This is a genomic window from Sphingobacterium sp. UBA6317, from assembly GCF_002440385.1.
GTDB classification, from domain to species: Bacteria; Bacteroidota; Bacteroidia; order Sphingobacteriales; family Sphingobacteriaceae; genus Sphingobacterium; species Sphingobacterium multivorum.
The window spans coordinates 25,441-69,746 of sequence record NZ_DJTD01000032.1; the positions used below are offsets into that span (position 1 = coordinate 25,441).

At 42.3% G+C, this 44,306-nt stretch carries 48 protein-coding genes and 1 tRNA gene; 27 read left to right on the forward strand and 22 right to left on the reverse strand.

The window, feature by feature from the left end:
* Positions 1-256: 256 nt before the first annotated feature.
* The 6 genes from B3E92_RS09800 to B3E92_RS09825 form a co-directional block, all read right to left on the reverse strand.
* A complete protein-coding gene (locus B3E92_RS09800) occupies positions 257-1,423 on the reverse strand; it encodes an alpha-hydroxy acid oxidase (protein WP_286896461.1) in 1,167 nt (388 codons plus the stop codon).
* A gap of 99 nt (positions 1,424-1,522) precedes the next feature.
* On the reverse strand, positions 1,523-2,293 hold the full coding sequence (locus B3E92_RS09805; RefSeq protein WP_286896464.1) for an SDR family NAD(P)-dependent oxidoreductase: 771 nt from the start codon (positions 2,291-2,293) through the stop codon (positions 1,523-1,525).
* A gap of 57 nt (positions 2,294-2,350) precedes the next feature.
* Positions 2,351-3,994: a sodium:solute symporter gene (locus tag B3E92_RS09810; RefSeq protein ID WP_286896466.1), complete on the reverse strand. Its 1,644-nt coding sequence runs from the start codon at positions 3,992-3,994 to the stop codon at positions 2,351-2,353.
* Positions 3,995-4,003: 9 nt separating this feature from the next.
* The gene (locus B3E92_RS09815) at positions 4,004-5,224 is read right to left on the reverse strand and encodes an enolase C-terminal domain-like protein (RefSeq protein WP_286896469.1); all 1,221 of its coding nucleotides are present in this window, start codon (positions 5,222-5,224) and stop codon (positions 4,004-4,006) included.
* Positions 5,225-5,272: 48 nt separating this feature from the next.
* Positions 5,273-6,319, reverse strand: coding sequence for an alpha-L-fucosidase (locus B3E92_RS09820; RefSeq protein ID WP_286896470.1), 1,047 nt, complete (start codon positions 6,317-6,319; stop codon positions 5,273-5,275).
* A gap of 45 nt (positions 6,320-6,364) precedes the next feature.
* Positions 6,365-6,793 carry an L-rhamnose mutarotase gene (locus B3E92_RS09825; protein WP_286896473.1) on the reverse strand — a complete coding sequence of 143 codons (429 nt, stop codon included), beginning with the start codon at positions 6,791-6,793 and terminating at the stop codon, positions 6,365-6,367.
* 186 nt (positions 6,794-6,979) lie between these two features.
* Between B3E92_RS09825 and B3E92_RS09830 the strand changes: the two genes are divergently transcribed.
* Entirely contained in the window at positions 6,980-7,858 is an 879-nt protein-coding gene (locus B3E92_RS09830) for an AraC family transcriptional regulator (protein WP_286751832.1), read from the forward strand.
* Between the two features lie 23 nt (positions 7,859-7,881).
* Here the strand turns inward: B3E92_RS09830 and B3E92_RS09835 are convergent, their stop codons facing one another.
* A complete protein-coding gene (locus B3E92_RS09835) occupies positions 7,882-9,396 on the reverse strand; it encodes an FAD-dependent oxidoreductase (protein ID WP_286896474.1) in 1,515 nt (504 codons plus the stop codon).
* Between the two features lie 218 nt (positions 9,397-9,614).
* Between B3E92_RS09835 and B3E92_RS09840 the strand changes: the two genes are divergently transcribed.
* Entirely contained in the window at positions 9,615-10,388 is a 774-nt protein-coding gene (locus B3E92_RS09840) for an SDR family oxidoreductase (protein WP_286896475.1), read from the forward strand.
* A 68-nt stretch (positions 10,389-10,456) separates the two neighbouring features.
* Positions 10,457-10,948, forward strand: coding sequence for a low affinity iron permease family protein (locus tag B3E92_RS09845; RefSeq protein WP_286896477.1), 492 nt, complete (start codon positions 10,457-10,459; stop codon positions 10,946-10,948).
* 71 nt (positions 10,949-11,019) lie between these two features.
* Here B3E92_RS09845 and B3E92_RS09850 read toward each other — a convergent pair whose 3' ends face one another.
* The 3 genes from B3E92_RS09850 to B3E92_RS09860 all read right to left on the reverse strand — a co-directional run bounded on the left by B3E92_RS09850 (position 11,020) and on the right by B3E92_RS09860 (position 12,975).
* A complete protein-coding gene (locus B3E92_RS09850; protein WP_115048624.1) occupies positions 11,020-12,012 on the reverse strand; it encodes an SDR family oxidoreductase in 993 nt (330 codons plus the stop codon).
* Between the two features lie 84 nt (positions 12,013-12,096).
* Positions 12,097-12,327 (reverse strand): hypothetical protein, encoded by a 231-nt coding sequence (locus B3E92_RS09855; protein WP_046676326.1) that lies wholly within the window; start codon positions 12,325-12,327, stop codon positions 12,097-12,099.
* A 51-nt stretch (positions 12,328-12,378) separates the two neighbouring features.
* Entirely contained in the window at positions 12,379-12,975 is a 597-nt protein-coding gene (locus tag B3E92_RS09860) for a ferritin-like domain-containing protein (protein WP_070564375.1), read from the reverse strand.
* A 262-nt stretch (positions 12,976-13,237) separates the two neighbouring features.
* Between B3E92_RS09860 and B3E92_RS09865 the strand changes: the two genes are divergently transcribed.
* The gene (locus B3E92_RS09865) at positions 13,238-13,627 is read left to right on the forward strand and encodes a hypothetical protein (protein WP_286896479.1); all 390 of its coding nucleotides are present in this window, start codon (positions 13,238-13,240) and stop codon (positions 13,625-13,627) included.
* Between the two features lie 63 nt (positions 13,628-13,690).
* Here B3E92_RS09865 and B3E92_RS09870 read toward each other — a convergent pair whose 3' ends face one another.
* Positions 13,691-14,344 carry a response regulator transcription factor gene (locus B3E92_RS09870; protein ID WP_286896480.1) on the reverse strand — a complete coding sequence of 218 codons (654 nt, stop codon included), beginning with the start codon at positions 14,342-14,344 and terminating at the stop codon, positions 13,691-13,693.
* A 465-nt stretch (positions 14,345-14,809) separates the two neighbouring features.
* On the opposite strand from B3E92_RS09870, the gene B3E92_RS09875 reads away from it, so the two are divergent.
* Both B3E92_RS09875 and B3E92_RS09880 read left to right on the forward strand, forming a co-directional pair.
* On the forward strand, positions 14,810-15,418 hold the full coding sequence (locus B3E92_RS09875) for a DUF4142 domain-containing protein (RefSeq protein WP_286896482.1): 609 nt from the start codon (positions 14,810-14,812) through the stop codon (positions 15,416-15,418).
* A 76-nt stretch (positions 15,419-15,494) separates the two neighbouring features.
* Positions 15,495-15,995 carry a hypothetical protein gene (locus B3E92_RS09880; RefSeq protein ID WP_286896485.1) on the forward strand — a complete coding sequence of 167 codons (501 nt, stop codon included), beginning with the start codon at positions 15,495-15,497 and terminating at the stop codon, positions 15,993-15,995.
* Between the two features lie 6 nt (positions 15,996-16,001).
* Here the strand turns inward: B3E92_RS09880 and B3E92_RS09885 are convergent, their stop codons facing one another.
* The 5 genes from B3E92_RS09885 to B3E92_RS09905 form a co-directional block, all read right to left on the reverse strand.
* Positions 16,002-18,143 carry a mechanosensitive ion channel family protein gene (locus B3E92_RS09885; protein WP_286896487.1) on the reverse strand — a complete coding sequence of 714 codons (2,142 nt, stop codon included), beginning with the start codon at positions 18,141-18,143 and terminating at the stop codon, positions 16,002-16,004.
* Between the two features lie 31 nt (positions 18,144-18,174).
* Positions 18,175-18,381: a hypothetical protein gene (locus B3E92_RS09890; RefSeq protein ID WP_046676320.1), complete on the reverse strand. Its 207-nt coding sequence runs from the start codon at positions 18,379-18,381 to the stop codon at positions 18,175-18,177.
* 162 nt (positions 18,382-18,543) lie between these two features.
* Positions 18,544-18,780 (reverse strand): hypothetical protein, encoded by a 237-nt coding sequence (locus tag B3E92_RS09895; protein ID WP_286751822.1) that lies wholly within the window; start codon positions 18,778-18,780, stop codon positions 18,544-18,546.
* A gap of 25 nt (positions 18,781-18,805) precedes the next feature.
* The gene (locus B3E92_RS09900) at positions 18,806-19,477 is read right to left on the reverse strand and encodes a DUF6766 family protein (RefSeq protein WP_286896489.1); all 672 of its coding nucleotides are present in this window, start codon (positions 19,475-19,477) and stop codon (positions 18,806-18,808) included.
* Positions 19,478-19,538: 61 nt separating this feature from the next.
* The gene (locus tag B3E92_RS09905; protein ID WP_112374749.1) at positions 19,539-20,024 is read right to left on the reverse strand and encodes a DUF421 domain-containing protein; all 486 of its coding nucleotides are present in this window, start codon (positions 20,022-20,024) and stop codon (positions 19,539-19,541) included.
* Between the two features lie 232 nt (positions 20,025-20,256).
* Here B3E92_RS09905 and B3E92_RS09910 point away from each other — a divergent pair, with 232 nt between their 5' ends.
* Both B3E92_RS09910 and B3E92_RS09915 read left to right on the forward strand, forming a co-directional pair.
* The gene (locus B3E92_RS09910; RefSeq protein ID WP_070564399.1) at positions 20,257-21,000 is read left to right on the forward strand and encodes a nucleotidyltransferase domain-containing protein; all 744 of its coding nucleotides are present in this window, start codon (positions 20,257-20,259) and stop codon (positions 20,998-21,000) included.
* Position 21,001: 1 nt separating this feature from the next.
* On the forward strand, positions 21,002-21,736 hold the full coding sequence (locus B3E92_RS09915) for a metallophosphoesterase family protein (protein WP_070564402.1): 735 nt from the start codon (positions 21,002-21,004) through the stop codon (positions 21,734-21,736).
* 9 nt (positions 21,737-21,745) lie between these two features.
* On the opposite strand, the gene B3E92_RS09920 is transcribed toward B3E92_RS09915, so the two are convergent.
* Positions 21,746-23,233, reverse strand: coding sequence for an MFS transporter (locus B3E92_RS09920; protein WP_286896490.1), 1,488 nt, complete (start codon positions 23,231-23,233; stop codon positions 21,746-21,748).
* Between the two features lie 226 nt (positions 23,234-23,459).
* Here B3E92_RS09920 and B3E92_RS09925 point away from each other — a divergent pair, with 226 nt between their 5' ends.
* Genes B3E92_RS09925 through B3E92_RS09945 form a run of 5 tightly spaced genes read left to right on the forward strand, consistent with a single transcriptional unit; the run spans position 23,460 to position 29,417 of the window.
* Positions 23,460-24,416, forward strand: a complete 957-nt coding sequence (locus B3E92_RS09925; protein ID WP_286896493.1) for a glycosyltransferase — start codon at positions 23,460-23,462, stop codon at positions 24,414-24,416.
* Positions 24,413-26,272, forward strand: a complete 1,860-nt coding sequence (locus tag B3E92_RS09930) for a glycosyltransferase (protein WP_286896496.1) — start codon at positions 24,413-24,415, stop codon at positions 26,270-26,272. Before B3E92_RS09925 ends, B3E92_RS09930 begins: the two co-directional genes overlap by 4 nt.
* Entirely contained in the window at positions 26,269-26,853 is a 585-nt protein-coding gene (locus B3E92_RS09935; RefSeq protein WP_286896499.1) for a D-glycero-alpha-D-manno-heptose-1,7-bisphosphate 7-phosphatase, read from the forward strand. The genes B3E92_RS09930 and B3E92_RS09935 overlap by 4 nt, the downstream gene beginning before the upstream one ends.
* Entirely contained in the window at positions 26,831-28,324 is a 1,494-nt protein-coding gene (locus tag B3E92_RS09940) for a PfkB family carbohydrate kinase (protein WP_286896501.1), read from the forward strand. The genes B3E92_RS09935 and B3E92_RS09940 overlap by 23 nt, the downstream gene beginning before the upstream one ends.
* A 1-nt stretch (position 28,325) precedes the next feature.
* Positions 28,326-29,417, forward strand: a complete 1,092-nt coding sequence (locus B3E92_RS09945) for a glycosyltransferase family 9 protein (protein ID WP_286896503.1) — start codon at positions 28,326-28,328, stop codon at positions 29,415-29,417.
* Here B3E92_RS09945 and B3E92_RS09950 read toward each other — a convergent pair.
* Positions 29,371-30,348 (reverse strand): glycosyltransferase family 9 protein, encoded by a 978-nt coding sequence (locus B3E92_RS09950; RefSeq protein ID WP_286896504.1) that lies wholly within the window; start codon positions 30,346-30,348, stop codon positions 29,371-29,373. The two genes, B3E92_RS09945 and B3E92_RS09950, sit on opposite strands and share 47 nt — an antisense overlap.
* Positions 30,349-30,512: 164 nt before the next feature.
* Between B3E92_RS09950 and B3E92_RS09955 the strand changes: the two genes are divergently transcribed.
* Positions 30,513-31,067 carry a type 1 glutamine amidotransferase domain-containing protein gene (locus tag B3E92_RS09955; protein ID WP_286896506.1) on the forward strand — a complete coding sequence of 185 codons (555 nt, stop codon included), beginning with the start codon at positions 30,513-30,515 and terminating at the stop codon, positions 31,065-31,067.
* A gap of 88 nt (positions 31,068-31,155) precedes the next feature.
* Positions 31,156-31,407, forward strand: coding sequence for a Rho termination factor N-terminal domain-containing protein (locus B3E92_RS09960; RefSeq protein WP_070564428.1), 252 nt, complete (start codon positions 31,156-31,158; stop codon positions 31,405-31,407).
* Positions 31,408-31,514: 107 nt separating this feature from the next.
* Here B3E92_RS09960 and B3E92_RS09965 read toward each other — a convergent pair whose 3' ends face one another.
* Together B3E92_RS09965 and B3E92_RS09970 are read right to left on the reverse strand one after the other, a co-directional pair.
* Positions 31,515-31,718 carry a hypothetical protein gene (locus B3E92_RS09965; protein WP_070564431.1) on the reverse strand — a complete coding sequence of 68 codons (204 nt, stop codon included), beginning with the start codon at positions 31,716-31,718 and terminating at the stop codon, positions 31,515-31,517.
* 30 nt (positions 31,719-31,748) lie between these two features.
* Entirely contained in the window at positions 31,749-32,405 is a 657-nt protein-coding gene (locus B3E92_RS09970) for a response regulator (protein ID WP_286896508.1), read from the reverse strand.
* A gap of 214 nt (positions 32,406-32,619) precedes the next feature.
* On the opposite strand from B3E92_RS09970, the gene B3E92_RS09975 reads away from it, so the two are divergent.
* Positions 32,620-32,835 carry a hypothetical protein gene (locus tag B3E92_RS09975; protein ID WP_046676306.1) on the forward strand — a complete coding sequence of 72 codons (216 nt, stop codon included), beginning with the start codon at positions 32,620-32,622 and terminating at the stop codon, positions 32,833-32,835.
* A gap of 138 nt (positions 32,836-32,973) precedes the next feature.
* On the opposite strand, the gene B3E92_RS09980 is transcribed toward B3E92_RS09975, so the two are convergent.
* Positions 32,974-33,534, reverse strand: coding sequence for a DUF4230 domain-containing protein (locus B3E92_RS09980; RefSeq protein ID WP_046676305.1), 561 nt, complete (start codon positions 33,532-33,534; stop codon positions 32,974-32,976).
* A 202-nt stretch (positions 33,535-33,736) separates the two neighbouring features.
* Here B3E92_RS09980 and B3E92_RS09985 point away from each other — a divergent pair.
* Positions 33,737-33,810, forward strand: a tRNA-His gene (locus B3E92_RS09985).
* A gap of 62 nt (positions 33,811-33,872) precedes the next feature.
* Here B3E92_RS09985 and B3E92_RS09990 read toward each other — a convergent pair.
* Positions 33,873-34,652: a class I SAM-dependent methyltransferase gene (locus B3E92_RS09990; RefSeq protein ID WP_286896510.1), complete on the reverse strand. Its 780-nt coding sequence runs from the start codon at positions 34,650-34,652 to the stop codon at positions 33,873-33,875.
* A 172-nt stretch (positions 34,653-34,824) separates the two neighbouring features.
* Here B3E92_RS09990 and B3E92_RS09995 point away from each other — a divergent pair, with 172 nt between their 5' ends.
* From B3E92_RS09995 to B3E92_RS10040, 10 genes are all read left to right on the forward strand, one after another.
* Positions 34,825-35,781 (forward strand): bifunctional helix-turn-helix transcriptional regulator/GNAT family N-acetyltransferase, encoded by a 957-nt coding sequence (locus tag B3E92_RS09995; protein WP_070564440.1) that lies wholly within the window; start codon positions 34,825-34,827, stop codon positions 35,779-35,781.
* A 131-nt stretch (positions 35,782-35,912) separates the two neighbouring features.
* Entirely contained in the window at positions 35,913-36,467 is a 555-nt protein-coding gene (locus B3E92_RS10000; protein ID WP_286896512.1) for an RNA polymerase sigma factor, read from the forward strand.
* A complete protein-coding gene (locus B3E92_RS10005) occupies positions 36,448-36,720 on the forward strand; it encodes a hypothetical protein (protein WP_139144943.1) in 273 nt (90 codons plus the stop codon). Before B3E92_RS10000 ends, B3E92_RS10005 begins: the two co-directional genes overlap by 20 nt.
* Positions 36,721-36,732: 12 nt before the next feature.
* Positions 36,733-37,416, forward strand: a complete 684-nt coding sequence (locus B3E92_RS10010; protein WP_286896514.1) for an ATP-dependent Clp protease proteolytic subunit — start codon at positions 36,733-36,735, stop codon at positions 37,414-37,416.
* A 96-nt stretch (positions 37,417-37,512) separates the two neighbouring features.
* Positions 37,513-37,923: a VOC family protein gene (locus B3E92_RS10015; RefSeq protein ID WP_286896516.1), complete on the forward strand. Its 411-nt coding sequence runs from the start codon at positions 37,513-37,515 to the stop codon at positions 37,921-37,923.
* A gap of 78 nt (positions 37,924-38,001) precedes the next feature.
* Positions 38,002-39,102, forward strand: a complete 1,101-nt coding sequence (locus B3E92_RS10020; protein ID WP_204991154.1) for a DNA alkylation repair protein — start codon at positions 38,002-38,004, stop codon at positions 39,100-39,102.
* Positions 39,103-39,220: 118 nt separating this feature from the next.
* Positions 39,221-40,762, forward strand: a complete 1,542-nt coding sequence (locus B3E92_RS10025) for a M20/M25/M40 family metallo-hydrolase (RefSeq protein WP_286896518.1) — start codon at positions 39,221-39,223, stop codon at positions 40,760-40,762.
* Positions 40,763-40,828: 66 nt separating this feature from the next.
* A complete protein-coding gene (locus B3E92_RS10030) occupies positions 40,829-41,245 on the forward strand; it encodes a nuclear transport factor 2 family protein (RefSeq protein WP_286896521.1) in 417 nt (138 codons plus the stop codon).
* Positions 41,246-41,482: 237 nt separating this feature from the next.
* Positions 41,483-42,835, forward strand: a complete 1,353-nt coding sequence (locus B3E92_RS10035) for a DUF3472 domain-containing protein (RefSeq protein ID WP_286896524.1) — start codon at positions 41,483-41,485, stop codon at positions 42,833-42,835.
* A 235-nt stretch (positions 42,836-43,070) separates the two neighbouring features.
* Positions 43,071-44,258 carry a serine hydrolase domain-containing protein gene (locus B3E92_RS10040; RefSeq protein ID WP_286896526.1) on the forward strand — a complete coding sequence of 396 codons (1,188 nt, stop codon included), beginning with the start codon at positions 43,071-43,073 and terminating at the stop codon, positions 44,256-44,258.
* The last annotated feature ends 48 nt before the right edge of the window (positions 44,259-44,306 follow it).

The following is a 44,306-nucleotide window of genomic DNA, read 5'->3' on the forward strand; positions in this document are numbered from 1 at the left end:
AAGCACTGAACAAGCACTGAACGAGCACTGAACAAGCACTGTTAAAATCGCGAATTTGGCCACCGATTGATCTCCGTTTGCTATATCGAAAACTTAATCATATTACATCAAAGCCAACTAGCTTTTATGTCAAACTATAAAACAAAAAATGTCTCCTACATTTGCTTCATACAAACATAAGAGACATTCTCTTCTTTCTATGGTAGGCCTGATTCCCACCTCAACGCTGGATCGAAAACTCGACCTGCTACAACGGTTACAGGACAGCCTGTAGACGTTGCGGCAAATCTTCAATCTTTGAAAGACTCAATTGCTTCATAACCTGATACAAATGTGTCTTGAACATATTGATTGTATGTTCCCCTCCTTCATTGCCCAATGCGCCAACGCCATACATAAATGGTCTTCCCATAAAATTGAAATCTGATCCAACGGCATGTGCCCGAGCTAGGTCAACTCCCGATCGAATACCACCATCTAACATGATTTTTATTTTCTTTTTGTATTCTGGGTTGCCCGCCAAATGGATCAATGAATTGATCGAAGATTCACTTGCGTCGAGCTGTCGTCCACCGTGATTGGATACGATAACTCCATCCACGCCTAACGCGATAGAAGCCTGCATATCTTCATCGGTGGCAATCCCTTTAAGTACTAAAGGCCCTTTCCAAAGATCGCGAATAGCTTTAATTTTCTCAACATCTACCTTACCGGTAAATGTTCTATTCATAAACTGTCCCAGCTGCGCTAAATCAAGACCTTTTTCCATATAAGGCTTCAATGTTGCAAAAGAAGGAATTCCATGTCTTAATGTTTCTATCCCCCAAGTCGGACAGGCAAAGGTTTGCAAGATATTGGCGATACTCATTTTAGGCGGCATAGACAATCCGCTTTTTATTTCACGATAACGAAGTCCAAAAGCAGGCACATCCACCAAAACTACCAATACAGGGCATTCAACAGCCTCCAGACGTTTAATAATATCATCCCGCAACCTGTTTTCCGTAGGATGATAGAGCTGAAACCAGGCTTTCCCATCAGACACCTCGGCAATACGTTCAATGCTACTTGTTGATACTGTACTCAAAATATAGGGAATATCATTTTTTGCTGCCGCTTTCGCAAGAATTTCCGGCGCATTCGGCCACATCAATCCCTGAAGTCCAATAGGCGAAACACCAAAAGGTGCACTGTAACGACGACCGAATAATTCAACAGATAAGTCTATTTCTTCACTCGCAAGCAGATATTGCGGCTTCAACAGAATATTATCAAAATCATTCTCATTTCTGGCAAGGTTCAATTCTTCATTTGCACCTCCGGTCAGATAATCAAATGCAAATCGGGGAATCCTTTTCTTCGCTTTAATCTTTAGATCTTCAACAGAAGGATAACGTGTATTATATATAAATTTCTGGCTCATGATTGATGTATTATTTATAAACAGTCTATGACTGCGCGCCAAACTTAGAAAAATTGCATTTCAAATGCAAGCTAATTGTAGCTAATATAAAAAAATCTGTCATACATTTCTGCGATACCCCAATTCAGCACCACCACTTACAGGTAGATTTACCCCTGTGATAAAGCGTGCTTGGTTTGACAGTAGGAACACACAGGCATCGGCAATGACATCGCCCTCAGGACAGTATCCCAGCAAATGAATATCCTTCAAAAAGTCAAAAACCTGTGTCGGATGCGCTTGCTCCAGTGTCCATTTGTTGAGCATGGGGGTCATAACAGCTGCAGGCATAACCGAATTGACACGTATGCCGACAGACGCATAGTCTATGGCCATCGATTTTGTCAACGCATTGATAGCCCCTTTTGTGGCAGCATATGCCGCATGGTTCTCCTGGCCTATTTCCCCTACTAAGCTACTCGTATTTAGAATACAACCGGCAGATTCCTTTAAATGGGGGTAGCCATACCGTGTAGTCAAAAGAACACTTTTCATGTTGGTATCCAGTAACCTTATCCATTCATCGTCCGTCGTTTCATGCAAAGGTTTTGATGGACTTGCCAAGCCAGCATTGTTATGGATTGCATCAAGCCGCCCAAAAACAGCAACGGTCTTTTGGATAGCTGATTCAACTTCCCTGGCCTGCGTGACATCCGCACAGATGCCCATATGTGGTGCCCCGATCAGTTCAGCTGTTTCATCCACAGATGCTTGATCGAGACCAACAAAGGCAACCTTTGCCCCCGCTTTGACATAGGCTTTTACACATTCCAAACCGATACCAGCACTTCCTCCGGTAACCAATATGATTTTATCTTCTAAGATTTTCACGTTCTATTATTCTTGTATTTAGCATCAAGTTCCAAAGCATTGGAACAAATTAAAAAATCAGTTGAAAATTACATATAAAATCACGACAATAGCGAGTAGCAATGTCGACAAAATGCGGTAACTCCCGATACCCGACCAGGCTTTACCCCGAAGTGGGTCCATGGGATTCTTCCAATACAAATCCCGACTTTGTGCAGTGTGCTGCACGGGATACTTATACGATAATAATACCTGAAGTACCATACAGATCAAAAACAGATAAAAAGCCATCATCATAAATGGAGTCTGACCTATCCACGAGTCAGGCAGCAGCTTGTTCAGTAAAAATACGGCAACCCCCAAAACAGAACCTATCCACAAGGTAAGTTTTGCAGCTATTGCCGATGCCCCTTTCCAAAACACACCTAAAAGAAATACGCAGGTTATTGGTGGCGCAATGTGTGCTATCACATCATTTATGCCGTAGAAAATACTCTCATAGCGATCCAGTAGTGGTAAAAGAGCCAAGGAAAATCCCATGGCAATAACTGCAGCAATTTTCCCGATACGAATCAACTGACCATCGGAAGCGGCAGGTTTCCGCTGTCTAAAGATATCGTAACTCACCATGGTCGATATCGAATTTAGCGCACCCGATATCTGGCTCATTAAACCCGACAGGAGCGCTGCGACCAAAACACCGATCAATCCGGAAGGCAAAAGTTGTGTAATCATAAGTGTATAGATACCTTTTGAATTGACCTGCCCTTGATGGTCCACGCCGAGACTGCTTAAATCCAATTGACCTGTTCTAAACAAAGTATACGCAAATAGGCCTGGAAGCACAAAAATAAAAACAGGCAAGATTTTTAGAAAACCACAGAAAAGAGCACCCACACGTCCATGGTTTTCATCTTTCGCCCCTAAAACACGCTGAACAATGGTCTGATCGGCACACCAGTACCAAATACCCAAAATCGGATAGCCAAACAAAACGGCATACCAAGGCATTCCACTTCCATCGTTACTCCCACGAAGCATGGAAAGACGATCAAGGGCATTGTCCTGTTCCAGTACAGCTTTCATTGGCGTCCAACCGCCCATCTTGTCAAAAGCCGCAAAACTGATAATGAAAGCCCCCGCAAGCAACACAATTGTCTGGATAGATTCCGTCACCACAACAGCACGCAATCCGCCCAAAATCGTATATATTCCAGTTATCACACAGATTACTGTAATACTTAAATACATATTAAATCCAAAAAGTGTGCGCAGCACAATCCCTCCGGCCAACATCGAAAAAGCGATATGAATAACAATTGCCGATAGTATAGAGATAAACGTAAGCCAATCTCTGCTGGCACGATCATAGCGCCGTTCCAGAAAGTCGGGCAAGGTGGCAACACCCGACTTGAGGTAAAATGGCACAAAAAAAAGCGCCAGTAAGATTAAAGTAAAGGCCGCCATCCATTCAAAGTTACCATTAAGCAAACCGGTATCGAATCCGCTCTGTGCCAAACTGACCAGATGGACTGTTGAAATATTGGTTGCAAAAAGCGCTAGTCCAATGGCTGGCCAACGAAGTGTCTTTCCAGCCAAAAAATACCCCTCTGCACTTGTTTCCTTGACTTTCTTAAATCGCACCGATCCTGCCAATACGCCGACAACTAAAATCAACAGTATATAAAAGATGGCGATACCTAAATCTAAATTTCCTAACATAATGTCAACTTATAACAAATCACAACTGCTTCCCACATCCATTGGGGTACGATAAACGCCGCTCTCTATCGCCACTGGGTGTACAAAATGAGACTTTAGATGCGGAATATGCTCCAAAAACAAAGCCTCATGTCCCAAGCTTATGTGGTTAAATAAAACCAGGTGCTGATGGAGCTGCCCCATGTCCCCAACATGTGGTACAACAGGGATATTATATTTTCGACAAAGTAGACTCACGGATATAAACTCGCTTACGCCACCAACGCGAACAGCATCGACCTGTACAAATCCCGTCGCACCCATTTGAAGATAATTTTTAAACAAAATGCGGTTCGGCACATGCTCACCCATGGCAACTTTTATCGGCGCAATATGTTCGGCCAAGCGTTTATGACCAACAATGTCGTCCGGGTGTGTCGGCTCCTCTACCCAAAACGGGTTCATCTCTTTAAGCTCTTGACAGATGGATAGCGCCTGCGGCAGCGTCCATTGCTGATTCGCATCGAGCATTACTTTAGCTTCATCACCAGCAACCTCACGCACGATATGCGCACGACGAATATCCCGCAAGGGATCTTCACTGCCCACTTTGAGCTTCATTGCGGAGAAGCCGTTTTCTAAAGCACGCTTACAATTCTCCCGTACCTTTTCATCAGAATAGTTAAACCAGCCTACTGACGTATCATAGCCCACATAGCCCTTTTCAATAATCCCCATTCTTTTATGACCTGTAGCCATATTTGACTCCAGTAAGCTGATGGCCTCCGCCTTTGTCAACTCATCTTCCAAATAGGAAAGATCCAGCGTATTGACAATCTCTTCGGCGCTGAGCTCGGTTAACAATTTCCAAAGTGGAACTCCTCTCGTTTTAGCCCAAAGATCAAAACAGGCATTTGTTACCGAAGCTAAGGCCAAATGAACAACCCCTTTATGTGGACCCAACCAACGATACTGCTGTTCATTGCTCAACCTATTAAACAATTGACCAAAATCTGCCATAAGATCCTCAATTGGAATCCCTTTCAGTCGTTCGGCATAAAAAGCTGCGGCACGACAGACCAGCTCGTTCCCTGCACCCAGTGTAAAAGCCAGACCTGTCCCAACGCGCCCCTTATCATCGGCCAATCGGGTCACTGCATAAGAATAGATCGGATCTTTGTGTATCGCATCACTGCCTGCACCTGTAGCCAAAGGAAATCTTCGATCCTGAATATCAAACGTCTTTATCATAAAATCTTAACGTGCTTATTTTTAGTATTTAGGTTAATCTATTTTGAATTATAACTTTAATTTCTCTTTTAATTTGCGTAAAATGTCAACATCCGAATCCTTTATGCGTCCCATTCGATTGGGACCAACGTTTAAGATCAGGATATTGTCTTGCGCAGTTGCGGTCTGATAAATCCCCGCAAGTTCTTCCAAAGACTTATACTTCTTGTCTGTCGTGTTATAGAACCAGCGTTCTCCAAGTACCACTGTTGTCTCAAAAGGCATATAGTAAGTGTTCCCCTGTGCCATAAAAAGCTTAGGGTCAGGATCGACCGGAAGATAAGGGTCGCCTAGCCTAAAGTCACTTGGAAAATAACGTATTGGGTAATAATTCTGCTGGTCTTTCGGCAAAACAATGTGTTTGTCCGTATTCTCAGGCGATCCGATGCTCCAGTTTATACCAATTTGACATCCAGGAACCTTTTTCTTGATTAAATTATAGATCTCCTGCGTGGGCCATCGATAATTCTCTTTTTCCCAGCCTCCATCCAGCCAAAGCTCAACGATATCCGTATACTTTTTGGTCACATCCACCAGCTCATTGAGCTGGTTCAACATATATTGATTATAGGCTGCATCTGCAGACCTGTCTTTAACATTGGGGTTCTGCTTTCGGTCCCATAAAGAATAATACAAGCCGAGGCGCATTCCCTGTTTGGCGCATTCTTTAGCCAGCTCCAGTACAACATTTGTTGCGTTCGAAGAGTTCGCTACATCATAATCCGTATACTTGCTATCCCATAAACAAAAACCCTCGTGGTGTTTCGTTACCAAAATCATGTACTTCATCCCGGCTTCCTTTGCTGTCGAAACCCATTGTTTAACCTCAATTGCTGATGGAGCATATGTGCTGGCGGGTTTAGATCCGTCTGTCCACTCCTGATCATGAAATGTATTCATGCCAAAATGAACGAACATGCCATATTTTCGGTCAATCTGCGCCCGCTGATATGCATTGGGCCGTACCGATGGAACAGGTACAATAGCCTTTGTTTGAGCACCGACATGTATACCTAAAACAGCGAGTGCCAAACTAAATAATATTTTTTTTCTCATGGCTACATTCTATTGGTTATTACTGCGTTTATTAATTTTCTTTCTTTAGTCCGTATGGAATACTTCCGCCATACCAGACCAAATCTCCCCTTTCTCCTGTGCATCGGACAAGGGTTGCTGACAAGGATCCGTTTCCTTCCACCAGCGCTGTGTCTCTGGATCGGAAGCCATTTTTTGCATATCAAGCTTGATATTTTGTCCTGCATATTCAAAATAGCTGAAAAGAAAAAATTGACCATCTATCTCCTTCAAAAAAATAGAATAATTGCGGATATGACATGCCTTGATCTTTCGAAGTACTGAGGGCCAAACTTTGGCATGAAGCTTTTTATAATACGCTACTTTCTCGGCTTTCAATCCTGTTATGGATGCATAGCGAGTCACGGAGCGACTGCTCTCTGTAGACCGGAAGGCTGTTGTACAGAGTACGACCAAGACGATCACAAGGATGTAAGGATACAATTTAGGATACATAAGTTCTGCGTTATTGTATAATTATACGTAGTTGTATAGTACTACTAAATTACGCGCTTAGCAGGACGGAGACTACTGCTAGATTGCTCATTTCTCCCACTATATTAACAATTTTACACATGTTTACTTATTTTTAAGGCAAAATAGGCTATATTGCCTGTTCTTAATTTAAAAATAACCAAACACATGAAACCTGTTTTCGCCAAAATTTTGGAAGGTGCAGCTATCACAACTTTTGCGACCAAAGATGTGCAACGCCCATTCTTCTCAACCGAATTTCATTTTCATAGCGCCTGCCAGATGACCTATATTGTGGAAAGTGAGGGAAAGCGGATTATTGGCGACAATGTGAGTAACTTTGTTTCCGATGAACTTACTTTTGTAGGACCTGATCTGCCACATGTCTGGCACAATAACACGATAAATTGCGCAGGCTCTACTATTGCGGAGACAAAAACTTCCCGTTCTTTAGCCTTGTATATAGAACCTAAATTAATGATTAAACTTTTAGGGCATTTCTTTCAAACACACAAAGTCGAAACCTTCTTTTCGGTCTCCAAACGCGGTCTCCTATTCCGTGGCGCAACAAAGGAACAATTGAAGGTAAAGCTAAAAAAGATCGTACAGCTGGATTATGGCTTTGAAAAAACTATTTTGTTACTAGAGATTATCGAATTGATGTTATCGACAGATGAATTTGATTACATTTCCAGCGCTGGATACACCCACAACTATAGCCCTATTGACAATAGTAAAATTGACAGCATCTTTAAATTCGTATTTAACAACTATACCGGAGAAATTCAATTGGATCAAGTTGCGCAGCTCGCTAATATGTCAAAACACTCCTTTTGCCGTTATTTCAAATCCCGTACGCAGAAAACCTTCGTCCAATTTGTCAATGAGGTTCGCATCAGTGAATCCTGTAGATTGATTGTCGAAAACAAGCATCAAATCACACACATTGCTTATGCCTGTGGCTTCAACAGCCTTTCAAACTTCAATAAAATTTTCAAATCAATTAAAGGGATCACGCCAAGCCAATATAAGTCCCAGATATGTTAGAAAAGCGTCAAAACAAAGTTGCACTAATCAAAATTGACACGACCAAGATCTACACTAGCAGGACCATTCAAAAGCTTTCCATTCATTCCGAACCGTGAACCATGACAAGGACAGTCCCAGGACATTTCGGATGGGTTCCAGCTTACTGTACACCCCATATGCGGACAGACTGAGTTTACAGCATGCAACTCCCCTTCCATATCCCGACAAATAGCCAGTTTTCTGTCCCTATAGTGAACAATTTTACCTTCCGCTGGCTGTAAGCTTTCGACCTCCTTCAGCGTTTCAGCCGAAAATTTGTCCATGATAAAATGTTTTGCAGCATTGACACCTTCCGATAATACCTGCTGTGCGCTCGCAACAGGTTTGATGCGGCTTGGTGACAGCAGTTCAGCCAGCGGATTCTCCTTTCCTTCCAATAAGTCAGGGATCACAAGTGACGCCATTGATCCAAATGTCATTCCATTACCGCCATAACCGGTGGCTATATACACATTATTTTCATTTGGCATACTGCCGATAAAGGGTAAGCCATCGGCTGAATCATAATATTGCGACGACCAACTTGCAGTAAGTTCATCATAGTCGAAATGCTGATCAACCCAAAGTTTTAGGTCGGCAAAATGTTGCTCTGTTTGTTGGTCGTCGCCAGTTTTATGATCAAAACCACCCACGATAAGGTAATGTTCTTTATCAGATCGATGATACCTAAAATAGTGGTAGGGATCATACAGATCCGCAGCTTGTCCCAATGCTTCAGGTTCCCCATGAAGCTTTAACGTCAGGACGTAACTTCGATAAGGTGCCAGTAAAAAATTGAATCTGTTTTTGCCTGGTGGCACATGGGTAGCCCAAATGATATTCTTTGCCGTATAAACCTCTTTTCCACTCAGCTTCAATTTGACCCTTCCATCTTCATTGCTATAGGCTTCAATTCCTCGACCCGTCAATATTTCGCCGCCCTCACGACAATAGGCTTCGATCATGCCCGCAATATATCTCATGGGATGAAATTGTGCTTGTCCCTCAATGCATATTGCTTTTTCGAAAGGTATATCAAAAGGTATGGTTTCGACATAATGGGTAGGCAATCCCAATTGCTGATGGGCCGCGTAAATTTGCTCAAGCTGCTCGTTCTGTCCAGATTCTGCGCTAAAGAGAAAAAAGTCACATGTCGAATATGCACACTGTATGGAATATTTGGAAATGTTATCTTTTATATAATCTAAGACCTCAAGCGTCGCATTCAGAAGCAGCTGAGCGGGATCCTTTCCAAAATTTTCAATAATCTCATTGTAAGAAGCGTCATAAAAGTTATTGATATGGGCGGTGGTTCCTCCGGTTGTGCCAAACCCTGGATTCTCCTTGTCCAACAGTAGGCATTTTATGCCTCTATTCTGAAGTTCCTTGGCCAATGTAACACCAGTTATACCCGCCCCCACAACAATGGTATGGAAATCTAAAATGGCAGGGTCAGTCGAAAAATTTTCAATGTCAACATCCTGCCAAAAGCTCTTGTTCGTTCCGTCACGCTTCATAGTCATTATATTAAATTCAAAGAATCAGTCTTTGCTTTATTGCAAATACAACACGTCCAAGATAAGAACCATGCTATTCCACTTTCGTTTTAGCGGTTAAATACGTAAAAAAAAGAAGAAGTACGTCTTCCTTTGCGCCCCCAAACCAATGTATAAAATAGGCTGTTCCTTCATGAAATAACGAAGTGCTTCATTGCACCTTTAACACGATATACATTATGAAAATAAATGCGAAGGATTACGTCAACTCCATTTTACCGTGTTGGGTAAAAAATAAGAAAATAATTATTACTGGCGGCACCACCGGGATTGGCCGGGCGACCGCTCTACTTTTAGCCGCGATGGGTAACGATATTTTAATTTGCGGCCATCATCAAAACCAGTTGGACGATACGCTCCGTGATTTTAATCAATTGGAATGCACAGGTAAGATGGAAGGGATTGTAGTAGATCTGGCGACCGAAGAAGGCATACACATGCTCTTCAGGACATTTGACGAACAATATGATCGTTTGGATATTCTCATCAATAATGCGGCTATAGCCTTTCAGTCGGTTAAGGACGGAAGTTATTCGGATCAGGATTACCTCCTTCGCACGAATGTGCTGGCCTATTTGGCTTGTACCCAAGCCGCGTTGTTACGGATGGAACCCCGCGGAACAGGACATATCCTCAATGTCGGATCAATGAGTGCAGATGTACGCGAAGCGCAGAGTTCTGTCTATGTCTGCTCGAAAGGAGGTATTCAAGCATTTACAGAATCGTTACGGAAGGAAGCCAATCCCAAGGGTATCCAGGTGTCGCTTGTTGAACCTGGATCAGTTGGAACAGATATGCAACCTTTTTCACCGGACGAGCAGCAAGAAAAAATTGATCATTTAGAAATGCTCTATGCCGAAGATATCGCGCGTACCATAGCTTATATCCTATCTCAACCACTACGTACTTCCATCGTGCATACACAGGTTAAACCTTTGAGACAAATCATATAAGTCATCTGCGATTTTATCAACAAGAAAACAAATCCACTTAGTTGAACGTCCTTAAAAAAATTTGTGTCATGAGAAAAAAGAAAAACTTGTTTGAACGATTCTCAAACTGGGCAACGCATGCCACCGGTAGTTCAGCCGCATTTATTATCGCAACTTCGACGGTGATTATCTGGGCCGTGAGCGGCCCCATATTCAATTATTCTGAAACCTGGCAACTGGTCATCAATACAGGTACGACCATTGTTACTTTTCTAATGGTATTTCTCATTCAAAAATCCCAAAATAAGGATTCCAAAGCAATCCACCTGAAACTCAATGAACTGATAGCGTCCCATGAAGGCACCAGCAACCGAATGGTCAATCTGGAAGACTTAAGTGAAGAGGAATTGGATCAGCTCGCTAAGTTTTATGCGCACGTGGCGAAGCTCGCTCTGGAAGAAAGGGATCTCACCTGCACACACTCTATAGATGCCGCAAAGGAAAACCATGATTATAAAGTAAAGGTTCAAAAAGAAAAACACAACCGCTCAGCAGATAAAAGACCGAACATCACGGACTAGAATTCAGCTTATTGATGATAAAAAAATCCCCTTGAAGGGGATTTTTTTTGTCATGCTGTAATCGCTAATTTTTAGGGCTGTCCACCGCCGCCCGCGGCCCCATAAATTTGTCCGTTCGCATAACTTGCGTCTGCCGCAGCCAATTGCACATAGATTGAAGCAAGTTCGGCGGGTTGCCCCGGACGTCCCATGGGGGTATCACCTCCGAAATTCACCAGCTTTTCCTGCGTAGCACCACCACTCACCTGTAGTGCAGTCCAAATTGGACCGGGAGCCACGCCATTGACCCGTATGCCCTTTGGACCAAGTTGTTTGGCCAATGACCGAATATAGTTGGTGGTCGCAGCTTTTGTCTGTGCGTAGTCATACAAATCTTCCGAGGGGTCTGCGGCCTGTACCGATGTTGTACCGATAATTACAGCTCCAGGTTTAAGATGAGGCAAGGCTGCCTTAATAAGCCAGAAAGGTGCATAAATATTGGTTTTCATCGTGGCATCAAATTCCGCAGTGGTAATATCTAATATCGATGGTTTTGTCTGCTGCCGCGCCGCGTTGCTGACCAAAATATCCAGACCGCCGAGTTGAAGTACGGCGTCCTCAATCAGCCGAATACAAAACTCTTCTTTACGGAGATCTCCCGGAATAGCGACTGCCTTTCGGCCCGCCGCTTTTATCAAAGCGATGACTTCCTTCGCATCTTTCTCCTCCTCGGGCAAATAGTTGATGGCAACATCGGCCCCTTCTCGGGCGTAAGCGATAGCTGCTGCACGTCCCATTCCCGAATCGCCCCCGGTGATCAATGCTTTGCGCCCTTGGAGCCTTCCTGATCCTTTATAACTATCCTCGCCATGATCCGGCCGGGGCTCCATTTCACTGCAGAGTCCAGGCCAAGGTTGAGATTGGCTCTTGAACGGCGGTTTTGGGTATTCTTTAACCGGATTGACCGGTCTGTCTTGGGTTTGGCCCGCTGAGCGATCGGGACTTCCAATGATACTCAATGCCAAGATTCCAGAACCTATTTTACCGATAGCAGCTCTTCTTCCCATATTATCTGAATACTTCATAGCTTTTTTCGTTTTTGGAAAAGGCCCAATGAAATTGAGCCTTTTATATTTATTCTACAGATGTGTTTTTACAAAAAATGCACGTTAATCATGTCCTTCAGTTTTCACAATCTTGTTATAGATGCCCAATAGAAGGAACGGTGCAGCCCATTGGCCTACAAATAGGGCGTTTTTATCGTTCGACATGCATTTTAATGCGGCAGATACACCCATCGCCAGCAATGCTGCGCCTAAAAATACGGTGGATGGTAGTTTAGAAGTTTGATCTTCTATCTTTTTGGTGATTTCACCTTCGTTTCCTGTATTTAATGCCATAACTTAAATTTTTGATTTTTTAATAGTGTTCACGCTAGGTCTATTGTACACTTATTCAGCTTTTGAATTGAGGTTTGTATCGGCCAGCGCGCTAAGATCTTCATCACATTTCTTTTCTTCACCCAGTGTTTCAAGTAGTAATTTTAAGGCATCCTTATGTGTTAACACTTTCGCAAAAGCTGCCAATGTTCCATACGTGGCAATTTCGTAATGCTCTACCTTTTGGGCGGCAGCAATAATTGCTGCATCGCGGACAGATCCAGCTTCTGTTTCTTTCATAAGGCTTTCCGCCTCTTCAAGTAGCCCCGCCATAGCTTCGCATTTTTCGGCTTTTGCTTTCACTCCGATAAGCTCAAAACATTGCTCTAGGCGATCCACATGTGTTTCCGTTTCTGCCAGATGTTTAGAAATAGCAGATTTTAATTGTTCTGAACTTGCATTTTTCTCCATCTTAGGAAGTGCTTTCGTCAGCGCTTTTTCTGCCCAATAAATATCCTTTAATCCATCCTCAAATAATTCGGCTAGATCCTTCGCTGCCCCCGCTTCGGCAGGTACTTTTTTTCCTTCTGAATTAGCGTTTGAAGTTGCTGTGTTACCTGATTTTGTGTTTGTTTTACTTTTTTCTGCTGTTGCTGTTGTTGTTGCCATAATACTAAGTTTTTATGCTCAAACGAGCGGTTCGTCAAATAAACAGCTCTCAAACTTTTTTCGTTCGCCAGAACTGTGTAAATCCTGCAAATCACGCATATACCACATTTTATAAGTAAAAACACGTTTTTCAAAAATTTAAATGATAGCGAACAACAACGCTATAATTAACGTACAAATCATATGACAATGCGTACTAACACAGTTAACGATCTGGCAACAACAGTGGTTCATCAACAAACGATTATAAATTAAACGCAGTATGAATAAAAAATGTACAGTTCAGGATGTCCGTCCAGGTATGGCCATCCTCGCTTTAGCGATTGTAGCACAATCAGGCCCCCAAAATCTACCGAACGATATTCCGGAAGAGCATGAAGAAGAACTACCGGAAAATACACCGGATCAGGAACCCGAAATTGATCAGGAAGATTTGGAAACGGATGAAGAATTAGACTTCGCAGTTGATGCAGAAGAACCTGAAATACCCCGCCAGGATGATTTCGGTTTCGATGAGGAAATTGGTTCAGCAGGTGAAGATGAATTTCCAGAAGAAGATGAAAGAGATGAAAACGAGGGTGCTAATGATGCGGAAGGGCTGCCTACGCAACCGGTGACAACACCTTCTGATTTAGATGCAACAACCCTATAACGTGGACAAAAAAACAGAAGAACCCCGCTCTTTTTCCAGTGTCGGGGTTCATTGCGCCCTATCCTATCTTAATAACTTTTTCTGAAAACCAAAACGGACAAGTCCCGCCGTATTCTTCGAACCGGTTTTCTCAATTAATTGCTGCCGATGGCCCTCCACGGTCCTTTTGCTCAAAAAAATTTGATCAGCTATTTCCGCATTTGTATGTCCTTCCGCAATCAATTCCAATACAGACAGTTCGCGTTCAGAGATGTCGTATCGTGCCATTATTGCTGTACGATCAATATCCAACTGCGCATACTTTGATAAGTTTCGGATCAAATCAATACTTAATGCTGCACTGATATATTGTTGCCCACGTTTTATCTGCTGAATTCCGAATAAAATCTCTTCTACATTGGAATCTTTCGATAAATAGCCATCAGCGCCAAGATTTAAAACCTCCTGAACAATCTGGATATTGTCTTCCATAGATAAAACAATGATTTTTATGGCTGGATAATGTTTTTTTACTTCTTGTATAAACTGAATGCCATCCATTACCTCCATATGGATATCAGTCAGGATGATGTCCGGTTTGGCTCCCTTGAGAAATTCCAGGGCTTTTTGACCATTCTCCATCCCAGCAATTACAGTTATATCTTCTTGCGCCTCTAATATTAATTGGAAACCGGATCGTACTAACGTATGGTCATCTACCAAAAGCAACTGTGTCATAGCTATCTGTTTTTCTTTCTTTTTCGTTTAGTGATTGATTTTTGAACGAAACAGCTTTCAAGCCAAAAATGTTTTAAAAAAATAGCTCTTGGCAAATGCATACATAACATCAACGGAAAGATTTTGACCGCCGCCGCATTCTTTTTTCTGGAAAGGCGTGAGAGATGTCTCTGCTAGAGCATATAAATAATTGAAATCGCGCTATTCTTCCACGAGGGAATTAGTACGATATGTTTGCGTAAGCACCACAATTTTTGCTTTAAATACGCAAAATAGGCTCTTTTCAAACGCTACCTTCCTCGCCGCTGTTCACTTGAAAACACAACGAAAGAAGAACATATGTTTACATCCATTATTATTGGCATCGTCTTTATTTTCTTAGCATCCTATATCGTCATCAACTATAGAAGAAAGGGAAATAATACGCGAAACAGAAAAAATCGTTAACATTTAAATAATAGTATCATGAAAATCATTTTAAAAACCCTGGGAATATTACTAGCCACCCTCGCCTGTATAATTGTCGTTCAGGCGCAAGACAGTAATCCCGCTCAGCCACAGTCTGGAGATCTGGACTTTGCCAGCAAAGCCACGGCCAGCAACAATTTCGAACTGCATGCGGCAAGCATTGCTCTTGCTAAATCACAAAACCCAACGATCAAACAATATGCACAGATGATCACTGATGACCATACCGCTGCAGGAAATGAACTATCGACCATTGTAAAAAATAAAAATTGGCAGCTGCGTACGAGTGACGATCAAAATTATAAAGCCATGATCGACCAACTCAATAAGGCCGACACAGCCAATTTTGACCGCGTTTACACCGATCTGATGGTTAAGAGCCATCAAGATGCAATTTCACTTTTCAAAGATGCAAGCGCAGGCACAGCAATTACAGATGCCGACCTGAAGAAATTTGCCACCGATAAAATTCCGGCGTTCGAAAAGCACCTTGATCAGCTTAAAAATTGGCAACCTTCAGATCCTTCGATAAGTGACATGCCCATTACACCAAATGCGCCATCCCCAGCAATAAAGAATAAGGTACCAAAACCGACATTAAAATAACAACGTATTTTTTCCAATCATTCACTCCGGAGGACAAAGCCATTACGGCTCTGTCCTTCGCTATTTCATACATCACATGGAACAAACATTCGACTACATACACGAACTTCTTAATAGGCAAATGGCGCTACGTGCCAAAATTGAAGAAAGCCCCATTGCAGGCGAAATAAAAATGAGCTATGGTCGCGATTTTTATCAGGAAGAAGTGCGCTCCATGGGGTTAGCGATGATTCGCGACGGCTGGGATATGGAGGGCGAACAACTGATCCTCGATTTTGTGCATGAACACTACCCGATGCGGGTTAAAGATGAACTTACCTGGATTAATAAAATGATGCATTACCTAGCTGCTGTTACCGACACCTTTATCGATAATCTACACGCCGAGGGTTACCGTTTTTTACAGGGAAATGTGGACATGCCCAATGAACACGCGATATTCTACCCTGTCCATGAACTAGATACATTCGGAAAATTATCCCAAGAACTCGGAATGAATACCCTCGTAGATCTGAAAATACCAAATCAATTAGAACAATTGCAAGGCTGGATCTATTACCGTTCGGATAGTACATAATTTTGTTTAGGCCGAAGTCACTTTTGAATCATGAAGTGCGGCTTCGGCTTTAACTTGCTCAAGAAACTTACTCCTAAAACGTTCGATGTGCTGCACGTTTTGTATACCCACCTGAATTGATACGATATAGGCATCGGCTGTAATATCCTTTGTTAAAATTTTCATGGGCAGGCTTCTGTCGATCTCCTTAAAGCTAGTAATGGTATCTTCCAACCACTTTTTCCAATCTTCGATGCTGCGTCCCGTAACGATGGTCAACTGAAGATTCAGACGGATATCCGATTCTTCAAACGTCCAGTTGACAAGGCGACCGGAAAGGAGATCGCCATTTGGTATAATAACTTGGGCCCCTTGGTCTGTTAATAAGGTGCTCGATCGGATACCCACCTGCATGACCTGCCCTTTTTTATCAGCAAGTTCCACATAATCTCCCACTTTAAACGGACGTTCAAATACCAAAATCACACCTGAAACAAAATTGTTGATAATATTCTGTAGGCCTAAACCTATCCCCACACTTAATGCACCGACAATGACGGTCAGCTTGTCAACTCCCAACCCCAGAATACGTATTCCTATGAGGAAGCCAACAATAAAAATGACAACACGCACGAGTGGTAATAAAGCTGTTCGACGCTGATTTTTTTTCGCGTCGGGCTGATCAAGAAGGTCTTTTAAATTTTTTTGTATCCAATTTGCTGTCCATATGACTGCAAATGCTAAAAGCACATCGCCATACGTATAATTAACACCACCAATGGTGTGGGTATTATTTAACAAGCGATCCCCAAGTCGACGAATTTCACTTGTGATATGCAAGGTGTTGGCCCAGATAATAATGACCAATATACCCGCAAATAGGCCAATAATACGACGGAGTGCGGCAAGTATCTTCTGCTTATCAAAGCGATTTATAAAACGGTCTTCTTTCGAATTTTCATAAGAGTTGAGTAAATCATGAGACAGCATGTCGCGGAATGCATACAGGGAGAATGCTTGCAATAACCCTACAGCTCCAGCGATACTGCATGTACGGGCCAGATTTAGAAAACCAAACAGATTAAATATAATGGCTGCCATAATGATAATTAGCAGTAACCATCGTGAAAAGGGGCGCAGATAATCAAAAGGTATTTTTCCGTCGACCTTCCGCCTGAGGTGCCAAAGCAGGCAAATACCTGATAAATTGATCAACATGACAATAATTCGCGACATCCAACCTGTATCCAGCACTAGATTGCTGGCAAGTACCAATAGATAATAAAAAAACACATATTGCATCATCTTCAGATGCTGATTGGATAACTCCGGGCGAATCAAAAGATATAGAAAGCCGAAAATAAGCAGATAGCTCAATTCGAGCACGATCACGGGGATTCTAAGGGAAGTCAGTGGCAGGAGAATAAGGAAAAAGACCGCAAACTTGAGGACAGGAATCCACCACGGTTGATTGCGATGTAAGGGCAATGTCTCTTCGGCCCCTATGGCACGTCTGCGCATCTGATAAAGCCAATAAAAATAAATAAGGCTCAGTAGGATAAGGAGGAAACGACCATCCCAGGCACTATCGTAGTAACGCTGCGATAGTCCATCCTGCTCCAGGTTCTTTTGTATTATACTTTTCCAGTGATACCAAAAGGTTCCTTCTTGCGCTGCCTGAGTCACATTCTGCTGCTGCTCGGCCTTGTCGCCAAGGTCTTGCATGTCCAACAGGAGCGATTCAATATCACGTTCTAGTGTTGCGGCACTATCTTGCACCGCCCGCCATGAGTTGGCCGTGGAGTCCTGGGGCACCGTTTGCTTGCGCAACACCGTAACTTTTCCCTGTAGATCATGCACAGCGGGTTTAACCAGGCTGATATACTGCTTTACTTGACTGGGCACGAGCCGACCATCATCCGGCCGCTGCCAGGCCACTCCTCGCTTTACACTGTCCAATCCAGTATAATAACGATCAACCTGCGCACGCCATTGTTCCAAAAAGTTTCTCGCCGAGGCCAGTGGATTACTCGGCAACGAATCAAGAATACTGACCGAATCCTTCGATCGCTGAACATAATCTTCCTTTTGTGCGTGCACCTTATAAAAAAATAGGCTAAGCTGGATGACCAAGCTTAGCCTTAGCATGGCGCAAATTATTGGGCCCATAATCTTTTACGTTTTAAATTTGTCTTTATGTTTAATCGGGCTTAGCCGGAGAAGGCTGCCGCTGCAAAGAATCGGTGCTGTCCCGGCCAAGCGAGTCATTTATACCAACACCAACCTGCCCATCATCGGGTGTATTGGAGGAATCATAGCTGCCGTTTGCCTGATTGCCTTTATTGCTGCTATTGCCGCATCCCCATAGTCCAAGGATTGCCAATATCAATAAACTAATCTTTTTCATATGTTTTGAGTTTAAGTATGAAATTATTCGAAAAGTGAACAGTGCAAAAAAAACAACGGTTCTCTTTAGTTCGCATTTAAGTAAAAATATCTCCCTGTCGTAGAAGTACGCAACAGGTCAAACGTCTACAAACAGGTGTTCATGTTACTCAACGCTGCCTGTTCAATCCTCAGCTTTAGTTCGATCCAAATTGTCCAATGGTACAGCTTCCTGTACGGTCCCAGCCTTATTTTTAGTCGTATCTTTTCCACGGCTACGGTGAATATTGTCTAATGGTAGACCATTCTGGTTGACCGTTGTATCTACTTTCTGTTCCTTTTCGCTACTTTTGATTCTATTATCGCAAGATGTTGCTGCCACAGCTGCGAATGCGATGGCCAAATACAAATATTTAATCATAGTTTTTACCTTTTATTATTATTCGTTACCCCTTCCCCGTTTCGCTATGTGGAGCATCAACAGGCTTTGATTCAGGTGATCCTTTTTGACGTAGGAAAATGGTGAATACAACAATTGCCAAAACAGACAAAAATTCACTTTGCCAGTTCTGGAAAGTTTCAAACCAAAATTGAGGCATAATGAGGTACGTCCATGCGTCATCTACCGGTAAACCTTCAAACCGCTGTTCGGTGTTGTGCTGTCTCCTGCTTCCATAAAAGTGCATAACCCAACTCCCCAAAAAAAGTAGCGCAAAGCAAATGAATAGCGATGAACTATATAATTTCAACAGCCAGCCACCTTTTCTAACAGGATAAGGGGTATTCGGGCCGGGCTGCGGTTCACGGTCTACCTCTTCTTTTTCCCCTATTTTTTTTGATTCAGCAGAGCCCCATTGGCGTAATCCCACCGTCAGAATCACATACATCGCCATCTGAAGAAATTCACTCTCGAAATTTTCAAAAGTTGCGGATGTAAAATGTCCTGTGCCCAAATAATCAATGATGTCTAGTGGTGCACGATTGGCCTCCAGCAACTCTTCATTATGTACTTTCCAACCCGTAAAACATTGCATGCCTAGGGAAAAGACAAAAAGCGCTGCAAACACCAGGCTTAGGCCATTACGATAAAAAAAAGAATAATTTTTCTTGTTTTCCATAGCAGGATTTATTTTATTATTAAGTACATATAACTTCAATAACAACTTAACGATTAAGTATTCATGCCTTTTCCTTGAGTATAAAACTTATTCGCCCATTCGGCTCCATCAAAGCCATATCCACTTCATCGAGGTGCTTACTATTTGTCTCTAACCGCAAGCTCGTCAGTAGATCAGTACGGCTTACCCCCAACCGGTCCATCTGATCCCATTGGATTTTACCGTTCTTGTATAAAACAGCGGGCTTACCTTTTACCATATTACCCAAATAGGGAAGCCTGGCCGATACCTGGGCTAGGATTTTATTAACAATAATCATCACGAAGCCGGCAAACACGGTTGATAGAAACGGCGAAGCGCCAACTATTCCCCGCGCTAATACCGCACCTAGCATAATAATGATGACGAAATCTACTCCAGACTTTCGGCCGAGAATTCGAATTCCGCCCAATCGAACCAAAAAAAGTGCGATGATAAACATCATAAACGCACGCGCCCCCATTTGTATCATCGTCAGGTCTTCACCAGAGCCAAAAAAACTGTCCATATTTTTATACCGTTTAGATCGTTGTTATACGCCCACCTTCATCATGAAGCAATGTGCTCTTTATTTATTTCAAAATAGCCTACTTTATCTCAGAACATCGGTAGGAGCCTTCCCTGTTCCCTCATTTTTCAAATTGAGTACTTTTACCTATTCAACAGGCGGATAATACGTTTTCATCGACAGTCAACAAACTACTGCATTTAATTGACTGTCTTTAAGAAAAGCAAACGATATGATTCATTTAGATAATCCACCTGAAGATTGTCTCGCCTTCTTTCAGGATACATTGCGGCTGCTCCAGGATAGCGGAGCACAATTTATGGTGGGCGGTGGTTTAGCCATGTTTCACTACACGGGGATCATACGGCCTATTAAGGATATGGATATCTTTTGCAAAAGCAGCGAATACCCAAAAATTCTTAAACACCTTGCCGCTAATGGTTATGAGACCGAATTGACAGATGTGCGATGGCTCGCCAAGATTTACAAAGACCCCTATTTCATTGATATTATTTTCGATAGTGTTAATCACAATTGCACTGTTGAGCAGGATTGGTTTGACAGAGCACCTGAAGGTACTCTTTTTGATGCTGATGTACGTTATGTACCAGCAGAAGAGCTAGTATGGTGTAAGCTATATGTACAAAACAGAGAGCGGCATGACAGCGCCGATATTAACCATATTTGGCTAAAATATGGAAAAAGTTTGGACTGGAACCATTTACTAATGCGAATGGATCAACATTGGCACCTCTTGTTGGCTCAAATGCTCATCTTTCAGTTTACTTATCCGCATGACTATCGCGATATTCTCCCAAAAGACTTATTTGATGAGCTCATTAAACGCGCAGCGGATCAATATGAATTGCCTCCTTGTTTGGAGAAAGTTTGTCTGGGACCCTTGATAGATCAAACGCAATATGAAATTGATATTAAAGAATGGGATTATAAGTCATACACAATAAAAACTGTTTAATATGAACAAGAAGACAACCATAGCCGCATTGGGCGATATACATATGAATGCAAACCAGCACGGAAAATGGAAAACCAAATTTGAGGAGATTTCGGAAAAGGCTAAAGTCCTTTTACTTTGCGGTGATCTAACAGATACGGGGGATGAAGAAGAAGCAGAATTACTCGTTGCTGAACTCCAATCCATTAAGGTTCCAGTCATCGCCGTACTGGGAAATCACGACTATGAGAAAGGACGACAAAAGCAGATCCGCCAAATTTTGACAGACAGTAAAATTACGGTTTTGGATGGTGAAGCTATCGTGATCGAAAATATTGGTTTTGCTGGCGTAAAGGGCTTTGGCGGTGGTTTTGACCGTTATATGTTATCCATGTTTGGTGAAGATGCCATGAAAAGTTTTGTGCAGGAAGCTGTAAACGAATCGTTGCTTTTAGATCGAGCTTTGGCGCGCCTCGAACAAGAACATGCAGACATAAAAAAAGTTGCCTTAATGCATTACGCGCCCATTGCTGAAACTGTTTTAGGTGAGCCCGAGCAAATTTATCCTTTTTTAGGGTCAACGCATTTAATGGAACCTTTGCAACGGCGTAAAGTAAGTGCTGCCTTCCACGGGCATGCGCATGCCGGAAAATTCAAGGCCCTGTCCCCTTCTGGAATACCGATTTACAATGTGGCAGTGCCTGTTTTAATGGCCCAGCATGGAAGTGAAGCCGGCTTTGCATTCATTGATATTTAGCATTATTTTTTACTCGTCCGAAATTGCGTTATCTGATGCATTGGTTTTTCGTTTAACAATCTGCTTGAGTTGGGTATGAATCGTGATAATATTCCCCACAAGTAGGCTTTCTTTCAATCCGGCACGAAAACGTTTTTTCATAATACGTTTGACAAGCTGTGGACTTACTTCGCCATTTTCCTGTACCTTTCCCAGCCAACGGAGCGATATAAATGCCAGAAGTGCGGCAATAAGGAATAGAAAATTCCATTCATGCAGATAGATCAGTTTGGCGATAGTCTGGAGGTTGGGACTTTTCCAGGAGATGCTAATCTGAAGCTCGCGAGTTGCAAAATAATCAACTAACAATCCTCCTAAAATAGGCCCCAAGGCTGTAAAAAACGAAGCGACCATATTTTTTACAGTGATATAGACAATTGCATCTGTCTTGGGAGCGAGTTTCAGGCCAATGTTTGTGAGGGCGAGATTAATGCCTCCAGTGGAGATTCCCGTCATGATATGCAGAAATAGGAGTAAAAGTAAATTGGGCAATGCACGCGAATAGATTCCGACAAATATCCATAATAAAATGCAACAAATGTAAATGGGTGCTGTGAGGTAGATAATACTTTTATTACTATAACGATCCGAAAGGTTTCCCCATAAGCGTAGGCCCAGGACACTAGCTATCTGACTGAAAACAGTAAGCAGGATGACTATTTTCATCGAAAGCCCCAATGTTTTTAACATAAAGATCGTAAAAAAGGGTATCGCTAAATTAATCGCCAACAACCAAGCCGCATTGAAGATCAATAAATTTTTAAAATTTTTATTTTTAAGCGGCTGTAGCAACAAACTTCCCAAATGTCCCCCAGACATCTGTTGTTTGGGCTCTTTGGCCTGTACCAAAAAAAAGGCACCAACTGCTCCTATAGCCCCTGCGATTAAAAAGTATATGCCGTACAGCTTTGGTAGTTGCATAACGGCATGATTGGTATAATAGTCAACTAACGCTGCGACAATGATGCTAACTGTAATATTCGTCAATTGCATGATGCCCGTGCGCTTGGAAAAATAAGTACCCAAACGTTCCTCAGGAACGAGGTCTTTAATCCAGGAATTCCAGCCTGCGCCACCTATCGCGCTGAGAAGGTAATGGATGAACATAAAACTGAGCAAGGTCGTAAAAGAGAAATCGACTTCCCGCCACATTAAAAGCCCAACCACGACCAAAGGCATTTTTGCAAGAAATACAGCGAATACGGTTATTACTTTCCGATTCGGGTAAATCTGCATGACAAGAATGGTTAACAGCTGGGCAAGATTACATAAGGTTGGAAAGGCCGCCAACAGTCCCAGCTGAAAGTTACTTGCTCCCATCAACAAACCTGCTCCGACCAAAATAACACCGCTGCTCAAACAGACAACAACCTCTGAACATACACCGTCTATGATGACCATTCGGAGGCTTTTGTCAATATCTTGTGTTTCGAGATGATGTACCGGTCTGAGATCCATAGCCTTTTCTCATGAAACAGCTGCTCCAGGATGTTAGTTCCCTTAAAATGAATTAATGAGCTTAATACGTTCGGCGAAGTACTTCCAACATACAATTGGGTATTAGTCCATCCAACCAAGTCGTTACCACAGCCGTTCATTAAGCAAAGGTTAAAAGCGCGTTTCCTTCTGCGAAATTGAATCGCTAAAAACGGCGTTTTTCCATTGTTGAAATTAAAAATTGTTTATGACACACAAACCACGCGTATTAACATGGCATATCCATGGATCGTACTTGTATTATTTATCCAAAGGTGACTATATCTTATATATTCCATATACGCCCGAAAGAGGACCTCGCTATGGCGGACGGGGAACAACCTTCCCTTTTGGCGACAATGTGATTGAAGTTCCTGCCGGCGAAGTGCGTAATCTTGACCTAGATCTTATCCTTTTTCAATGCGATGAAAATTACTTGGAAGATCAATATCTGATCCTGTCTGAAGCGCAGCAACAGTTACCTCGTATCTATATTGAACACGACCCGCCATGGCAGCATCCCTGTGATGAAGTTCATCCAGTCACCAATCCAGCCGTTACACTGGTGCATGTGACACACTTCAACCAGTTAATGTGGAAGGCAAATATTCCGGATGTACGTGTCATCACACATGGTGTAGATACACACGATGTCGCTTACAATGGTCGATTGGAAAAAGGGATTGTCGTTATCAACAACCTTCCCTCCCGTGGACGCATGCTAGGTAGCGATATTTTCAAGTATGTACAAAAGCAGGTACCATTAGATCTCATCGGAATGGGTAACGAACCCTATGGGCTTCGTGAAGTGCTCCATCCGCGCCTACCCGAATTTATTAAAGACTATCGTTTCTTTTTCAATCCAATACGGTACACAAGTTTGGGCTTAGCAATCTGCGAAGCTATGATGGTGGGTCTTCCCATCGTTGGATTGGCTACCACAGAGCTTTCTACCATTATTGAAAATGAAAAAACAGGCTATATCGGCTTAGAGATCGAAGAGCTCATCGCTAAAATGAAAATGCTGCTGAATAATCCCCAACATGCACAGCAGCTCAGTGTAAACGCACAGCAGAAAGCAAAAGAGCTTTTCGACATAGTTCGATTTGGACAACAATGGGAGAATTTAATTAATGAAAAAATTCATCAATATATACTATCATGAAAAAAAGAATAGCTTTTATTAGTGATCATGCCTCACCCTTAGCGACCCTCGGAGGTAAAGACAGCGGCGGCCAAAACGTTTATGTTGCCGAGGTTGCCATGCAGCTCGCTTTGATGGGCAATCAAATAGACATCTATACGCGATGTGAGCATCCAAGCCGAGAAGGGGTCGTCCTCTGGAAACCAAATATAAGGGTCATTCATATTGTCGCAGGCCCCAAAGATATACTCCCAAAGGAAGAGCTTTATGGACATATCGATGAATTTACCGCCCATACAATCGAATTTATGACCGCTAACCAGCTGAGCTACCAGTTGGTACATGCGCATTTTTGGCTGTCAGGTATGGTGGCCATGGAAATCAAGAAACAACTGCATATCCCCTTTGTTATTACTTTTCATGCCCTAGGTGCGGTTCGCCGCTTACACCAGGGGGGCTCAGACAAATTTCCGAAAATTCGTGAAAAAATTGAGAAAGATATCATTTGGGCAGCCGAACGCGTCATTGCCGAATGCCCAAACGATCTGAAGGACTTGATTCAACATTATCAGGCGCCACAGGATAAAATAGAAATTATTCCCTGTGGTTTTAATCCGGCTGATTTTCATCCAACAGATCGCACCGAAGCAAAAGAAAAGCTTGGGCTTGATTCCGCATACACCTACATTTTGCAACTTGGTCGCATGGTGAAACGAAAGGGAATAGACAATGTGATCGAAGCCTTTTCTCATGCGCACCATGCGCTGCCCGAATTGCGGCTATTGGTCGTTGGTGGAAATCTGGCGACAGCGGAAGACCGCGCAGAATTTGATCGTCTGCATCATCTGTGTATCGAGTTAAAAGTGGAAGATAAGGTCATTTTCACGGGACAACAGAGCCGTGATCTGCTTAGGTACTATTATGCTGCAAGTGAGCTTTTTATCACCACGCCGTGGTACGAACCATTCGGGATTACTCCGCTGGAATCCATGGCCTGTGGTACGCCCGTAATTGGTGCCGATGTGGGCGGTATATCGTTTACGGTAAGGCATGAAGAAACCGGCCTTTTGGTAGCGGCACAACAGCCACAACAATTGTCTGCTGCGATTGTTGACCTGATAAATAACGACCGTAAACGATTGAAATTTTCTGTTAATTCCCTACGCCATGTTAAATCCTTTACGTGGAAAGTGGTCAGCGAAAGCATTGCGCAGCTTTATGCACAATGTTTGCCTCAGGATACCGAAAAAGAAACAATTACACAAATCAAGCAAAGCTTTTTGGGTTCCTCAAAGACCTTCGAAAAAGCGGCAGAATCTTTGGCGCTTGGCATAGCCAGACTGTCATCTAAAATGGTTTCCGTCTTGCGTGAAGGTAAAAAAATCATGATCTGCGGCAATGGTGGTAGTGCCGCGGAGAGCCAGCATTTCGCTGCCGAGCTCGTGGGTCGATTTGAAATACCACAGCGTCCCGGCTATCCGGTGATCTCGCTTAACGCTGATGTGGCGGTTCTCACCGCATGGGCAAACGACTTTGGCTACGAAAGCGTATTTGCAAGACAGGTACAGGCACTTGGGCAACCAGGAGATATGCTGATCTGTTTAAGTACAAGTGGCAACTCGCCCAATATCCTAAACGCATTGAAAGAAGCCAGTAAAGCTGGGGTCATTTGTGCAAATTTGCTGGGAAAAGATGGTGGCGAGGCCACGCAATTCGGAGATCATAATCTCATAGTTCCTTCCGATCACACGGCCCGTATTCAGGAAGTACAGCTACATATTATTCACCAGCTCTGCGCACTGGTGGAACAGCGGATGGCAAATCTGAGCAGGAAAAATGAACACTTCGTTATACATAATAAATTGATCGCATCATGATGGAGAGCGCTGTATTTCTGGATAAGGATGGAACGCTGATTAAGGATGTTCCCTACAACGTTGATCCCGCACGCATCGTTTGTTATTCCGACATTTTTGAGCCTCTAAGAGGGTTACAAAAAAGGGGCTATAAGCTCATTGTTATCAGCAATCAGTCGGGTATAGCCCGACGTTATTTTACAACTGAAGATTTGGATGTCGCTTTTTCAGCATTGCACGAACTACTCCGCTACGAGCACATCCAATTAGACGGTATCTATTATTGTCCACATGGCGATGTCATGGACGAACCGCAATGCTCCTGCCGTAAGCCTTTACCCGGCATGCTCTATCGGGCTGCCAAGGAGCTAAACATAGATTTAAAAAAATCCTGGATGATCGGCGATATCCTAAGTGATGTCGGCGCCGGCCGTGCGGCAGGCTGCAGGACCATATTGGTCGACCGAAGCCAGGAAGAAAGGAAACAGGAGCGAATTTCTGATCCTAAATATACACCAGATTTCATCGTAGACGATTTTTACGGATTGGCTCAACTTATCAACTCAGAAAAAGTAGATTATGAAAGATATAGCATTAAATAAACTTGTCGAAAATGGTTTTGACAATCCACGGGTCCTTGTTTTGGGAGACTGCATGCTGGATATTTATCTAGATGGGGAATGCAAGCGGCTTGCTCCCGATGTCGCCGTACCCGTGCTCGATGTCCAATCCGTAGAATATTGCCTTGGCGGAGCCGGGAATGTGATCACGAACCTCAGCAATATGGGGGCCGTCGTGTCGGTCGTTAGTCTGTTGGGCGACGATAGCAGTGGACAGACAATAGCACGCAGTGTGCAGCGACAGGGAATTGACACGGGTGGCCTGCTCTATAATAAAAATTGTCAGACACTAACAAAAACACGATTACGTAGAGATGGACACTGTCTGCTTCGTTATGATATTGGTCAGAAGTATCATTTTAGTACAGCGCTGGCCAACCAGTATCTGACAGCGGTTAAAAAAGCCCTTCAACATGTCGATATTGTTTTTATTGCAGATTATGGAAAAGGTAACATTACGAATGAGCTCATCCTGCTGCTTGCCGAAGAACAGCAGATTGAGCCAAAAATTATTGCTATAGATAGCAAAGATTACGACAAGTATGCATGCCTAAATCCCGACTTAATTAAGCCCAATTATGACGAAGCAAGAAAAATCCTGAGCCAGGAAGAAGAGGATGACCGCCTAACACAAGCATCGAAATGGCCAGAAAGCCTAGCTGCCTTGTCGCAGGCGAACTGGGTGGCACTTACCCTCGATAAGGATGGTGTCATCCTGTCTAAAAAAGGTGGTTCAGCAAAGCACTACCGGGTTCCCGCTTTAAAAGAAGGTAATTTCTCCGGCGCTGGCGACACCTTTCTGACCGTGCTTTGCTTGGCTTACTATAATAAACTTGATGCGGATATTGCGATAGCACTGAGTATAAAGGCAGCACAGATCGGTATACAAAAAAATGGTACAGCACATTGTAGCTGCACGGAATTAGCCCAGCGCCTTACGAACAAAGATGATAAATTAATTACCGACCTGAATCATCTTGAAGCACTATGCGATGGACTTCGGAAAGAAAATAAACTCGTATTCACCAACGGTTGTTTCGATATTTTCCATGCCGGCCATGCCCATTACCTCGGTGCAGCTAAGGCACAGGGTGATATTTTGATTGTCGGCATCAATACAGACGAGAGCATCAGACGTTTAAAAGGAGCAACAAGACCTGTCAATTCGCTTGACGATCGAATTGAAGTATTGCGGGCGCTTGGAGCTGTAGATTATATTGTACCGTTTGGTGATGAATTATCGGACAACCCTATCCCGATCATCGAGAAGGTTAAACCGCATATCTTTGTAAAAGGTGAAGCATACCAAAATAAAGAACTGGCAGAACAAGGGCTACTGCAAATACTAGGGACACAACTCGTGTTTATTCCGCATGTCCATCAGCAGTCGACCACTAAAATCATTCAGCGGGTGCAAAAAAAGGACAATCAACTGTTAAAGAAAATCAGCTAAGATGGGTACATGGAAAGATTGTAAAAATATGCTGATCATTCGCTTAGACAATATGGGCGATCTGATCATGAGTAATGCAGCGCTTCAGGAAATTAAATCAGCGAATGGAAATTGTAAAATCACATTACTTGCGTCAGAAATGGCTGTTCCCATTATCCCCTACCTTGGTACCGTTGATGACTATATACAATATGATGCCCCTTGGATGAAATTGAGCTCGCATGACACGGTTGCTTCGACTGAAGCATTGATTAAAACCATTAAAAAGCGGCAATTTGATAGTTGTATTATCTTCAATGTATACAGCCAAAATCCAATGGCTTCGATCATGCTGGCGTATCTAGCGGAAATCCCCCTGCGAGCGGCTTATATGCGCGAGAATCCCTATACGTTGCTTACCCATTGGATACCAGACAGAGAACCCCTCTTTGAGGTACAGCATCAAATAGCACGTGACCTCGAACTGGTGAGACTGCTTGGCATCAGCCGGTCAGTCAATCGATTACCGAGCCTAATTGTGCCGCGAGGTCAGTTATCGAATTTAATTCCTTTACGTGGGGGGAAACAGATTATTGTCAATTGTGATGTTTCGGAGCAAAAAAGACGAATTCCCCGTGCTGTCGCACAACAATTGACGCGGCAGCTGCTTGATTCAGCATTTCAGGTCATACTTGTTGGCAAGGAATACAACGATTACCTGAGATCATGTTTTTCAGAACTCGTAAGGGAAAATCTGATTAACCTTATTGGAAAGACGACAATTGATGATCTCCTACTCCTCGTAGTACATGCAGATGCTGTGCTCACGGTCAACACGGGCGTTGCTCATATTGCCTGCGCGCTACAAAAACCAACGTTGGTCCTTTACGCTCAGACAAACCCGCAGCATATCCCATGGTCGCAGGATACTGACTTTATCCTTTACCCCGTCGACCCTGCTCTGCGCTCCAAAAATACGATTAACAGCTTTGTCGATAAGCAGAATGGATCATCTAGAATGACACCGTTAAGTGTTGAAAATATCATGGATAAATTGAATTCATTACTTAAGCATTCCTCCCAAAAACAGACAGCGCCGGAAGGACCCGTCTGATCTCGCGTACAATATGCTCTATGGCGATAGGTTTGGTCAGATCAAAAGTGGTATGCAGTGCTGTGTTGAGTGGACCCCAACGCTCGGGCTCACCATCTAGACTTATGACCACACTTTTTGCTTCTAAAGCAGCGGCAATATGGGATATTCCTGTGCAGTTGCATACAAGTAAAGTCGATTCCTTCAAAAGACAGCCAAGCGTACCCAAATCAAGTCTGGAACAGAGGTTAAGCACAGGTCCTTCAAGTATGCGCTGCAGTTCATTGACCAAAGATTCTTCAGCACTTACCCCTGTCAGGATAATCTGATATCCCATTTGCTGCATTAAGGTCCCAAGAAATCCGAAGTTTTCAATAGGCCAGCGTCTTTTGGCGTCCCGACTTCCCACATGGATAATAACGAAAGGATAGTTTATTTCAGCTTTTATTTTCCTATAGGCCTCCCAATCCTCGGGAAATAAGGGGAAATACATTGTACGGTTTGGAATTTTTAAACCTAGAAATTCCATAAGAGCTAGGTGCCTGTTCACCTCGTGAAGCTTTCCTGGATAAGTCATCCAGTCGGGGTTGTCAATTGAAGCTGTTGGTTGAAATCCTACAAGTCGCTTTGCCGCAAAATTCTGTAAAAAATCATTCACCACAGTTCCATCTCCCTGCATCTGAATCAGAAGGTCAAATTTTTCCGCTTGCATCTGCTTGACGAATCGTTCAAGATTGTCGGGATTATATGCAATTTCGGGAAGCTGCGGATGCCCGGGAAAATCCACATATTCATCGATGCAATCAAAGCGTTCCATCAATGTACGCATATGGGGCAAGCTGATAAAGTAGAGCTTGGCATTGGGATAATGCGACTTCAATGCCCTGACGGCGGGGATGGAACACAGGAGATCGCCCAGCTGAAGGGCCCGAAAAATAGCTATCTTAAACATACCATCGATTTTAAGGATAGACAACCCCCAAAGAAATACGGTTTGATTTATTCCTTTTTATCAATCAAAACGCTTTTCCTACGCTAAATCATATTATTTCAAACCTTCGCAGATTTACATCCGTTCTCTTGAAGTATAGAAAGAACGTAAATAAAATTAGTGATATGGAGAATTTAAAGAATAAGCGGATAGCGATATTGGTCGCGGATGGATTTGAAGAAATTGAACTGACTAGCCCAAAGGAAGCCTTGGAAAATGCAGGCGCCAAAACAGACATTATATCACCGGCTGAAGGAACAGTGCGGGCAAAAAATGGAGATGAATGGTCAAATGACTATCCTGTCAATGTTGCTCTGCAGGAGGCAGAAGAGAATCGATATGACGGATTGCTGCTACCAGGCGGGGTCATCAATCCTGATAAATTGAGGACGAATAAAACGGCTATTGCATTGATCAATGCTTTCTGGGAACGGGATAAACCGATCGCAGCCATTTGCCATGGACCTCAATTACTGATTAACGCGGATCTGGTGCGTGATAAAAAAATAACGTCCGTTGAAGCCATTCAAATGGACCTGATTAATGCAGGCGCATTATGGGAAGACAGCGAAGTGGTGATTGACGACAAACTTATTACAAGTCGTACGCCCGACGATCTGCCCGCTTTTAATAAAGCCATCATTAAAGCGTTTGCGACAGAAAAAAAGAACAAAGCGTAGTAGTACAGTTTCAATAACGTATAAAATCGGCCAACCTTTAGATCTTGTAACATGTTCAGCATATAAATAACACATAAAACAGTATATTATGAATACAACAAAAAGTTCAAGCCATACGACTGCCAAAGGGCAATCGCAAAGCAGCAATGCTAACAAAGAAAAAAAATCAGCGACAACAACAGGAAAAAGTGCTTCAGCGTCTAAAGGATCGCAAAACGGAAGTTCTGATAAAACCAAAGCTGAACTCTTGGAAATGGCAAAGAAAATGGAGATCACCGGGCGTCACGATATGACGAAAGATGAACTTGCTAAAGCCATTGAGAAGCAGGGCAAAAAATAGAAATGTCATTCACGGACAAGTGCCGATTAGCCCTGAAAATAGATACAGATTTTCAGTTAGAAACTAAGCTTAACAGAAAGACCCGCAATTTTAAATGCGGGTCTTTCTTATTTCTTCCTTTCTTTTGGCCTATCTGTAGGATCATTGGGCATCTCGTTCAACTGATCCACCTGCGGGTCTACTCCGGCCTCGGCGTCGCCCTGATCCTTATCGCCTACATCTCGCAGTGTCTCTCCATTTACACCTAACTTGACCTTTTTCTTTTTTTCCATTTCGGTTCCGACGACGCGGTTTTCATTTTTTGTTGCCATATTCCTCTATTTTTTGTTTTTATTGTTTAATCAATGTAAGAGCATGTGATGAAAACCGAAGCTGACAAGACCAGCTGTATTTTTTGTATTCGTTTTCTCGATCAGTTTCTGTCGGTGCCCTTCCACCGTACGTTTGCTCAAAAAAATACGCTCTGCAATTTCGCCGTTGGTGTATCCCTGTGCGATGAGTTCCAAGACATGCAATTCGCGTTCTGAAATATCATATTTTAACAAAACACGATTTAGGTCTGGAGCCCTGTCCGCAAAGTTTTTATAATCGTTAAGGCAGGAAACACTTAAGGAACCACTGATATATTTTTCTCCTTTGGCAACCTGCCGTATACCAAAAAGTACCTCATCACAACTACTATCTTTCACTAAATAGCCATCTGCTCCAGCACGCAATACATCTGCGGCAATGTGTTTGTCATTTTCCATCGTCAAGGCAAGGATTTTTATATCGGGGTATTTCTGTTTAACGAAATCAATGAGGGCTATTCCGCCCATTTCACCCATATTAATATCAGTAAGGATCATATCTGGTCGCTGATTGATTTTTAATACATCTAAGGCTGCTTCAGCACTTTCAACATCAGCCAAAACAGTAATGTCATCTTGCGTTTCTAAAATCAGCCGAAAACCACTTCTTACCAAATGATGGTCGTCGACAAGGACTATCTGAATCATAGCTATCTGTTTAATGAACTTATGTACTTCTAGGAACAGCACCCAATTGTAAAAAGTTTCTTACAATTGAATTTATCTAAAAAATAAAGAAAATAAGATTGATTTTCTTTTTCTATCATAATAGCAAATTTAGAAACCGAAACGCTTTTGACTTGAGCTTTGTTCTCCTACTAAGTGCATGCAGGTGGCATGCCATCATTAAACGATAGATAATATGAAGAACTCAACAAAATTAATTGCCGTCAGTCTATTATGCTTAGCAGCCTATGGATGTAATGGCGCTAAAACTGATGATCAAAAATCACAGGAACTGATGCGTGATTCCGTTCCCAACGATACCACGACGATACAATATCGCGACACCACATCTGCCGAATCCCGTGGAGAAATCCCGCCGACACCACAGCCGGATACAACGACAAAAAAATAAAACGAATGTAACTTGGCTATTGTTCTTGGCTTGATAATAGCATAATTATGAAGTCCTCCCGTCGTGAGATGGCTGAAGATTAGATTTATTGTAGAGAGCTAGACAATGTAAACATTGTCTAGCTTTTTTATTTGGGCACTATTCGAAGGTCAGATTGATTTTCGAAAATCCCAATCCCTGTAAGAGCGGTTTAAAAACGGTGGTTGCATTGGCCTTGGTCTGCTGCAGGATATCCGATTTCTTTACATCATCAGCAACAGCTTTTTCTGCAGCTTTATAAGCTTCATCCACGAGCTCTGCTTCGCGCAAGAAAGCCATTTTCGTATCATAGACTTTGGACGCCTCGTGGTCGATCTTGATGTAACAAATTTCAGGAGCCGGCAATTTGATGGAGACCGAATCCCCCAAAACCGTGATATCTTCCGGACTAAGTTTCGTCAGATTTACACAGCCTACAGCATCTGCTTTCACGATGAGTAATACACTTGCATCCGGTAAAAAAGTATTCACGTTTTTGTGCTCCACAACATCACTGTAGCGGTATTTAACCAATTCCAGTTTTCCCATGGCTTCAATGCGGTCCACCAACAGCTGATGTTTGCTTTCCACTGTCGGTCCGCTGTTATATTTATGATACACAAACCAAGCGCCCACTGCCAAAATGGCTACGATAATTAAAAATTTTAAAAATTTTCCCATAAACTATACTATACAAATTAAAGACCAAGCTGCTCATTTAGGTATTTAACCTGAAAATATTACCTCAATATTATTCTCTAGGTTCACTGAACGGGCATACTTGAAAATTATACCTTTTGATAGACAATTGTTTAGTTAAAAAGTTTAAAAAACATTTGGAACATATGAGCTATAATACTACTTTTGTGACATCAAAATCACGGTAGGTATAGCTCAGTTGGTTAGAGCACTAGATTGTGGTTCTAGGGGTCGTCGGTTCGAGCCCGATTACTTACCCAAAAGGCAGATCATTTGATCTGCCTTTTTTGTTTCTAGTCCCGTCTGTTTGCTCCCGTCTGTTAGCGCCACATAAATCCGCCAATACGGAAAAAGCGGAGCAACTTGTTGATCACGGTTAAAGCAGGTTTCTTAATCTTCCATTTTAATCCATCGAATCCTGTGGGGGCCGCATTGAAATCTTTCACTGTCGCCGCCCCTGTTTTCATATGTATCGGCGCTTCATCCCTTCGATGTTTCTCCACCACCAGGATGCTATCATAGTAGTGTAGAGACTCTACCGAACGCGTAAATCCGTTGACCTTCAATCCGCGTTGCTCGGAATGGTAAGCATTGATGTAATCAATAAAATTTTTACTATACTCAATAAAAGTGCCGTTCCTTTTATGGCCACCACCATAAAATACCTGGTAAGATGTATGTAAATCTTCACAAAGGTATACACCATTATCTTTCACATGATCAAAAAGCTCCTCAAATGTCACAATCTGTTGTTTCATCGTATGGCCCCCATCATCAATCAATATATCGATCGGCGGAATAGATTCCTTTACCTGACGCAGAAACTTCCGGTCGGACTGCGAACCAATAAAGATCTCGACATTTTCTTCTTCGAGTTCCTTACAGTGCGGATTAATGTCTATACCGTATATTTTTGCACGATCACCGAAATAGTTCTTCCACATCTGCAGACTTCCACCCTGAAAAACCCCAACTTCCAACACCACGATCTCTTTGCCTTTGAAACGACTAAAATGTCTGTCGTATATATCGAAATAATGCATCCATTTATTGATTAGCTTCGCATTATTATTTCGGAAATAAGTTTCTAACTCGTTCATGTCCTTCGGTCTATTTTAAGGGGTTCTGGTTTTTTATGTGTTGAATTTATTGAAATATAACGAAAAAAGCAACGATATATTTTTCTCCAGTCTAATTTTAAACTTCAATTTTAAAACATTCAAATTATTTTCCTACATTTACATAACTAGTTATATAATTACTTATAATACGATGGAATTATTTGAAAAAACAGGAAAAATAGCCTTAGGTAGCAGATTGCGCTACATGGCTTCCAACATCACAGAAGAAGCCGCCCGGATACACGAGCTTTATCAGATTGAATTTGCACCCAAATGGTTTCCCGTATTCTTTATTTTATCTGAAGGTGATTCCAAGACAATTACTGATATAGCAACAGAGATTGGCCACTCCCAGCCATCGGTCACTAAAATCGTTAAAGAAATGATCGAAGCGGGCCTACTTGAAGATAACCTTCGCTCTATGGATAAACGGAGAAATATGGTTGGATTGAGTAATAAAGGAAAAATGCTATGGGAAAGAATGAAAATTCAATGTATCGATATCGATCGTGCCATTGATGGGATTATCCAGGAAGCTACGCACAATCTATGGGAAGCTTTAGCGGAATGGGAATTTCTCCTTGAACAAAAATCCTTATTGAAACGGGTGCAAGAGCAAAAGAAAATGCGTGAAAGTAAGGATATCAACATTGTACCGTACAATCCAGCCTACCGCTTAGCATTTAAGTCCTTGAATGAGGAATGGATTTCCACCTATTTTGAATTGGAAGAGGCGGACCATAAAGCACTTGACAACCCTGAGGAGTATATTTTGGCAAAAGGCGGCAAAATTATGGTTGCTCTTTATAATGACAAGCCCGTAGGTGTATGTTCACTTATCAAAATGAATCATCCCGATTTTGACTATGAATTGGCAAAAATGGTGGTTTCCCCAACAGTGCAGGGCAAAAATATAGGCTATCTTTTGGGAAAAGCAATTATTGAAGAAGCAAAGACTCTAGGGGCTTCAAAACTGTTTCTCGAGAGCAACACCATTTTAAAACCTGCGATCAATCTCTATCACAAGTTAGGTTTTCAAAAAATCAATGGCTTTCCAAGTACTTATCAACGCTGTAATATCCAGATGGAACTGGATTTAAAAAAATAGCCTTGCGCAGTAGAAACATACACTGGAATGAGTCAACTCAGATAAGCGAATGAATGCTTCCTTTTTTTAGGGAAGCATTTTTGTTTAATTAATTTTCAAATAAAAGGTGATACTTTTCGCTAAATTGGTACATGTCTATAAATGATATTGCTATGCAACAATTGATCAATTCAAATCGAACAATAGACCGGCAGTTGCTCTTTATGAACTTGTATAAAAGTACATTTCCTATCGTGGCTAAGTACGTCAGTCGCATGGGCGGTAATTTAGATGAAGCCAAAGATGTATTTCAGGACGCTTTACTGGTGTATTATGAAAAGATACATTTAACAGAAACACCACTAAACAACGCTATTGGTTATTTGTTCGGAACAGCCAAAAATCTATGGCTTAAACGGTATGGTCAATCCAGCCCAAACCTCTCCCTAGATAAAGTGGATATTGCTTTGACAACCGAAGAGTCTCCTTCTAGCGCAAGGCTGTTTCGCTTTTTGGAGATTGCCGGGCGCAGATGTTTAGAACTTTTGAAAAGCTTCTATTATGATCAAATGTCCCTGCAAGAAATTGCGGATGAATATGGCTATTCGGGCGTAAGGAGCGCCACTGTACAGAAATTCAAATGCCTGGAGAAAGTTAGAGAATCCGTTAAAGAAAAATCCCTGGTTTATGATGACTTCATGGAATGAGACCCAGCAGATAGAAGCATATATCTTTGGAATGGCTGAACCAGAAGAAGCATTGCTTTTTGAAGCGCAATTGGTATTGGACGAAGAATTGGCAGACAAGGTTATTGCGCAACAAAAAGCTTATGAAGCTATTCAGCAATTTGGGCGCAAACAATTAAAAACTGAAATTGAAGCCATAACGCAAGCATTATTTACATATCCTGAACATGTCTCTTTTAGAAAAAAAATACTAAAGTTATTTCGCAAATCCTAAATTCTTAACATCATGACGATTGACAAAAATGAGTTCCGCAAATTTGCGGTAGGACACTGCTATGTCCAAAAAGATCTGGTGGATCATTACATTTCCGGTATCGAGCAATCCCGCATGCCGCTTGCCATGACTCCATATATCACCGAAGAACGCGAATTGCGCGTATCACAGATGGACGTATTTTCCAGATTGATGATTGACCGTATTATCTTTATGGGTGCTGCCGTAGAATCCAACATCGCCAATATCGTACAAGCCCAGCTGCTATTTCTTCAATCTGTTGATCCCAAAAAAGATATACAACTGTATATCAACTCTCCTGGCGGCGAAGTTTATGCTGGATTAGGTATTTATGATACGATGCAATTGATCAGTCCTGATGTTGCAACAATCTGCACCGGTATGGCACTCTCTTTTGGCGCGATATTACTCTGTGGCGGCGCCGCCGGCAAGCGTAGCGCCCTGCAGCACGCACGGGTGATGTTGCATCAACCGCTGGGCGGTGTTCAAGGGCAGGCATCTGACATTGAAATTACAGCCAATCAAGTGTTGAAAATAAAGAAGGAGCTGTACGATATTATTGCCAAACATAGTGGACAAAGCTATCAACGTGTACATGATGTTAGCGACCGGGATCACTGGATGGTTGCTGCAGAAGCAAAAGAATTTGGAGTTATTGACGACGTACTGACCTAGCGATGATCATTAAATTTATGAACAATTTAAAACGGACTATTGACAGACTATTGTCAATAGTCCGTTTAATTTTGTTATCAATAAATTTAGATCATCATGAAATTAACATCCATTCGGCTGATTGCAAATGACATCCAGCAATCCGTCACATTCTATGAAGAAATCCTGGGCTTCACCGCGCAATGGTTTACACCAGATTTCGCTGAAGTTTCCACCAGTTCGATTACCATAGCTATTGGAAGTACGCGTACGATGCAAATGTTTAGCGACAGCCCCACTGTCTTTGGCAACACGGCCCCCATTATTATTGAATTTTTAGTGAAAAATGTAGATCATGAATATATTCGGATCAAAAATAGTGCTTCAAAAATCGTTCAGGAGCCGACAACAATGCCTTGGGGCAATCGCTCATTGCTTTTTTGTGACCCCGATGGTAACCTGCTTAACTTTTTCACGCCACTGAGCCCTGAGGCCATCAAGAAATTTGGTTTAGACGCTACTAACTAGTCTGCTCATCTGACAAGATACTAACATCGAATATAGTATCTTGTCTTCATTAATTGACATTTAACAGCTATTCAGCTCATGGCCCTCATTAAAGATATATATACACGGGAATTCTATCAGTTTATTGCTGATCAGTTCCACCGCGTTGATAACAATTTTAACAGAGAACAGTTTATCAAACGTGTTTTTGCAGGCAGTTTTCATGAAATGGAATGGAAACAGCGCACAAAACATAGCACAGCGGTCTTGCATGAATTTATGCCGAACTCCTTTCCTGAAGCAGCGGCCTTACTAAGACAAGTTGTGGAACATCTCCTAAAAACGAAGCATCCGGGAGGACTTGAATATGTTATTTTTCCAGACTATATCGAAACTTACGGCATCGAAGATTTTGAAACAGCTGTACAGTCATTTGAAATCGTCACGAGATTTATCAGCTGCGAATTTGCCGTTCGTCCATTTATTATCAACTATGGATCTCGAATGATCGCGGAAATGGAAAGGTGGTCCAAAAGTCCACATGCTCAGGTACGACGCCTTGCAAGCGAAGGATCTCGACCCCGACTCCCTTGGGCGATGGCAATTCCATCGTTGAAAAATGACCCTACTCCTATCCTGTCCATCCTACAAAACCTCCATAATGATTCATCCGAGAGCGTCAGAAGAAGTGTAGCCAACAATCTCAACGATATCGCTAAGGATCATCCCCATCTTGTCTTGGGTATTGCCCAGCAATGGAAAGGTATCAGTAAAAATACAGATGCTATCATCAAACATGGCTGCCGTACCTTACTCAAACAAGGGCATCCAGCAATTCTAAGCTTTTATGGACTGGATAGTAGCGATTTCGATGTTACCAATCTCAGTATTCATACACCGGCTGTTAAAGTAGGTGAACATCTTATTTTTTCTTTTGAAATCGAGAATGGAAGCAGCACCGCTAAATCACTACGTCTGGAGTATGGGTTATATTATCAAAAATCAAATGGCCAGCTATCTCGAAAGGTTTTTAAAATTAGTGAACGAATTTATCAGGGAGCTGAGATAAACCGTATCGAGCGAAAGCAATCTTTTAAATTGATTACCACCCGGAAATTCTATGCTGGGAAGCATAAAATCTCCATTATTGTCAATGGGCGAGAAATGGTCCAACAGGAATTTGAGCTATTGCACATTTAATTGGACATAAGAAACAAACGAAGGGCTTTCGTGTTCTACTAGAAACAATAGAATATGCGCTGGATGACTTTTTCCAAGGTATATGTGGTAGGTGGTTTATATTAATATGAAGTCTGTTATGAAGAAAATTCTCTTAATCTTTTTTGTCTCACTTATTCTATTTCTCATTGGGCTTTTCATTAGAACGCTGACTTATCCGTTTACGCGAGTCAAAAAATCGGAAGTGGCGCCAATGCCGCCAGCGGTCAATGACAGTATTGTTGCCCGAATTGCTGGCGGTATCAAAATAGCCACCATCTCTATCGGCGACTCGACATTATTTAATCATGCTCCTTTTGAAGAACTTAATAATTACATCAGGTACAACTTTCCACTGATCTATCGCTCGCTGGAAACCTATACAATCAATGGTCATGCGCTGGTCTTTCGACTCAAGGGAAGCGACAAGAGCTTGCTTCCGCTACTCTTTCTTTCCCATACGGATGTCGTCCCTCCTGGTTCAGCTGCCATAAAAAACAACGATTCATCACTATTTCGGCCTAGCGACCAGGCGATACCACCTGTAAGCGAAATCGCCGAAGAGTGGGGCTATGCACCGTTTTCGGGGGCAGTAGCCAACGGCCGCATTTATGGACGTGGAAGCTTAGACATGAAAGGCATGCTTTTCTCCTTACTTGAAGCGACAGAACAACTGGTTCGAGAACAGGTACAGCCCAAGCGGGATATCTACCTCGCTTTTGGTTTTGATGAAGAAGTTGGGGGCGTACGTGGCGCAGCCAAAATAGCAGACTACTTCAAAGAAAAGGGCCTTAAATTCGAAGCCGTTTATGACGAGGGTGGACTCATTCTGGAAAAGGGCTCGGTCGAGGGAATCAGCTCGGATGTAGCATTGATCGGTTGCGCGGAGAAGGGATTTTTATCCCTGAAAATAAAGGTTAAAGGTCTTGGTGGGCACTCTTCGATGCCCCCAACAACGAGTGCAATTGGTCAAGCGGCAGTCATCATGCAGCGCTTAGAAAATCACCAGATGAAAGCGCAGATCAACCCCATTATCCAAAACTTCTTTCAACAGGTTGGTGGCAGCATGCCTTTTGCCTCCCGCTTTGCGATCGCTAACCGCTGGCTTCTTGAACCTTTACTTCTGGCTCAACTAACGAAAAACCATTCGACTAATGCTCTCGTGCGAACAACTACGGCACTGACAATGATGAAAGGCAGCGATGCCCCCAATGTCCTTTCACCTGAAGTTGAATTTGTTGTCAATTTTAGACTGCTACCCGAAAACACCCTACAGGAAGTTCGGGATCATGTCGAGCAGGCTATAAGCGGGTTTGATGTTGAGATAGAACAGGTCGACAATGCCCGAGAAGCATCCAAAGTCTCACCAACAGACGCTAAAGCCTACAAAATGATGGAAATTGCTATCCGCAGACTATACCCCGATCTTATTATTACGCCCTACCTGACGGTGGGCGGAACCGACGCCATCAAATATCAGCATCTCAGTGATCATATCTATCGATTTATGCCCATTAAAATTAATCACGCCGAACAGCAGAGTATGCATAGTACCAATGAATACATCAGCATTGAAAACTACCTGAAGATGATAGACTATTTTTATTACATGATGCGTCACTACGACGATGAAACGATTTAACCATGGACAATCTTCGCAATTACATTCACACACTGGTTGATTTTTTAACAAACACAGATAAGAAATATGAAAACAGACAATAACGCACTCTTGGAATTCGAAAAATTTATGGCTATCCGATTGAAATCCTCAACAGATTTTGTGGAGGGCCATTTTCACTCTCTTAAAGACATTTCTGTCTCGAATGAGCCGGCAACAATTTTTCCGCCCAATGGAATATACATCTCTGGGGTATCCGAGGTCAATGATTTTAATCAAAAAGGAGCTTCCAATTTCCTTCCGGGTGCAGAAAACAAATTTGAAGTGATCCATCAAGATGTATGTGATTCGCTAGCTTACTGGACGGGTATACAACGTTCGACAGTCAACGTAAAAGGGCGAGATACAGCAGTGATTTTCAATCTCAGAATCACCGAAATCTTCAGAAAAGAGCAAGGCAATTGGAAGCTTATGCATCGACATGCCGATAAACTGGCCGAATAATCGAGATGGCTTAGCAAATCGTCAGATAAAACGGCTGTGTGCAGCAAACCACTGGAGACTATTTAAGCTATTGCGCATTGCAGCATTTACCTAATGATAGTTCATTAAATAAACAATGGCGACTATCTAACGTATCCCTTTTGTTACAAAAGCAATTCACACAAACGATTGCATTGAATAATTTTCGTTTAATTTAATTGTATTTGTAAAATTAGAGTCAACAATTAAATTTAACTTATGAGATATCCCAAATTTACACTACTGCTTTGTGCAGTATTGGCAAGCTTTCTGTCTTGCAAAAAAAGCGAGGTGCACACCAATTTAGAAGAGAAATTATCGCTCCGTGCTGCATCCCCTGGAGCAAGCGGATACGAAGTTCCCTTAGGTGGTAATGCCTTTGTTACTTCAGCACCTTCCGGTGCAGTTGAAGTCATCAATAGCAATGGCTTGGCAAACTGGACCAATGCCAATAGCGTGATTAGTACCTACGCCAAGGTCCCCCAAGCAGGCGCTTTACGTGTTAAAATAAGGGCTAAAGTATTACCGTCCGGCGATAGCAGTACGGTGAAGTTAACGATCAACGGTGTAAGTAAACAAATCAAACTTAAGGGTGGAACCCCTAAGGATTACACTGTTGGTACCTATTCGCTAAATGCGGCGGGTTATATAAAAATGGATCTTCAAGGTGTATCCAAGTCAGGTGGTTACTTTGCCGATGTATCCCACTTGATTTTAGATAGTTCGGCAACGAATGGCACAGTAATTTATAGTGACAATAATGTAGATAATACCTACTATTGGTCGCGACGGGGTCCATCCTGCCATTTGAGTTATACCATTCCAACAAATCAGCAAGTTTCCTATTATTATAGCGAGGTGAAAGTCCCCGCTGGAGAAGATAAAATAGGATCTTACTTTATGGCAAATGGCTTCGGCCAAGGATATTTCGGAATGCAGGTCAATTCAGCGACAGAGCGCAGAATATTATTTTCTGTTTGGAGTCCATATAGCACCGATAACCCATCACAAATACCTGCAGAGGACCGCATTACATTAAATAGAAAAGGTGCAAATACCACGACAGGAGAGTTCGGTGGCGAAGGTTCTGGCGGACAAAGCTACCTCAAGTTTAATTGGACTGCCGCTACTACCTATAAATTTTTATTGAAGGGAGAACCTGATAATAATGGAAGTACTGATTTTACAGCATGGTTTAATGATCCTTCGACCAATACTTGGATACTCATTGCAAGTTGGAAACGTCCCAAAACAAATACTTATTTAACAGGATTTCATAGCTTCCTCGAAAATTTCAACGCCGACAACGGCTTTCTGGGACGTTCGGCAGAATATAGTAATCAATGGGTTCGAACATCTGCTGGAACTTGGCTGAAAGTCGTGGAAAGTACCTTTACGGTTGATGCAACCTATTCCAATAACCAGCGGATAGACGCCATTGGCGGAATAACCGGGAATAGCTTCTTCCTGAAAAATGGCGGTTTTTTCAATACTGTCGTAAATCCCGGAACGAAATTTACACAAGCAGGTACTGGCACAGCACCTTCAATAAATCTAACAACACTGCCGTAATACGCCTGTTTACAGCAAATTATTAGTAGTTTATATTCCATGTAAAGGGGCGATACGTTCAAATGAAGTATTGCCCTTTTAAAAACTTAACCTTGTGATATTTACATAACAATTTGTACCTTTCACTAACACTTTAATAAAATTAGCTAATCCCCCGCCTTGGGCAGGTTGTAAACCCAATGGCTTTTCCGAATACCGACGATAGATTCCAGCATCAAGAACAATAAACTTGTTTATGAATATACTATCCAAACCCTTATTTATCCTATTGAGCACCCTGTTGCTAATTAATAGCCTTTCATCAAACGGACAGTATCTTTCACCCATCAATACTGACCATAAACTTAAAAACCAACTCGATACAATTGTAAACTGTTCCGTTGTTGATTATCTTTCCAACAACAATACATTTAGTGTGTCTATTGGGATTTATATTAAAGGGCACAAAACAACCTACACCTACAGTAGAGAAAAGTTACCAAACGCCGATCACTATTACAACATTGGATCGGTGGCGAAAACGTTTGTCGGCGCTCTACTTGCGCAAGCGGTCCTTGATAAGAAAATCAACCTCGATGATGATATCCGTAAATACTTGCCGGGAGGTTATTCCAATTTACAATACAGCGGCCATGGAATCCGCGTTAAGCATCTAGCAAATCATACTTCTGCCCTTCCAAAGACTTTCAGATCGCTACCTACCAAAGTTGTCGATAGTTTAAGGGGGCTCACTATTCCGGAACAGGTAGACTATCTTGGAAAGTACAGTCGTGACAACCTATTGGATGATCTGAGGAAAGTCAAGCCCGACACCGTCCCAGGTACAAAGTTCAGTTACAATAGCACGGCTGTGATGGTACTTATTTCGCTACTGGAAAGTAGCTATAAAGATTCCTATGAACATCTTATCAGCGCATATCTGAAGGGACACCTCGGTATGCACTATACAACCCTCTATTTAGATGAGTCACAAATAAACGACGTTGTACAGGGCCACGATAATAAAGGTCAGCCTGTTCCATTTGCGAATTTGAGCGGGTTTTACTTTGGTCCCACAATGAATTCAACGATCAATGATATGTTGATCTACATCGAAGCCAACCTCAAACTAAACGATAGAGCCCTTGGTCTAACACATCAACTGACTTATGGAAAAGACGATGGATTTGGTATGGGGCTCGGTTGGATGATCAATCGTGATGAACGTGGGGTTCGCTATTTCTATCACGATGGAAATACTAAAATAGGCTACAATACCTTGTGTGTACTTTATCCCACAGATGATTATGGCATCATCATTATAGTCAACGATACAGTTGATCAACGCAAGGTCAGTGAACTTGAAGATAACATTAGACATCAGTTATTACTGTATGATCGGCGACAGGTTCAGCCTTCATCTTCAGCAGAAAATAAGGATTAAAATTAAGTTATCATTAAAAAAATATGTCACATGTGTCCTAAATAAATT

Bases quoted from the DNA above. Each gene is read 5' to 3' on its own strand.
- B3E92_RS09800 (WP_286896461.1), bottom strand. From the start codon at position 1,423: ATGAGCCAGAAATTTATATATAATACACGTTATCCTTCTGTTGAAGAT.
- B3E92_RS09810 (WP_286896466.1), bottom strand. From the start codon at position 3,994: ATGTTAGGAAATTTAGATTTAGGTATCGCCATCTTTTATATACTGTTG.
- B3E92_RS09815 (WP_286896469.1), bottom strand. From the start codon at position 5,224: ATGATAAAGACGTTTGATATTCAGGATCGAAGATTTCCTTTGGCTACA.
- B3E92_RS09820 (WP_286896470.1), bottom strand. From the start codon at position 6,319: ATGAGAAAAAAAATATTATTTAGTTTGGCACTCGCTGTTTTAGGTATA.
- B3E92_RS09825 (WP_286896473.1), bottom strand. From the start codon at position 6,793: ATGTATCCTAAATTGTATCCTTACATCCTTGTGATCGTCTTGGTCGTA.
- B3E92_RS09830 (WP_286751832.1), top strand. From the start codon at position 6,980: ATGAAACCTGTTTTCGCCAAAATTTTGGAAGGTGCAGCTATCACAACT.
- B3E92_RS09835 (WP_286896474.1), bottom strand. From the start codon at position 9,396: ATGAAGCGTGACGGAACGAACAAGAGCTTTTGGCAGGATGTTGACATT.
- B3E92_RS09840 (WP_286896475.1), top strand. From the start codon at position 9,615: ATGAAAATAAATGCGAAGGATTACGTCAACTCCATTTTACCGTGTTGG.
- B3E92_RS09845 (WP_286896477.1), top strand. From the start codon at position 10,457: ATGAGAAAAAAGAAAAACTTGTTTGAACGATTCTCAAACTGGGCAACG.
- B3E92_RS09850 (WP_115048624.1), bottom strand. From the start codon at position 12,012: ATGAAGTATTCAGATAATATGGGAAGAAGAGCTGCTATCGGTAAAATA.
- B3E92_RS09855 (WP_046676326.1), bottom strand. From the start codon at position 12,327: ATGGCATTAAATACAGGAAACGAAGGTGAAATCACCAAAAAGATAGAA.
- B3E92_RS09860 (WP_070564375.1), bottom strand. From the start codon at position 12,975: ATGGCAACAACAACAGCAACAGCAGAAAAAAGTAAAACAAACACAAAA.
- B3E92_RS09865 (WP_286896479.1), top strand. From the start codon at position 13,238: ATGAATAAAAAATGTACAGTTCAGGATGTCCGTCCAGGTATGGCCATC.
- B3E92_RS09870 (WP_286896480.1), bottom strand. From the start codon at position 14,344: ATGACACAGTTGCTTTTGGTAGATGACCATACGTTAGTACGATCCGGT.
- B3E92_RS09875 (WP_286896482.1), top strand. From the start codon at position 14,810: ATGAAAATCATTTTAAAAACCCTGGGAATATTACTAGCCACCCTCGCC.
- B3E92_RS09880 (WP_286896485.1), top strand. From the start codon at position 15,495: ATGGAACAAACATTCGACTACATACACGAACTTCTTAATAGGCAAATG.
- B3E92_RS09885 (WP_286896487.1), bottom strand. From the start codon at position 18,143: ATGGGCCCAATAATTTGCGCCATGCTAAGGCTAAGCTTGGTCATCCAG.
- B3E92_RS09890 (WP_046676320.1), bottom strand. From the start codon at position 18,381: ATGAAAAAGATTAGTTTATTGATATTGGCAATCCTTGGACTATGGGGA.
- B3E92_RS09895 (WP_286751822.1), bottom strand. From the start codon at position 18,780: ATGATTAAATATTTGTATTTGGCCATCGCATTCGCAGCTGTGGCAGCA.
- B3E92_RS09900 (WP_286896489.1), bottom strand. From the start codon at position 19,477: ATGGAAAACAAGAAAAATTATTCTTTTTTTTATCGTAATGGCCTAAGC.
- B3E92_RS09905 (WP_112374749.1), bottom strand. From the start codon at position 20,024: ATGGACAGTTTTTTTGGCTCTGGTGAAGACCTGACGATGATACAAATG.
- B3E92_RS09910 (WP_070564399.1), top strand. From the start codon at position 20,257: ATGATTCATTTAGATAATCCACCTGAAGATTGTCTCGCCTTCTTTCAG.
- B3E92_RS09915 (WP_070564402.1), top strand. From the start codon at position 21,002: ATGAACAAGAAGACAACCATAGCCGCATTGGGCGATATACATATGAAT.
- B3E92_RS09920 (WP_286896490.1), bottom strand. From the start codon at position 23,233: ATGGATCTCAGACCGGTACATCATCTCGAAACACAAGATATTGACAAA.
- B3E92_RS09925 (WP_286896493.1), top strand. From the start codon at position 23,460: ATGACACACAAACCACGCGTATTAACATGGCATATCCATGGATCGTAC.
- B3E92_RS09930 (WP_286896496.1), top strand. From the start codon at position 24,413: ATGAAAAAAAGAATAGCTTTTATTAGTGATCATGCCTCACCCTTAGCG.
- B3E92_RS09935 (WP_286896499.1), top strand. From the start codon at position 26,269: ATGATGGAGAGCGCTGTATTTCTGGATAAGGATGGAACGCTGATTAAG.
- B3E92_RS09940 (WP_286896501.1), top strand. From the start codon at position 26,831: ATGAAAGATATAGCATTAAATAAACTTGTCGAAAATGGTTTTGACAAT.
- B3E92_RS09945 (WP_286896503.1), top strand. From the start codon at position 28,326: ATGGGTACATGGAAAGATTGTAAAAATATGCTGATCATTCGCTTAGAC.
- B3E92_RS09950 (WP_286896504.1), bottom strand. From the start codon at position 30,348: ATGTTTAAGATAGCTATTTTTCGGGCCCTTCAGCTGGGCGATCTCCTG.
- B3E92_RS09955 (WP_286896506.1), top strand. From the start codon at position 30,513: ATGGAGAATTTAAAGAATAAGCGGATAGCGATATTGGTCGCGGATGGA.
- B3E92_RS09960 (WP_070564428.1), top strand. From the start codon at position 31,156: ATGAATACAACAAAAAGTTCAAGCCATACGACTGCCAAAGGGCAATCG.
- B3E92_RS09965 (WP_070564431.1), bottom strand. From the start codon at position 31,718: ATGGCAACAAAAAATGAAAACCGCGTCGTCGGAACCGAAATGGAAAAA.
- B3E92_RS09970 (WP_286896508.1), bottom strand. From the start codon at position 32,405: ATGATTCAGATAGTCCTTGTCGACGACCATCATTTGGTAAGAAGTGGT.
- B3E92_RS09975 (WP_046676306.1), top strand. From the start codon at position 32,620: ATGAAGAACTCAACAAAATTAATTGCCGTCAGTCTATTATGCTTAGCA.
- B3E92_RS09980 (WP_046676305.1), bottom strand. From the start codon at position 33,534: ATGGGAAAATTTTTAAAATTTTTAATTATCGTAGCCATTTTGGCAGTG.
- B3E92_RS09990 (WP_286896510.1), bottom strand. From the start codon at position 34,652: ATGAACGAGTTAGAAACTTATTTCCGAAATAATAATGCGAAGCTAATC.
- B3E92_RS09995 (WP_070564440.1), top strand. From the start codon at position 34,825: ATGGAATTATTTGAAAAAACAGGAAAAATAGCCTTAGGTAGCAGATTG.
- B3E92_RS10000 (WP_286896512.1), top strand. From the start codon at position 35,913: ATGTCTATAAATGATATTGCTATGCAACAATTGATCAATTCAAATCGA.
- B3E92_RS10005 (WP_139144943.1), top strand. From the start codon at position 36,448: ATGATGACTTCATGGAATGAGACCCAGCAGATAGAAGCATATATCTTT.
- B3E92_RS10010 (WP_286896514.1), top strand. From the start codon at position 36,733: ATGACGATTGACAAAAATGAGTTCCGCAAATTTGCGGTAGGACACTGC.
- B3E92_RS10015 (WP_286896516.1), top strand. From the start codon at position 37,513: ATGAAATTAACATCCATTCGGCTGATTGCAAATGACATCCAGCAATCC.
- B3E92_RS10020 (WP_204991154.1), top strand. From the start codon at position 38,002: ATGGCCCTCATTAAAGATATATATACACGGGAATTCTATCAGTTTATT.
- B3E92_RS10025 (WP_286896518.1), top strand. From the start codon at position 39,221: ATGAAGAAAATTCTCTTAATCTTTTTTGTCTCACTTATTCTATTTCTC.
- B3E92_RS10030 (WP_286896521.1), top strand. From the start codon at position 40,829: ATGAAAACAGACAATAACGCACTCTTGGAATTCGAAAAATTTATGGCT.
- B3E92_RS10035 (WP_286896524.1), top strand. From the start codon at position 41,483: ATGAGATATCCCAAATTTACACTACTGCTTTGTGCAGTATTGGCAAGC.
- B3E92_RS10040 (WP_286896526.1), top strand. From the start codon at position 43,071: ATGAATATACTATCCAAACCCTTATTTATCCTATTGAGCACCCTGTTG.